This is a genomic window from Microbacterium sp. Soil_C_42 (assembly GCF_057656735.1).
In genome coordinates this window covers 1-57671 of record NZ_JBDGJU010000013.1, presented here as the reverse complement: position 1 = coordinate 57671, position 57671 = coordinate 1, and the positions used below count along the sequence as shown (strand labels likewise).

The window sequence follows — 57671 nt, the reverse complement described above, 5'->3', positions numbered from 1 at the left end:
GCCGAGGCGATCGAGCCCGGGGACGAGGCATCCCGTTCCGTCGCCCGGACCGTGCTCGCCGCGGTCCGCACGATCGTCGACACCGTCGACGAGCACGTCGACGAGCTCGGCCGGATCGATGCGATCGCCGGTGACGGCGACCACGGCATCGGCATGCAGCGCGGCTCGCACGCGGCGCTGGCCGCCGCGACCGTCGCCGTCGACGCCGGTGCCGGTGCGCGCACCACGCTCGCGCACGCCGCCGACGCGTGGGCCGACAAGGCCGGCGGCACGTCGGGCGCGCTGTGGGGCGTCATCTTGAACGCCGTCGCCGCGAAGCTCGGCGACACCGGCCGCCCCGATCCGGCCGCCATCGCCGCCGGGGTCGCGGCAGGGTCGCGTGGGGTCACCGACTACGGCAAGGCCGAGGTCGGCGACAAGACGCTCGTCGACGCGCTCGTGCCGTTCAGCACCACCCTCACCGGTGCCGTGGATGCCGGCGCGGGCCTCACCGACGCGTGGCGGGCGGCGGCGGATGCGGCCACCCGCGCCGCGATCGCGACCGCCGAGCTCCTGCCCCGCATGGGCCGCGCCCGCACACACGGCCAGAACAGCGTGGGCACCCCCGACCCGGGCGCGATCTCGCTCGCGCTCATCGTGACCGCCATCGCAGAAACACTCGCCGCCCAGACGCGCGCGGCCGACGACCAGAAGGAGAACGCACATGGCACCGTCTGAGAACCCTGAGCCGCTGCGCATCGTGATCGGCGCCGACGACGCCGGCTTCGATTACAAGGAGATCCTGAAGAAGGACCTCCTCGCCAACCCCGGCGTGGCCGAGGTCATCGACGTGGGCGTGGACGCCGACGGCCACACCCCGTACCCGAAGGTCGCGATCGAGGCCGCCCAGCAGGTCGCCGCCGGTGACGCCGACCGTGCGCTGCTGATCTGCGGCACGGGCCTGGGCGTCGCGATCGCGGCGAACAAGGTGCCCGGCATCCGCGCCGTCACCGCCCACGACTCGTTCTCGGTCGAGCGCGGCGTGCTGTCCAACAACGCGCAGGTGCTCACCATGGGCCAGCGCGTCGTCGGCATCGAGCTCGCCCGCCGCCTCGTGCGCGAGTGGCTGACCTACCGGTTCGACACCACCTCCGCGTCCGCCGACAAGGTCGCCGTCATCGACGAGTTCGAGACCACCGGGTCCTGCTGATGGCGCAGGTCACGGTCGGGGTGAGCCTGAAGACGTACTTCGGGCACGAGCGGGCGCGCGCGTGGTTCGCCGACGTGGCGCAGCGCGCCGCCGGCCACCCCGCCGTGGCCGCCGGGGACGTGCGGTTCTTCGTCATCCCCAGCTACCTGCAGATCCTCCCCGCCATCGAAGCGTTCGCCGGCACCCCGGTGCTGGTCGGCGCGCAGGACGTCTCCGCCTACCCGCCCGGCGCCTACACCGGAGAGGTCACCGCGGCCGAGCTCGCCGAGGTCGGCGTCTCCGTCGCCGAGATCGGCCACGCCGAGCGCCGCCGCCTGTTCGACGAGACCGACACCGTCACCGCCGGCAAAGCCACCGCCGCCCTCACCCACGGCATCACCCCGGTGCTCTGCATCGGCGAAGCCGAGCACCTCGGCGCGCCCGCCGCCGCGCTCGCGAACGTCGAGCAGCTCGCCGCGAACCTCGAGGACGTCCCCGCCGGTCCGGTGATCGTCGCGTACGAGCCGGTGTGGGCGATCGGCGCCGCCGAGCCCGCCCCCGACACGCACATCGCCACCGTCACCAGGGCCCTCCGCGCCGCCGTCGACGCCGACCCCGACCGCGCCGGCAGCGTCGTCATCTACGGCGGCTCCGCCGGCCCCGGCCTGCTCACCCGCCTCGGCCAAGCCGTCGACGGCCTCTTCCTCGGCCGCTTCGCCCACGACCCCGACGCCCTCACCGCCGTCCTCGACGAAGCCGCCGCGCTCGCCGCGACACGCCCTGAACCCCACGGTCTCGGCGGCCACCTGTCGTCTCACAGGGCTGAGGGCGAGGTGGACGCATGATCGGCCTCGGGACGTACGCCTTCTTCTGGCAGCACTCCGACCAGGTGCCCGAGCCGCTCTCGCTCATCGGGGCGTTCGAGGCGACGAAGGAGCTCGGCGTCGACCTGTTCCAGATCTGCGACTACGCACCCCTCGAGACCATGACCGGCGCCGAGCTCGCCGACGCTGCGGCCGCGGCGCGCGACCTCGAGCTCACGATCGAGCTGGGCACCAAGGGCATCGAGCCGCACCGGCTCACCCGTTTCCTCGATCTCGCGAGCGCGTTCGACACCACCCTGGTGCGCAGCATGCTCTACTCCGCAGACACCCGTCCCACCCTCGATCAGGCCGCGGAGTGGCTCGGCGCCGTGCTCCCCTCGTTCGAGGCGGCCGGCGTCGAACTCGCCCTCGAGACCTACGAGCAGGTCTCGACGGAAGACCTCGTCGGCCTCGTCGCGCGCATCGACAGCGAGCACATCGGCATCTGCCTCGACCCCGCCAACGTCGTCGCCCGCCTGGAGCGGCCGCGCGACTGCGTCGAGCAGACCGCTGCGCACGTCAAGAACGTGCACGTCAAGGACTTCGCCTTCGCCCGCCAGCCGGGCTGGGTCGGCTTCACCTACGGGGGCGCGCCCATGGGCGACGGCCTCCACGACTACCCCCACCTGCTCGAGACCGTGCGCCCTCGCGAGCGCGGAATCAACGAGGTCGTCGAGCACTGGCTCTCCTGGCAGGGGGATGCCGAGACCACCGTCCGCACCGAGCGGGAATGGACCCGCCGCACCATCGAATATCTGAGGAGCACGACATGAGCACCACTTCGACACAGACGTACAAGATCGCCGTCGTCGGCGCCGGCGGGAAGATGGGCATGCGCGTGTCCAACAACCTCGTCAAGACCGACCACACCGTCTGGTACGTCGAGAACTCTCCCGCCGGCCAGCAGCGCACCATCGACGCCGGTCGTGAGCTGACGGATGCCGCCACCGCCGTCGCCGACGCCGACATCGTCGTCCTGGCCGTGCCCGACCTCGCCCTCGGCCCCGTCACCGCCGACCTCGTGCCGCAGCTGAAGTCGGGCGCGATCGTGCTGACGCTCGACCCGGCCGCCGCCTATGCGGGCCTGCTCACCACCCGCGAGGACGTCATCCAGGCCGTCGCGCACCCGTGCCACCCGTCGGTGTTCCTCGAGCGCACCACCAAGGAGGAGTGGGCCGACACGTTCGGCGGCATCGCCGCCCCGCAGGACGCCATCGCGGCTGTGGAGAGCGACGACCCGGCCCACAAGGCCATCGTCGAGGCCACGGTCCGCGCGATCTACGCCCCCGTCATCGACGTGCACTTCGTGACCGTCAAGCAGCTCGCGCAGCTCGAGCCGACCCTCGTAGAGACCGTCGCCTGCATGATCGGCGCGCTCCTCAACGAGGCGCTCGACGAGGCGATCAACACCATGGGCGTTCCGGAGGCGGCGGCGCGCAGCATCCTGTACGGCCACACCCAGGTGGCGCTCGCCAACGGCCTGCGCGGCGACAACCCGTTCTCGGACGCGTGCCTCATCGCCATGGACTACGGCCGCGAGTCGATCATCAAGGACGACTGGAAGAAGATCTTCCGCGACGACGAGCTCGACAAGAACCTCGCGCGCATGCTCCACCTCGACCACATCGAGCGCTGATCCATGGGACAGCTCGAGGGCAAGACCGCGCTCGTCACGGGCGGGGCACTGGGCATCGGCCTCGCGGTCGCCCGGCGCTTCGCCCGTGAGGGGGCCCGTGTGATCCTCGCCGACCGCAACGGCGAGGGGGCGGCCGCGGCGGCCGCCGAGATCGGCGAGAACGCCCGCGCCGTCACGATGGACATCTCGGACGAGGACGCGGTCGCCGCGGCCTTCGCCGAGGTCGAGGCGGCCGGTTGGGCGCCCGACGTCGTGGTGGCCAACGCCGGCGTGCAGCTGTTCGGGCAGGATGCGCAGGCCGCCGACCTCGACCTGGAGGTGTGGCGCCGGACGATCGACATCAACCTGACAGGGACGTTCCTGACGGTCAAGCACGCCCTGCGCACCATGGTGCCGCGAGGCGGCGGGTCGATCATCCTCACCGGCAGCCCGACGGCGGTCAACGGCGAGGGCAAGGACTTCACCGCCTACAGCGCGTCGAAGGCCGGTATGCACGGCCTCGCCCGCACGGTCGCCGCGGCGTACGCCGACCGCGGCATCCGCGTGAACACGGTGCAGCCCGCCTACACCGAGACGCCGCTGGTGGCCGCGATCAGCGAGGACCCCGCCTCGCGCGCCGCGATCGTCAGCCGCATCCCTATCGGTCGCGCCGGCACCCCCGACGACGTCGCGGGCATCATGGTGTACCTCGCCAGCGACGACGGCGCCTTCGCCACGGGTGCGACCTTCCAGGTCGACGGCGGCATGACCTCGCTCTGACCCCCGTCCACTCGGGGTTTGGGGCGCATTTCATCCGTTGGGGCGCATCTTCTGCGCCCCAACGGAGATTCCGCGCCCCGAACACGGGGGACGAGGGTCGAGAACCACGAACGTTGCGCAGGATTCACCGCGGAGGACGAGGATGGGACGATGACGGACCTGTGGAACGGCGAACCGGCGCGCGAGTGGCGGAGCGGCCCTTGGTCGCTCGAGCTCCGTGACGACGAGCTCGCCGACATCTCGTACCACGGCAGCGTCGTGCTCCGCTCGGTGCGCGCGGTGGTGCGCGATCGCAACTGGGACACCGCCGGTCTCGTGGTCGACCGCATCGACTCGTCCGGCATCGCTCTGACGCTGCACGTGCACTCGACCGGGCTCGGCTCCGACCTCCGGGGCATCGTCCGCGCCGAGGTGCGCGGCGCCGGACGCCTGCGCGTGCTCGCCGACCTCGAGTCGGCCTCCGAGTTCGAGACCAACCGCACCGGCCTCGTCGTGCTCCACCCGCCGACGCTCGCGGGCTCCACGCTGCACGTCCGCCACTCCGACGGCACCGTGGTGCGCTCCCGGTTCCCGGCCGGCATCAGTCCTCATCAGCCCGCGTTCGACATCGCCGGCCTGGCCTGGACGCACGACGGCCTCCACGTCGACATGCGTTTCGCGGGCGACGTCTTCGAGATGGAGGACCAGCGCAACTGGACGGATGCCTCGTACAAGACGTACAGCCGTCCCCTCGCGCTCCCCTTCCCCTACCTGCTCGCCGCGGGCGAGCGGGTCGTCCAATCGGTCGACATCGCCGTATCGGGCACCCCCGCCGCCGTGGTGGACGAGCCGGTGACCCGCATCCGCCTCCAGGAGGGGCCGGCGCTGCCCGCGATCGGGGTGTCGGCATCGACCGCTGCGGACCCCGCCCCGGACTTCGCAGCCCTCGGCGGAACGGTGCTCGTCGAGCTCGACCTCGCGACGCGCAACTGGCGTGCGGCACTCGACCGCGCCGCGGCATCCGGACTCCCCCTGGACGTGAGGTTCGTGCTCGCGGACGCCGACCCCGCCGCCATCGACCGTGCGGCACCTGCGCTGCACGGCCTGTCGGTCGCGCGCGTCACCGCGTTCCCGCCGACCGGTCCGGCGCGACACGTCTCCGACCTCGATGCGATCGCCGCCCTCCGCCACGCCCTCACCGAGGCGGGCATCGAGGCCGAGGTGGTCGGCGGCGCACGCTCGCACTTCACCGAACTCAACCGCGAGCACCATCGCCTTCCGCGCGGCCTCGACGGGCTCGTGTTCAGCAGCACGCCGCTGTTCCACAGCCTGAGCACCGCCCAGCTGGTCGAGTCCGTCGCCATGCAGCGGGTCGCCGCCGCGCAGGCCGTGCGCCTCGCGGGCGGCCTGCCGGTGCACATCGGGCCGATCTCGCTGCGCCCGCACTTCAACGACGTGGCGACGACCCCGCCGCCGATGCCCGACCACGACGACCTGCGCGACGGCTACGGCTCGGCGCTGACGGACGCCGTCGACGCGCGCCAGGCCGCCCCCGAGCTGGCCGCGTGGACCGTCGCCAGCGCGGCCGCCTTCGCGGTGCCCGGCGTCGCGACGCTCGCCTACTTCGAGGAATGGGGGCCGCGCGGGCTGCGCACGGCCGAGGGCACGACCCTGCCCGTGTTCGATGCCGTCGCCGCTCTCGCCGCGCGCGCCGGCGAGCCGGGCCTGCGCGGCGACTCCCCCGACGGGCTTGTCTGGGCGCTCGGCGCCCGCACCGCAGGCGGCGACGTGGTGCTCGTCGCCAACCTCGACCGCCGTGCGCGCACGATCGAGGTCGAGCTCCCGGGCGGCGAGTCCCGCACCGCGGAGCTCGCCCCGGGTACGTTCACGCGTCTCTGACTTCCGCATCCGTCCACCCGGCCGGCGCCGAGTCGGCCGAAGACGTCACTACTCACGCGCGACACGGCATCGAGAGCCGACTCGACCTTCCCCGGCCCGCGCCGTGTCGGCCACACGTGCCGCTTCCGACGCACGATCCGCCGCATCGGGCCGACCTGGCCTGAGCGCGGGTCAGGCCTCGCGCCAGACGCGGACGTCCCAGGGGGCGAGCGACACCTCGGCGCCCGCCGCGAACACCGCGTCGTCGAGGACGGATGCTGCAGCCCGGCCGAGCACGACGGGACGGGGCTCGGCCGACCAGTTGTGCACGACCCAGATACGGCCCCGCTCTCCCGTCAGGGAGTGCGCCGTGACGGAGCTCGGCCGCGCCGCAAGGATCCCGTCGGGCGATCCTGCCACGTCGCCGATCACCTCGGCGAGCGTCGCACGGTCGAGGAGCGAGCCCACCACGGTGATCGAGCCCGCGCCGACGTCCCGTCGCGTCACGGCCGCCCATCGTCCGAACAGCTCGTGCCGGTAGCCGAGCACGACCTCGGCTCCGTCAGGCTCGAGCCCGTCGACCCAGCCGCGGGCGCTCCCGACGACCTCGCCACCCTGGACGACGTCGACCGGCGCGGCGAGGGAGGCGAACTCGCGGTACCCCACGCCCGCCGCGGCACCTACGATCGCCGGCGCGAGCGCCGCGCGCATGCGGCCCTCGTCGTCGCCGTACCCCGTCCGCGGGCCCAGCACGAGCCGGCCGCCGAGACGCGCGTACTCCGCAAGGGTCTCGAGGGTCGGATCGGATGCCGCGACCAGCCCTGCGACCACGAGCACCGGGTAGCGGCGCACGAGTTCGTCGGCTTCGGGCAGCTGCCGCTCGTTGACGGACCCGACCTGCAGCCCGGCATCGATCGCGGCGCGGCCGAAGGCTCCGACGATCCGCGCGTAGGAACCGCGGTCCCCCTCGGCCCCTGCCGCGAGCGGCGGCTCGAACGCCATCATCCACTCGCTGTCGTGCGCGGACAGGAGCACGAGGTCGGCGTCGGGCGCAGCATCCGTCAGCCATTCCGCCGCCGCGGCGAACTGGCGGCCGATCCCGGAGATCTCGTCGTAGACACGCCCTGGCGACAAGTCGTGCCCGAGGATGCCGCCCCAGTGCACCTCGGCGCCCGAGTGCAGCGTGTGCCAGTGCCAGTACGACACGAGCCGCGCGCCGCGCGCGACCAGCAGCCAGGCCGCCTGCGCGAGCTGCCCGTCATAGGGCGGGCGCGTGAGCCACGCCGGGCCGATCGACGCGGCACCCGTCTCGGTGACGAGGAACGGCCCCTGCGTCGTGGCGCGCATGCGGTCGGCCATGAGCACGAGCTGCGGGACATCGTCGGCGTACCAGTTCCCGCCCGCCCCCTCCAGGGAGAGGTCGAGCGCGTCCTGAGCGAGGTAGTAGGCGTTGCCGCTGGCGATGTCGAGCTGCGCGCCGACCGCGACGTCGTCCATCGCGGGGCGCTGGTAGGCGATGCACGTCGTCAGGAAGGTGTCGTCGTCGACGAGCTCGCGGACGATGCCGGCCTGCCACCCGATGAATTCCGTTGTGAGCTCCGCCTGGAACCGGCGCCACGCGAGGTCGTAGGCGGGCGTGGTGTTGCCGGCCGGCGCCCATAGCTCGTCCCAGTCGGCGATGCGGTGCGACCAGTACGTCAGTCCCCACTCCCGATTGAGGGTCTCGACATCGCCGTAGCGCTCGGCGACCCACTCGCGGAAGCGCTGCACGACGTCGTCGTTGTGGATGAGGTGCAGGCCCGCCTCATTGTCGAGCTGCACCCCGATCACGGCGGGGTGTCGGCCGTGGCGGCCGACGACGGCACGGATCACCCGCTCGGCGTAGCCGCGGAAGAGCTCCGACGTGTAGTCGGCCTCCTGCCGGCCGCCCCACGGCACCGGCGAGCCGTCGCGGCGCACGACCGCGAGCTCCGGGTGTGCCCGCGCCAGCCACGGCGGCACCGCGTAGGTCGGGGTGCCGAGGATGACGCCGATCCCGTGGCGCTCGGCCGCATCGAGGATCGGCGTCATCCAGTCGAGGTCGAACTCGCCGTCGCGGGGCTCCCACGTGGACCAGACCGACTCGCCGACGCGGATGCACGTGATCCCGGCACCCGTCATCAGCCGGAGGTCGGTCTCGAGCCGGTCCGGATCGGGCAGGTACTCGTTGTAGTACGCCGTGCCGAGCCGCGGGCCGCCCCGCCACGCGCGCAGGCGATCGACGGATGCCACGGCTCAGTCCCCGACCCGCGTGATGCGCAGCGCGAGCGCCTCGCCCTCGGGCAGCTCGACCGGGGCCGAGGCACGATCGTAGGCGTCGTTGCGCTGCACATCGTCGAGCGTGAAGGTCCGGCCGATCGGGGTCACGGTCATGTTCCAGGTGTCGATGACGTCGACTTCGAACCGGTCGCCGGGCTCCGGCCGCTCGCCCGGGAAGCCGATCGGGAGGCGGAAGTCCCACGTCGCCGGTGCCGAGGCGCCGAGGTACTGCACGTAGAGGCGGCGCGGGATGCCGGCGACATACGCCGGGTCGTCCCACTTGTCGATCGGGTCGAGGCCCGCGCCGTCGACCTCCTCGAGGATCTCGCGCAGGAAGCCGAGCCGCGCCGGCGCGTCGCCGCGCAGCGGTCCGCCCTCGACCATGTGGAGGCTCCCCGACTCGGTGACGAAGCTCTCGCCGTGCGACGCGTACGTGCCGGCGACCGTGGCGATCCAGAACTGGTGCACGAGCTGCTCGGCGTCGAGGTGTCCCCAGCGGTCGGGGATGTCGCCCTCGTACTTGATCTCGTCGAGCACGACCGGCTTGCCGTAGACGTCGCGGTAGAGGTTCGCGCGGCCGAAGTCGGTGGTGACCGCGCCGTTCTGGATGGAGGCGTGGGTGACCCACGGCTGGTTGTTGTCGTACAGCTCGATCCAGTTGTGGATCGAGCGGAGGTGGTCGTACGGGTCGATCTCGGCGAGCAGTTCGCCGGTGCGATCCCAGCGGTCGTCCGGGCGCTCGAGCTGGTCGAATTCGTTGCACAGCGACCACCACACGTGGGGATGGGCGGCGAGCCGCGCGACGAGGTAGCGCAGGTAGATCGCGTCCTCCTGCTCGGTGAGCTCGTTCAGCCCGAACTGGCCGCGGTCGTACGCGTTGTAGATCAGCACGTCGGCCTGGATGCCGCGCTGCCCGAGCACCTCGACGGCGCGGTCGAGGCGCTGGAAGAACTCCGGCACGGGCTTGGTGACATCCCAGCGCCCGTCGGTCTTCTCGAACGGCATGAGCGTCGGGACGTGCTCGATGTACCCGCCGCCCTGCGGGAACACCATGAAGCGGAGCTTGTTGAAGCCCGCCCCGGCGATCCCGTCTACGGTCGACGAGAAGAGCGGCTCGTCCTGGTGGAGCCAGTTGTAGGCGGTCGCACCGACGGGCCGGAACGGCGTGCCGTCGGCGTGCGCGAAGTGGAAGCGGTGGGCGACGCGCACCGGCCCGTGGTCGCCGGCGCGCACGACCTCGAACGAGCCGGACCGGCCCGAGAGCGCAGCATCCGTGCTCTCGCTCGTCCACGACCACTCCCCCTCGAGATCGGGGGCGAACCGCACACGGTAGGTGGTGCCGCCGTCCCAGAAGCCGGGGACCACGCACTCGGCTCCGGATGCCCCATGCCGCGCGTGCACGGTGACGGGCGTGCGGTCCGCGGGGATCACGTCGGTGCCGCTGAAGGCCAGCTCGACGGGGCGGTACAGCTCGGACTGGGGAGCGCGCAGCGCTGAGGACACGGGGATTCTCCTTCGACGTCGTATCCGTGTGAGGCGGGGGTTCAGTGCGCGCGGCGCGAGCTCTCGCGCACGATCAGCTCAGGCTCGTAGACGCGCTGCGTCGTGGCGCCGCAGCGCGGGCCCGTCCCGTGCTCGATCGCCTCGAACAGCAGGTCGACCGCGGCCGCACCGAAGTCGTCGTGACGCGCGCGGACGCTCGTGAGCGGGATCAGGGACGCCTCGGCGAACTCGTTGTCGTCGTACCCGACGAGCGCGACCTCGCCGGGCACCGAGACGCCGCCGGCCACGAGCGCCTGCAGCAGTCCGAGCGCGAGCACGTCGTTGGCGGCGAACACGGCGTCCGGGCGCTGGGCCGTGGGGCGCGCAGCCAGCGCCGCGCCGATCGCGCGCCCGACCGCGATCGACCGCTCGGCGACCTCGATCACCTCGGGAGCGTCGACGGATGCTGCCGCCGCCGCGCTGCGCACCCCCTCGAGCCGATCGGCCACCTGCTGCACGGGCAGCGGACCGCCGACGAAGGCGAGGCGGCGGCATCCGATCGCGATGAGGTGCTCGCCCGCCTGCCGTCCGCCCGAGACGTCGTCGATCGACACCGACGGCTGGAGGTCGTCGCACGCCCGCCGGCCGACGAGGACCGAGGGGGTGCCGCGCTCGCGCATCGCGGCGAGTCTCGCCTCGATCGGCTGGAACGAAGACACCAGGATGCCGCGCACCTGGCGCTGCTCGAAGGCCTCGAGGTACGCGTCCTCGCGCTCGCGGTCGCCGTGCGAGTGGGCGAAGAACACCGTCATGCCGAGCCGCTCGGCGCGGTACTCGACCTCCTGGGCGATCTCGCTGAAGTGGGGGTTGCTCACGTCGGGCGAGAGGTAGCCGATGAGGCTGCTCACGCCCAGGCGCAGCTGGCGGCCGGCACTGGACGGCACGAAGCCGAGTTCGTCGATCGCCTCGGCGATGCGGCGCGCCCGCTCGGCCGACACGCGGTCGGGGTGGTTGAGGTAGGCCGAGACCGTCCCCACCGCGACACCGGCGCGGGCGGCCACCTGGCGGATGCCGGGGCGCGACATGTCAGCGCCAGTCGTGCTCGGCGACGAACCCGAGCCGATCGCGGATCTTGCGGGTCGACATGAGCGACTCGAACTCGCCGAGGTCGGAGGCGACGGGGGTGCCGGGGAACCAGCGCTCGGCGACCTCGCGGGAGGGCTGCGCGTTGCCGGACTCCGGCGCCGCGACGTTGTACACCTCGAACCCGGGTTCGGCGGCCTCCAGCGCCAGGGCGACCGCGAGCGCCCCGTCGCGCGCATCGACCCACGAGCCCACGAGGTCACGGCGGTAGCCGGGCTCGGCGGCTCTCTCGAACGTCGCGTACTCGTCGGGTGCGACCACGTTGGTGAAGCGGAGGGCGGTGATCGAGGTCTCGGGCGTCCATCGCACGAGCTGGGCGGCGATCGCCTCCTCCGCCACCTTGCCGAGGCCATAGGTGTTGTTGGCGCTCGTGTACGTCTCGTCGACCGGCAGCGACGGCGGCGCCTCGTCGAAGGGGAAGCCCATCGCGGTGATGCTCGACGCCAGCACGATCGTGCGGACGCCGGCGCGATGCGCGGCGAACAGCGCGTTGAACGACACCGTGACGTTGTTGTGGAAGGTCGCCGCATCGGGCACCAGCCCGTTCACCGGGATCGCCGCGAGATGCACGAGGGCGTCGAGCCCGTCATGGCGCGCGGTGACCGAGAGGAACGCGTCGAGCGTCTGGCCGAAGTCGGTGAGGTCGACGCGCGTGAAGCCGGGGCCCGGTGTACCTGCGAGGTCGAAGCCCGACACGACGTGGCCGTCGGCGCGCAGCCGCTCCACCGTGGCCCGCCCGAGCTTGCCTCCGCTGCCGGTGACGCCGATCCTCATGTCGTACCTCCGTGTACTCGCACCTCGACCGCAGCTTGAAACGTTTCGAATTCGGTGCGACACTCACTGTACACGTTGAAACCGAAACGTTTCAGTTCTCTCGGAAGGGACCCCGATGTCCGTCATCGTCGACGCACCCCGCATCGAACACCATCGCGAGCCGCTCGGCATCGGAGAGCGGATGCCGCGGCTCTCGTGGCGCGTCGGCTCGGCGCCGGCCGGCTGGCGGCAGGCCTCGTACTCGGTCGAGGTCGACCGGGGCGGCGAGGTCACCACCTACGTCGTCGACTCCGGCGAGCAGGTGCTCGTGGCGTGGCCCGCCGAACCGCTGCGCTCGCGGGAGATCGTCTCGGTGCGGATCTGCGTGCGCGGTGAGGACGGCGCGTGGTCCGCAGCATCCGTCCCCACCGTCCTCGAGGCCGGGCTGCTCGAGCCCTCGGACTGGGTCGCGCGGCCCGTGGGGGCGACCCGCAACGAGAACCCGATGTCGGACCAGCGGCGCCCCTCGCTCGTCCGCCGCGGCTTCGACGTGCGCGAGGGGCTCGTGCGCGCCCGCCTGTACGCGACCGCGCACGGCGTGTACGAGGCCGAGCTCAACGGCGCCCGGGTCGGCGACGACACGCTCTCCCCCGGCTGGACCGTGTACGGCAAGCGCCTGCGGTACTACACGTATGACGTGACCGACCTCGTGACGCCCGGCCCCAACGCCCTCGGCGCGTGGCTCGGCGACGGCTGGTACCGCGGGCGGCTCGGCTGGCGCGGGGGCTTTCGCAACCTGTACGGCGACGATCAGTCGTTTCTCGGCCAGCTCGAGTTCACCTACAGCGACGGATCCCGCGAGATCGTCGCGACCGACCACTCGTGGCGTTCGGCGCCGAGCCCGATCCTCGCGAGCGGCATCTACGACGGCGAGGACTACGACGCACGCGAGGAGCTGCCCGGCTGGTCCACCCCCGGCTACGACGACTCGGCGTGGGAGGGAGTGCAGGAGCGCCACCGCGATCCCGCGACGCTCGTCGCGCCCACCGCTCCCCCGGTGCGCTCGACCGAGGAGGTCCACCCCGTCGCGGTGCTGACCGGGCCCAGCGGCTCGCGCATCCTCGACTTCGGCCAGAACCTGGTGGGCCGCGTGCGGATCCGGGTCTCCGGCGAGGCCGGCACCACGGTCAGCCTGCGCACCGCCGAGGTCATGCAGGACGGCGAGATCTACACGCGGCCGCTCCGCGCCGCGCGCTCGACCGACAACTACACGCTCGCGGGCCGCGAGGTCGAGGAGTGGGAACCCCGCTTCACCTTCCACGGCTTCCGCTACGTCGAGGTCACCGGCTGGCCGGGCGACCTCGACGCCGATGCCGCCGCCGGAGCCCTCGTCGCCCGGGTCTACCACACGGATCTCGAGCGCACCGGCTGGTTCGAGTCCTCGGATCCGGCGCTGAACCGCCTCCACGAGAACGTGCGCTGGGGCATGCGCGGGAACTTCGTCGACATCCCCACCGACTGCCCGCAGCGCGACGAGCGGATCGGCTGGACCGGCGACATCCAGGTCTTCGGGCCGACGGCCTCCACCCTCTACGACGTCTCGGGCATGCTCTCGGGGTGGCTGCAGGACCTCGCGATCGAGCAGCTGCCCGACGGCACCGTGCCCTGGTACGTACCGGTGATCCCCGCCGACAAGGCGTGGACGCCGATGCGTCCGGGCGCCGCGTGGGGCGACGTGGCGACACTGCTCCCATGGACCCTCTACGACCGGTTCGGCGACGTGGGCGTGCTCCAGGCCCAGTGGGACAGCGCGCACCGCTGGGTCGACCTGCTCGAGCGCCTCGCAGGGCCTTCGCGGCTCTGGGACTCGGGCTTCCAGCTGGGCGACTGGCTCGACCCGGCCGCTCCGCCGGACGACCCCGCCGACGCCCTCACCGACCGCTACCTCGTCGCGACCGCGTACTTCGCGAAGTCGGCGCGGACGGTGGCGCGCATGGCCGAGGTGCTCGGGCTCGCCGACGAGCGGGCGCACTACGACGCGCTCGCCGACCAGGTTGTCGCCGCTTTCGAGGCCGCATACGTGAACGCCGACGGCACGATGACCAGCGATGCCCAGACGGCGTACGCGCTCGGCCTGCAGTTCGACCTGATCACCGATCCGGTGAAACGGGATGCTGCGGCCACGCGCCTCGCCGACCTCGTGCACGCCGCGGGCAACCGCATCGCGACGGGCTTCGTCGGCACGCCGCTCGTCTCCGACGCCCTGAGCTCGGGCGGCCAGGTCGCGGCTGCGTACGACCTCCTGCTCGAGCGCGAGTGCCCCTCGTGGCTCTACCAGGTGGAGCAGGGTGCGACGACGGTGTGGGAGCGGTGGGACTCGCTGCTGCCGGACGGCACCGTCAACCCGGGGCAGATGACGTCGTTCAACCACTACGCGCTCGGCGCCGTCGCCGACTGGATGCACCGGGTCATCGGCGGGCTCGCCCCCGACGCCCCCGGCTACCGACGCATCCGCTTCGCACCGCGCCCCGGCGGCGGGCTGACGTCCGCCTCGGCGCGCCAGCTCACCGCGTACGGCGAGGCGGCGATCTCGTGGCGCATCGACGACGGCCAGCTCCACGTCCAGGCGACGGTTCCCGTCGGCGCCGAGGCCGTGCTCGACCTCGACGGCGCCGACGAGGAGACCCTTGCTCCGGGCACGCACACCCGCGTGGTGCCCCTGCCGGCGGAGGCCGTCGTCCCCGCCTGATCCACAGTCCGGTCCCCTGCTGACCGTGTGGGATTTCGGATGCTGCGGCCCGCGGCATCCGAAATCCCCGGTCGCCGTGAGAATCCCCCGCCCTCGGGGCTGGCGTTCTGCGCGGAGAGTGAATATCCTTTCGTTAGCGAATCCGAATACACCTGGGATCGCCACGAACGGAGACGCCGTGCCCCTGACGCCCTACACCCGGCCCGCGGACGGGCAGGTACGCCTGCTCACGAAGGTCGCGCGCATGTACCACGAGCGCGGCGTGCGACAGGCCGACATCGCGGCCGCGCTCAATATCTCACAGGCGAAGGTCTCCCGTCTGCTCAAGCGGGCGGAATCCGTGGGCATCGTGCGCACCATCGTCACCGTCGCCCCGGGCGTCTACGCCGAGCTCGAGGAGCAGCTCGAGGAGAAGTACGGCCTCGCCGAGGCCGTCGTCGTCGACGTCGACCCTGAGGCCGACGAGGGCGAGCTGCTCGCCTCGCTCGGGGCGGGCGCTGCCGCGTACCTCGAGGCGACCCTCTCGGGCGCCGACCGCATCGGCGTCTCATCGTGGAGCCAGACGATCCTCGCCATGGTCGATCGCATGCGCCCGTTCACGGTGCGCGGCGCGACCGAGGTCGTGCAGCTGCTCGGCGGCGTCGGCGCCCCGGAGGCGCAGAGCCACTCGAACCGGCTGCTCGGCGAACTCGCGCGCACGCTCGGCGCGGAACCCGTCTACGTGCAGGCTCCGGGCGTCGTCGGCGACCCGGCGATCCGCGACAGCCTGCTGCAGGACCCCTCGATGCAGGAGGTCGCGCGCCACTGGAACGAGCTCACGATGGCGATCATGGGCATCGGCAGCATCGAACCCTCCGACGCCCTCGCCGCGAGCGGCAACGCCTTCGCCGCCGAGGAGCGTCAGGCCCTCCTCGACGAGGGCGCCGTCGGCGACATCTGCCACCGCATCTTCCGCGCGGACGGCTCGCTGGTGCGCGGCGCGCTCGACGACCGCATCATCGCCATCACCGTCGAGAACCTCCGCCGGATTCCTCGCCGCGTCGGCATCGCCGGCGGCGAGCGCAAGCTCGAGGCGATCCACGGCGCCCTGGCCGGCGACTGGGTCACGACGCTCGTGACCGACCTGCGCTCGGCCGAGGCCCTCGCCGACCGCTGACTGACCGGGGTCGATCTCCCCGCCCGATGCGCGCGCACGAGCACGAGCCCGAGCCAGCGCTCCTCAAATGAGGACGAGGCCCGAGCGCGCACGAGCACGAGCCCGAGCACGAGCCAGAGCCCTATCCCGAGCCCGAGCCCGAGCCCGAGCCCGAGCCAGCACTCCTCAAATCCCGAGCCAGTGCTCCTCAAATGAGGATGAGGGCCGAGATGAGGGCGGTCCAGGGCTGAGGCATCCTCGTTCCGGCTCCCGTCCTCAAACGAGGACGCGAAACGCGCACGCACGGCGCAGGGCCGCGGAGGCGCCGCGGGGTCTCAGCGCGCCGCGAGGGACTGTGCCAGGCGCTCGACGCCCAGGCGCGGGCTCGTGAGCACCGGCACAGCGACCGACACGGCCTCGGCGGCGGAGGCCATGGAGGCTTGAGCCAGCACGATGACGTCGGCCTCGGCAGCGCCGCGCTCGATGGCGGCGGCGACGAGGCGGTCGTGGGTCGGGCGGTCGCCGCCGGCGACGGCCGCGAACGCGCCATCGATGACCTCGCTCGTGAACTCCGGCTCGACGCCGGCGAGCGCCGCGCGCTCCTGCAGCAGACCCAGGGTCGGACGGCACGTCGTCGGCAGGGTCGCGAGCACGCGGATGCGGCGACCGCTGCGCACCGCAGCATCCGCCATCGCTTCATCGACGCGGAGGACGGGCACGCCGGCCGCCGCGGCGGCGGGAGCGGCGAGCTCGGAGATCGACGAGCACGTGAACATCACGGCATCCGCTCCCCCGGCCGCCGCCGCGCGCACGAGGTCGCCGATGCGCTCGGGCACCGAGTCCGCACGCGCCTCGTCGCCGAGGTCGGCCACGATGCGGTCGTCGAGGTAGTTCACGACAGTCGCACCGGGGAGGAACTCCGCCGCCAGTGCGCCGAACGGCGCGATGTTGACGGCTCCGGTGTGGAGGAACGCGATGCGTGGCGCGGAGGAGCTCATGCACCCAGCCTTTCAGCTCTCAGCCCTTGAGGGCGCCGCCGGACATGCCGGCCATGATCTTCTTGTTGAGCGTGAGGAACAGGATCAGCAGCACCACGATGTTGATGCTGACGGCCGCGAACAGCGGACCGTACTGCGTCGACCCGTACTCGTCGCTCAGGCTCAAGAGGCCCACCTGGATCGTCGCGAGCTCGGGACGGGTCGTGAACGTCAGGGCGATCAGCAGGTCGTTCCACACGCTGAAGAACTGCACCAGGCCGATCGTGAGGATCGCGTTCTTCATCATCGGGACGCCGATCACGAAGAACGATCGCAGCGGGCCCGAACCGTCGACGGTCGCGGCCTCGAAGATCTCGCGCGGCACAGACCGGAAGTACGTCGCCATGAGGAACGTCGTCAGCGGGAGTCCCATCACGGTGTAGGTGATGATGAGCGGCCACAGCGTGTCGGTGATGCCGATGCGGAAGTACGTGATGAACAGCGGGACGAGGATCATCTGACCGGGCACCATGATGCCCGCGAGGATGTAGAGCAGGACGCCGTTGCGGCCCTTCCAGATCATCACCTCGAGCGCGTACCCGGCGGCGACGCCGATGAAGACGATGAAGATGACCGACGGGATCGTCACCAGGACGCTGTTGAGCCAGTTGCGAGCGACGTTGCCGTTGGTGAGGGCGGCGACGTAGTTGTCGAAGTTCCAGGTCTCGGGCAGCGACAGCGCGGGGTTCGAGAGGAACTCGGACTGCGTCTTGAACGAGCCGAGCACCATCCAGATCTGCGGGTACAGCACCACGACCATCAGGACGGCGACGAGGATCCAGACCGGCAGCCGACGGAGCGCCTTCACGGCGGTGCGCCGGGCGCGGCCCGAGCTGGGCCGCCGGACCGTCGGGGTCGCGACGGTGTACGCAGGCTTGTCGGTGTGCGTCAGAGTCATGTCAGACCTCCGCCTTGCGGCGCGACGATCGGAAGATCGCCAGGGTGAACACCAGGCAGAGCGCGGTGAGGAGGACGGCGATCGTCGAGCCGTAGCCGTACTCGGCGTACTCGAAGGCGGTGCGGTACATGTACAGCGTCATCGGCGCGGTCGACGTGCCGGGTCCGCCGCCGTTGAGGGCGAGCAGGCTGTCGAACACCTTGAGCGTGGCGTTGAGGCTGAAGATGATCGACGACAGCAGGATCGGCAGCGACAGCGGCACGACGATGTGGCGGACGAGCTTCAGGCCGTTGGCGCCGTCGAGACGGGCAGACTCGATGACCTCTTCGGGGATGTCGAGGAGTCCGGCGTAGAGGAGGACGGCGTAGAAGCCCATCGAGCTCCACAGCGTCATGAGGATCGCGAGGGTCATCGTGCCCACGGTGGAGGCGAGCACCTCGACGCTCTCGCCGCCGAAGAAGTTGATGATGTCGTTGACCGGTCCCTGGTTCTCGCCGACGGCGACGAAACTGCGGAACAGCAGCGCGACGGCGACGGTCGGGAGCACGGTCGGGAAGAACACGAACGTCCGCACGAGCGTCGAGCCCTTGCGCAGGACGAAGACGTACAGGAGCGCGAGGCCGTAACCGAGGGCGACCTGGCCGATCGTGGCGACGATCGCGAAGAACACGCTCACCCACATCGACTGCAGGGCGTTCGGGTCGCTGAAGAAGGTGATGAAGTTCTGGACGCCCACCCACTCGAACCCGCGGAGCGAGTTGCCCTCGAAGAAGGAGAGGCCGAGCGACCAGCCGACTGGCACCACCTTCAGCAGGGTGTAGAGCACCAGGGCCGGTGCTAGCAGGATGAAGATCGTCTTCCGATCTCCGAAGATCGAGTTCATCTGCGAACTGCTTTCTCTCTCGAAGAGCCGGCTCCCCGGGCGGGTGCCCGGGGAGCCGGTACGGGGTCTCAGCCGTTGGCGTCGATGCTCGCCTGGAGCTGGGCCATGTAGTCCTCGGCGGTCATCTGGCCGGTCGTCAGCAGCGTCGCGTTGGTCGAGGCGAGCGAGTTGCTCTTCGAGTCCATCAGCGCCTCGAACCACAGTACGGTCTGGTCGATGCCCGCGATCCGCTCCTGGATCTCCGCGGTGTTCTCCGAGATGTCGGTGACGTCGCCGTTGACCTCGAAGCCCGAGATCACGCCCGCGTCCTGCAGCGCCTGCTGGCCGTAGTTCTCAGCGATGCAGCTGACCCAGTCGACGACCTTCGGGCCGAACTGCTCGGCGTTGATGATCATCGGAGCGCCGGCATTCGCGGCGTACTGGTCGATCGAGCCCGCGCCGCCGTCGACCTCGGGGAACGGCATGAAGCCGACGTTCTCGCCGCCGATCTGGTTGCGCTCGGGGTCGTTGATCGCGCTGAGCAGCCAGGACCCGTCGTAGGTCATCGCGGCCTTGCCGGTGAGGAACATGTTCGAGGACGTGTCGCCGTCGCGCGTCGAGAAGCCCTCGCCGAAGTAGCCGGCCTCGGCGTAGTCCGCGAGCGCCTGCGCGCCGGCGACGTACTCGGGCTCCGTCAGCTGGGCGTCGCCGTCGCGGACGGCTGCCATGGCGTCGGGGCCGACGTTGCGGAAGATGTACATGCCCATGATGCGCGTGAGGGGCCAGCCGGCGGCACCGGCTTCGGTCATCGGCGTGATGCCGGCTTCTTGCAGTGTCGCGGAGGCGTCGAGGAGGTCGTCCCAGGTCTGGGGCTCTTCGATGCCGTTGTCGGCGAAGATCTCCTTGTTGTAGAAGATGCCCTCGACGTTGTACTGGTACGGCATCGAGTACATGCCGCCGTAGACCTGCTCGACGGTGGACGCCGCCGCGGGGAGCACGTTGTCCCACGCGCCGGATCCCTCGAGCGCGGCCTTGAGGTCGCCGACCAGTCCGGCCGCGTTGAGGTCGCCGTCGGGGCGGATGAGCGCGGTGCCCGCGATGGTGTGCGTCGGCAGCGCGCCCTGGCTGGCGAGGAGCGTCACCTTCTGAACGGTGTCGGCCTGGGCCACCTTCTGGTGCTCGAGCGGCAGGGCCTCGTTCTCGGCCTTGCAGGCACCCTCGGAGAGAGCGGTGAGCTGCTCTTCCAGCACCGGGTTCTCGTTCGCCGTCATGACGGTGAAGGTCTCGGGATCGGTGCCGCCGGCGCCGGCGCCGCCACCCTCCGACGATCCGGTGTCGGGCGCGCTGCTACCGGCACAGGCGGCCAGCGGCAGCACCGCGGCCAGTGCGATTCCCAGCGCCGCGATGCGGCGGCGGTTGCTGCGGGTGTTCATAGCGTCCTCCTTGACGACGACCATGCGGGTGAAAGGTACGAGCACGACAGTAGGCACGATTTCGACGTGTGTCAACAGTCAGTACTGAAATTCTATTCACTTTGAGACGATTCAGGGGTTAGACTGCATTTCCATGCAGCATTGCGAGAAGTTGCAGAGCTGTCTCCTCTCACTCGGATCAGCCCAGGCTTGCCGCGACGCAGCGACCAGCACGAGACTGAACGCCACTCGGAAGGAACGACGATGACCGCCACCACCGCGACCAGGGCCCATGCCCGGCTGCGACCCCTCGGCGCCGACAGCGCGCGCTGGGCGAGCGGCTTCTGGGGAGACGTCCACGACCGCACGCGCGACGTCACCATCCCCCAGATCTGGTCCTCCCTGAGCGACCCGGCCGTCAGCGCCGGGCTCACCAACTTCCGCATCGCCGCAGGACTCGAGGAGGGCGCGCACGCCGGACCGCCCTTCATGGACGGCGACTTCTACAAGTGGCTCGAGGCCGCCATCGCGCGCCTCGAGACGGACCCCGACCCCGAGCTCGCCGCCCGGATCGAAGAGATCGCCCGGCTCATCGCCTCGGTCCAGCGCGAGGACGGCTACCTCCACACGCCGACCATCATCTCGACGCGCAACCACGAGGACGTGCTGGCGCTCGCCGACCGCTTCAACTTCGAGACATACAACCTCGGCCACCTCATCACGGCCGGCGTCCGCCACTACGAGGTGACGGGGTCGACCACCCTGCTGGACGCCGCCCGCAAGGCGGCGGCCTTCCTCGAGGACCTCGCGACCAACAAGCCGCTCGAGCTCGCCCGCAGCGCCATCTGCCCGTCGCACTACATGGCGGTCATCGACCTCTACCGCGCGACCGGCGACGAGCAGTACCTGCGCCTGTCCGAGGCGTTCATCCGCGTCCGCGACGACTTCGAGGGCGGCGACGACAACCAGGACCGCGTCCCCGTCCGCGAGCAGACGGTCGTCGCCGGCCACGCGGTGCGGGCCAATTACCTTTACGCGGGTCTCGCCGACCTCGTCGCCGAGACCGGTGACGAGGAGCTCGAGGCGGTGCTCGAGAACCTGTGGCGCGACGTCGTCGACACGAAGCTGTACATCACCGGTGGTGCCGGCGCGCTCTACGACGGGGCCTCCCCCGACGGCTCGCCGTGGCAGAACCAGATCAGCCGCGTGCACCAGGCCTACGGTCGCGCGTACCAGCTGCCCCACACGACCGCGCACAACGAGTCGTGCGCGAACATCGGCCTGATCCTGTGGGGCGAGCGGATGCTGGCGCTCAGGGGCGACGCGACCTACGCCGACGTCATCGAGCAGGTGGCCTTCAACAGCCTCCTGTCGAGCATCAGCCTCGCGGGCTCCGAGTACTTCTACACGAACGCGCTGCGGCAGGTGCGGGACCTCCCCTATCCGCTTCGCCGGCCGGGCGACACCGCCCTCCACCCGGTGCCGGCGCCCCCGCCGTCGGACGAGCGACTGCGCGAGCCGTACCTCAGCTGCTTCTGCTGCCCGCCCAACATCGCGCGCACGCTCGCACGGTTCCACGAGCGCGCGGCGTCGATCGGGGACGAGGGCGTGTTCGTCCACCTCTACGGCGGCAGCGCGCTCGACGTGACGTCCGGCGACGGACGCCGTCTCGCCCTGCGCGAAGACGGGGACTACCCCTGGAGCGAGCAGATCACGTTCACCGTGACGGATGCCGCAGCCGGCGGCATCCCCCTTCACCTCCGCATCCCCGGCTGGTCGTCGGGCGCGACGCTCACGGTGAACGGCGCCGCGGTGGCGGTGACCGAGCCGGGGACGTATACGCGCATCGAGCGCGAGTGGCGGGCCGGCGACGTCGTCGCTCTGACGCTGCCGATGCCGGTGCGGGTGCTGCGCGCCCATCGGCTCGCGGAGGAGGCGACCAACCAGGTCGCCGTGCGCCGCGGACCTGTCGTGTACTGCGTCGAGACCGCCGATCTTCCCGAGGGGGTCGTGCTCGAACAGGTCGCGCTCCGGCGCCGCGCGGCGTTGACCCCGGCCGAGGCCGAAGTCGCCGGCCACCGTGTGGTCGCCCTCGAGACCGAGGCGGTGATCCTTCCCGGGTCCGACGAGGACGCGCTGTACGACGACCTCGCAGACACCGCGCTCGCGACGGCACCTGTGCGGTTGATCCCCTACTTCGCGTGGGGCAATCGCGGTGCCGGCGAGATGTCGGTCTGGCTCCCGCTGGTCTGGTGACGCGCATGCCTTCGTCATCCTTCACGTCCCCGCACGTCATCGCGACGTACGTCATCGAGACCTCGCTGCCCCTGCGGCAGGCCGCCGAGGTGCTCGCCGGCGAGCAGTCCACCGGCACGTTCGTCCGCGTCGAGCGCGAGTCCGACGACCTGCGCGCGCGCTTCGCCGCCCAGGTCGAATCCCTCGACGAGCTGCCCCTCACCGGCGCCTCGCCCCTGCCGGGAGCCGTCGGCGACCCGGCGCTGCGGCGACGCGCACGGCTGCGGCTGCGGTTCCCGCTCGACAACTTCGGCCCGTCGCTTCCGAACCTGCTCGCCGCCGTCGCCGGCAACCTCTTCGAGATCAAAGAGCTGGCGGCGATCCGGCTCGTCGACCTCGAGCTGCCGCCGGCGTTCGCCGAGCGCTACCCCGGTCCCGCGTTCGGGGTCGAGGGCACGCGCCGGCTGGTCGGGCGCCCCGAGGGCGCGCTCATCGGCACGATCGTCAAGCCCAGCATCGGCCTGTCCCCCGACGACCTCGCCGAGGTCGTCGGTCAGCTGGCCGAATCGGGCATCGACTTCATCAAGGACGACGAGCTGCAGGGCAACGGGCCGAGCGCGCCGCTGGCCGCGCGGGTCGCCGCGGTCATGCCCGTGCTCGAGCGCTACGCCGACCGCACCGGCCGCAAGCCCATGTACGCGTTCAACATCACCGACGACATCGGGCGGCTGGAGGCGAACCACGACCTCGTGGTGGCCGCCGGCGGCACGTGCGTGATGGCCTGCATCAACCTCATCGGCCTGCCGGGCCTCGAGTTCCTCCGCAGCCACAGCAGCGTGCCGATCCACGGACACCGTGCGATGTTCGGCTCGTTCGGGCGCTCCGAGCAGGTCGGGATAGGGTTCCGTGCGTGGCAGAAGCTCGCGCGCCTCGCCGGCGCCGACCACCTGCACACGAACGGCATCAGCAACAAGTTCTACGAGACGGACGAACAGGTGCTCGACTCCATCGCCGCGGTGCGTGAGCCCCTCCTCGGCCTGACGCCGACGCTCCCCGTGCTGTCGTCAGGACAGTGGGGCGGGCTCGCGCACGCCACCTATGCCGCGGTCGGCACGACCGACCTCCTCGTGCTCGCCGGCGGCGGCATCCACGGTCATCCCGACGGCGCGGCAGCCGGCGTCGCGAGCATGCGCGACGCGTGGGCCTCGGCGGCACGCGGCGAGAGCATCGAAGACGCCTACGAGAGCTCTACCGCGCTCCGCCGGGCCGCCGAGCTCTTCGGTCCGGTCCGTGCCTAGAGCCGCTCGCGGCGCCGTGGCGTTCTACGGCGACGACTTCACCGGCAGCGTCGACGCGCTCCTGCAGTTCGCGCGGCGCGGCTGGACGGGGCGCCTCTTCACGGGACTCCCGGATGCTGCCACCCTGCGTCGCGCGGCGGACGAGGTGGACGTGGTCGGCGTGGCCGGCATCTCGCGCTCCCTCGCGCCCGACGAGATGGACGCCGAGCTGCGCCCGGTGTTCGCCGCGTTCGCAGAGCTCGATCCGGCGATCGTGCAGTACAAGGCGTGCTCCACGGCCGACTCCGCGCCGGGTGTGGGCAGTCTCGGCCGCGTCGTCGAGCTCGCGCGCGCATCGTTCGGCGAGCGCCCGGTGCCGATGCTGTTCGCTCAGCCCGACTTCGGCCGGTACACGCTGTTCGGCCAGCATTTCGCCGCCGAGCGGGGCACGGTCTACCGGCTCGACCGGCAGCCGACGATGTCGCACCACCCCTCGACGCCGATGACCGAGGCCGACCTCGCGGTCCACATCGGCCGCCAGACCGACCTGCCCGTGGGCTCCATCCCGCTCGTCGCCTTCGACGATCTCGGGGCGCTGCTGCGCAGCTCCGCCGAGTCGGCGGTGGTCCTCGACGCCCTGACCGACGAGCACCTCGTGACGGTCGGCGAGGCTGTCGCGGCGCTTCCCGCTCCGGTGTTCGCGATCGGGTCGGGCGGTCTCTCCCACGGCATCGCCGCGGCGAACCCGCGCGGCGGCCCGACCATCCCGGCATCCACCCCTTCGGCCGGGCCGGTGCTCGTCGTGTCGGGCAGCCGTTCGGCGCAGACGCGGAGGCAGGCGGATGCCGCGGCCGCCGCGGGCTGGCTGGTGCAGCCGCTGCCCCTCGGCGGGCCTGCGCGGGAGGCCGTCGTGCCCGACGTGATCGCCGCGCTGCGCGCCGGGCGCGGCGTCGTGCTCACGTCGGACGACGCCGACGCGACCTCGGCCGGCGACCGCCCCGTGCTCGAGATGATCGCGGAGGCGGCAGCATCCGTCATCTCCGCCGTCGCCCGCGACGCAGCGGCACGCCGCGTGATCGTGTGCGGTGGCGACACGTCGAGCCGCGTCACGCGCCTGCTCGGCGTGGAGTCGCTCTCGATCGCCGCGAACCCGTGGGGCAACGTCGTGCTGCTGCGGGCGCACGCCGCGGACCCCGCGATCGACGGACTCGAGCTGCTCCTCAAGGGCGGGCAGGTGGGGGCCGACGCCCTGTTCACCGACGTCGCCGCGCTCGGCTGACGGTAGGTTGGGTCGCCGTGGCCCGCTTCTCCGTCGTCCCCTCTTCGTACGTCTATCTCCGCCGCGGCGGGGCGGTGCTGCTGCAGCTGCGTCAGAACACCGGCTACATGGACGGATGCTGGGCCGCCGGCGCCGCAGGCCACATCGAGCTCGGCGAGACCGCCGCCGACGCCGCGATCCGCGAGGTCCGCGAAGAGCTCGGGGTGGCCCTCGCCGCCCCGACGCTGACGCCGGTCGCTGTCATGCAGCGCACGGACGGCACCGACGACCCGATCGAGCAGCGCGTCGACTGGTTCTTCGTGTGCGACGAGTGGGAGGGGGAGCCCGAGATCCTCGAGCCGCGCAAGTGCGCCGAGCTCGCCTGGTTCGACCTCGACGCCCTCCCCGACCGCATGCCCGAGTACGAGCGCGAGGCGCTCGGCGCGCTGCGAGCGGGCGCAGGCGCGACCCTGCTCAGCCACGGCTTCTGACGCGACGACCCGCGAGAATCGGGGATCCCGGCACGCGGTGCGTGCGCGGGCGGAGGATTTCAGCCTGCCTCGAGCCGCACGCTCCACGTCGTGGGCTGACGCGGGATCCGGTACTTCTCCGGAAGAGCAGGACCGACGGATGCTGAGCCCACACCCTGCTGCGCGTGATCGATGTTGAGCCACACCCGACCCGAGTCGACGAGGTCGTGCGGCTTGACGGCGCGATCGAGGTCGTGCGAGGTCCAGCGGCGGGCGGTGAAGTCGAACTCCGGCCGGCCCTCGACCCGCAGGGAGGGGATGCCCGCGCCGGCGACCTCGAGCCATCGCGTCTCGACGTGGTTGCCGTTCTCCTGCGGCACCGGGTACGGCACCTGGAGGTCGTCGATCGACCGGCCGTAGCGCCCGACGCGTGAGGCCTCGAACGAGTCGACGTAGGTCTCGCCCGGGCCCCGGCCGAACCACGTCACCCGCTCGGCGGCACCGGGAAGGCCGAACAGCAGACCGAGCCGCGGGACGAGGATGTCGCGACGCATGTACGGGGTGTCCGTCCACGGCCCGACGAAGTCGGCGTCGACCTCGAGCACGAGCCCGTCGCCGTCGGCGGTCCACGTCATCGTCCAGGCGACGCCGTGCGGGTGCGTGCGCGGCGCCGTGCGCCCGCTCACCCGGAGCCTTCCGTCGCGCGCGTCGATCTCGTCGACACGATGCAGCAGCCGGTGCAGCATCGTCTTTCGCCAGACGCCGGCGATGTTGTTGGTCTCGCCCTGGCCGTGATCGTTCTCGGTCGGGGCGCGATACAGGTCGAGCACCGGGCCGTCGAGCTCGAGATCGCCGAGCCGCCGCAGGCGGCCCGTCGTCGCATCGAACGTGGCCGATCCGAGCCGGATCTCGCCGGCAGTGCGCGAGACATCACGAAGCTGCGGAGAAACCGCGGCACGCGCGGTGTCTCGATCGGTCTGCGGCATCCCGGCCTCGGTTCCTGCGTCCGCGGGCGCGGGTTCGAGCACCCGCTGCCCCCACGCCACGACGTGCCCGGCCGGCGCCCACAGCTCGTCCGCGGCGAGCGCCGCCTCGACCGTGAGCACGATGTCGCCCGCGCCCGACGCGAGAGCGGTGGCGGCAGCATCCGGAATCGAGACCGCCACGGACTCCCCCGGCGCGAGGACGGGAACCGTCAGCGAGCCGCTCGCGGCGACCTCGCCGTCGGCCTCGACCGACCAGCGGAACGCCACGTCCGCAGTGTCGGCGGTGTGCCGGTCGTTCTCGACGCGCACGGCGCCGCCCTCCACCGTGATCCCGATGGTCTCGTGCCCCTTCGCCAGTTCGATGAGGCCGGGAGTCGGCGTGCGGTCGCTGAACACCAGCCCGTGGAGGCTGAACCGGCCGCCGCGCGGCTCGAAGTCGACGTCGTCGCCGTGCATGACGAACGGCACCCCGTCGTCGGTCACGGCGTTCCAGCCGTGGTCGATCCATTCCCACACGAACGCGCCGCAGAGGCGGTCGTGGGCGCGGATGATGCGCCAGTAGTCCTGCAGGGATCCGGGGCCGTTGCCCTGCGCGTGGGCGTACTCGACGAGGAGGAAGGGGAGGGCGCGCCGGCGCTCCTCGTCGGCCTCGGTGACACCCTCCGGCAGCGGCGCGACCCCGCCCGAGTCGGTGAACACCATGCCGTGCATGCTCAGCCGCCCCCCGCGGGGCTCCTCGCGCCGGCCGATCTGGTCGAGCAGCTCGAGCGACGGATACATGAGCGAGTAGAAGTCGGAGTCGCGGTAGCTCGGATCGCGCTCGTAGAGCACGGCGCGCGACGGATCGCGTTCGTCGAGCCGGCGGCGCATCTCGGCGAAGCCGTCGCCGGTCATGCTCTCGTTGGCGAGCGACCAGACGACGATGCTCGGGTGGTTCTTGTGCGGCTCGACCGTTCGCGCGAGGCGGTCCATGACCGCGTCGCGCCACTCGGGCAGCGCGGGCGGATTGTGCGCCCATCCCTCGTAGATGAACCCGTGCGTCTCGAGGTCGACCTCGACGATCACCCACAGCCCGTACTCGTCGCACAGGCGAAGGAACTCCGGATGCGGCGGGTAGTGGCTGGTGCGCACGGCGTCGATGTTCGCGCGCTTCATGAGCACGATGTCGTGGATCATCGTTTCGCGATCGAGCGTGCGACCGGTGTCGGGGTGGTGCTCGTGCCGGTTGACGCCTCGGAACGTCACCGGCCGCCCGTTCACCGTGAACACGCCGCCGACGACCTCCACGTGCCGGAACCCGACCGCGAGCTCGACCGTCTCGCCGCTCGAGCGCAGGGTTCCGCGGTACAGACGCGGCCGCTCCGCGCTCCACGGCTCGACGGGAGCCGTCACGGTCTCGCCGGCCGCGACACGGATGCCGAGCTCGGGGATCTCGACGACGGCCCGGGTCGAGGCATCCACCCGCAGCGTGCCGATGCCCGTCGCGGCGTCGTAGTCGGCGTGCACGAAGTGGTCGTCGATCGCACCGGCCGGACGCGCACGCAGCTGCACGTCGCGGAAGATGCCCGGGAGCCACCACATGTCCTGGTCCTCGAGGTACGTGCCGGCCGACCAGCGGTGCACGCGCACGCACAGCACGTTGCGCCCGGATCTCACCCGTGCGTCGAACTCGAACGGCAGGCGGCTGCCGGTCGACCAGCCGAGCTCCTCGCCGTTCAGCCAGACCTTCGCGCACGAGTCGACGCCCTCGAAGCGCAGCGCCGCCGGGCCGAAGCCCTCGGGGACGTCGAAGACCAGCCGGTAGTCGCCCGTCGGATTCTCCGTCGAGACGCGGGGCGGATCGAGCGGGATCGGGTAGGCCGTGTTCGTGTAGAGCGGCCCCTCGTCGGTGCCGAGCATGCGGCGCGGCGGGCCCCCCGCAAGCGGTGTGAACTCCTCGAGCACCCAGTGCGACGGCACCGGCATCGCGTCCCAGCCCGCGTCGTCGAAGTCGTCGGCGATCCATGCCGCCCCCGTGCCCGCCGCCGTCGGCGAGAGCCGGAAGCGCCACACCCCGTTGAGGTCGACCGTCGCGGCATCGCTGACGGCGTCGGCCCGCGGCATCCGTCGTCCCGCTCCCGGAGCGGTGCTCTCCCAGTACCGCTCGACGCCATCGCGGGAGAGGTCGGGGCCCGTGGAGATCACGGTGGACGATCCGCTAGTCTGCATGTCCATAGGAGCTTGCATATCCATTCTCTCTTGAATGTGATTGCAGTCTAGCTCAGCGAGGAGTTCCCATGGCAAGAAGCGCCGCCCCCGCGACCCCGCCCGCCGCCGGCGGTGCGGACGCAATCGCGCACGCCGTCGGCGAGGCATCGCGCCTCAAGACCCGCGCCATCGACCGCGTCGCGTACGCGAGCGACGCCTCCCACTTCCTGCTCACCCCCGAGGCGGTGCTCGTCGCCGCCGACGCGGCCGAGGTCGGCCGCGTGATGCGCGAGGCCGGCCGCAGCGGGACGAGCCTCACGTTCCGCTCGGGCGGCACGAGCCTCTCGGGCCAGGCGTCGACCGACGGGCTGCTCGTCGATGTGCGGCAGCGATTCCGCCGCATCGACGTGCTCGACGGCGGGCGCCGCGTGCGCGTGCAGCCCGGCGCGACGGTGCGACAGGTCAATGCGCGGCTCGCGCGGCACGGCTTCCGGCTCGGCCCCGACCCGGCGAGCGAGCTCGCCTGCACGATCGGCGGGGTCGTCAACAACAACTCCAGCGGCATGGCGTGTGGCATCACCGAGAACACGTACCAGACGCTCGAGTCGCTCGTGTTCGTGCTGCCGTCGGGCACGGTCGTCGACTCGGGCGCACCCGATGCCGACGCGGCACTCCGCGCCGCCGAGCCTGATCTGGTCGACGGCCTGATGCGAGTGCGCGAACGGGTGGTGTCGAACCCGCAGTCGGTCGAGATCATCCGCCGGCAGTTCGCGATGAAGAACACGATGGGGTACGCCGTCAACGCGTTCCTCGACTTCGACACTCCGGCAGAGCTGCTCGCGCACCTCGTGGTCGGCAGCGAAGGGACGCTGGCGTTCGTCGCGGAGGCGACCTACCGCACGGTGCCGATCCTGCCGCGCATGGCGACGGCGCTCACGGTCTTCCCCGATCTCGCGGCCGCGACCCGCGCCCTCCCCGAACTCGTCGCGACGGGTGCGGCGACGCTCGAGCTCATGGATGCGACGTCGCTCCGGGTCGGGCAGTCGCTCGCCGGAGCCCCACGCGAGATCACGGGGCTCACGGTGCGCGACCAGGCGGCGCTCCTCGTCGAGTTCCACGCGCACGACGACGACGAGCTCGCTCAGCGCGTCGCGCGGGGCGCGCAGACCCTCGCGGGGCAGCCGCTCGAGGCCGCGGCATCCTTCTCGTCCGATCCGGTGGCGCGCGCCGCCGCGTGGAAGCTGCGCAAGGGCCTGTACGCCTCGGTCGCCGGTGCACGCCCGAGCGGCACCACGGCGCTGCTCGAGGATGTCGTCGTGCCCGTCGACCGCCTCGCGCCGACGTGCGCGACGCTGCAGGCGCTGTTCGAGCGGTACGCCTACGACGACAGCGTCATCTTCGGGCACGCGAAGGACGGCAACATCCACTTCATGCTGACGGACCGCTTCGAGTCGGCCGATCAGCTCGCCCGCTACCGTGCGTTCACCGAGGACATGGTCGAGCTCGTGCTCGACGCCGGCGGCAACCTCAAAGCCGAGCACGGCACCGGCCGCGTCATGGCGCCGTACGTGCGCCGGCAGTACGGCGACGAGCTCTACGACGTCATGCGCGACCTCAAGCGACTGTGCGACCCGGCCGGGATCCTCAACCCGGGCGTCATCATCGACGACGACCCCGAGGCGCATCTGCGCAACATCAAGCTGGCCGACCCGATCGAGCCGGAGGCCGACCGCTGCGTCGAGTGCGGCTACTGCGAGCCGGTGTGCCCGAGCCGCGACCTCACCCTCACACCGCGCCAGCGGATCGTGACGCGGCGCGCGATCGCCCGGGCCGAGGCATCCGGCGATCACGCGCTCGTGCGCGAGCTGGAACGCGACTACGACTACGCGGGCGTGGACACGTGCGCCGTCGACGGCATGTGCCAGACCGCGTGCCCCGTGCTGATCAACACGGGCACCCTCGTGAAGCGCCTGCGCCGCGAGGATGCCGGCTCGGTGGCGAACGCGGCGTGGAAGGGGGCCGCGCACGCGTGGGCGGGGGCGACCCGGGTCGCGAGCCTCGGCCTCACGGTGGCCGACCGCCTTCCGGCCCGCGCTGTCGGCGCCGTCACCGACCTCGGCCGCGCCGTGCTCGGCGCAGACACCGTGCCGCGCTACTCGGACGACCTCCCCCGCGGCGGACGCGCGCGCTCACGCCTCGGTACCGGCGTCGGCGCGGGCGACGAAGCGCCGGTCGCGGTCTTCCTCCCCGCCTGCGTCAACGCGATGTTCGGGCCTGCGGGCGACGGGGCCGGGGTGACCGAGGCGTTCCGCCGGCTCGCCGAACGCGCGGGCGTCCGGCTCGCGGTGCCGGACGGCGTCGACGCGCTGTGCTGCAGCACACCCTGGACCTCGAAGGGCCACGCGGGCGGGCGTGAGGTGATGGCCCGCCGGGTGGCCGCGTCGATCACGGACGCGTCGCACGGCGGCGCGCTCACGATCGTGACGGATGCCTCGAGCTGCACCGAGGGCCTGATCCACCTGCTCGCCGAGGCCGGCGTCGACGCCCGCGTCGAAGACGCCGTCGCCTTCGCCGAGCGCGTGCTGCTCCCCCGACTGGGCGAGGTGGCGCCGCTCGTCGGCTCGCTGGCGCTGCACCCCACCTGCTCGTCGATGCAGCTCGGCCTGGACCCCGCCCTGCGCCGCGTGGCCGCGGCCGTCGCCACCGAGGTGGTCGTGCCGGACGCGTGGTCGTGCTGCGGCTTCGCCGGAGACCGCGGGATGCTGCATCCCGAGCTCACCGCGTCCGCCACGGCCGCCGAGGCCGCCGAGGTGCGGGCCCTGGGCGCCGATGCGCACGCGTCGTGCAACCGCACGTGCGAGCTGGGGATGACGCGCGCGACGGGAGCCGACTACCGCCACGTGCTCGAGCTGCTGGAGGAGGCCACCCGGCCGGCCTCGGCCCCGTGAGGTCAGCCGGCCGTGGACTCCCGCACGACGAGCTCGGGCTGGAAGCGCACGGTGCGCGCGTGGTCGCCGTCGGGCTCTTCGATGTCCTTGAGGAGCAGGTCGACGGCGGTGTACCCGATGAGGTGGGCCGGCTGGCGGATCGAGCTCAGCGGCACGACGGTCGCCGACGCGAAGTCGATGTCGTCGTAGCCGATCAGCGCGATGTCGCGCGGCACCCGCACGTCCGACATCAGCGTGAAAGCCTGCAGCGCGCCGACGGCGAGCAGGTCGTTCGCAGCGAACACGGCGTCCGGCCGGTCTGCCGCCGCGCGTCCGCGGAGGAGCTCTCCCGCCTCGCGCCCCTGCAGCACCGACAGCGCCGACATCTCGACGACTTCGAGGGTCGCCCCCTCCACCTCGGCGACGGCGCGACGCGCACCCTCGAGACGGTCCGCCACCTGGCGGATCGTGCGAGGACCCCCGATGAAGGCGATGCGCCGGCGCCCGGTCGACAGGAGGTGCGAGACCGCGAGGTAGCCGCCCTCGACGTCGTCGACCGAGACCGATCCGAACGCCCGCTCGGAGTCCTCGTGGTCGACGAGCACCACGGGCACCCCGCCGGCGTGCAGCCGCGCGAGCCCGGCGAGGTCGCCGTCGACAGGCGTGACGAGCACGCCGTTCACCCGCTGCTCGCGGAAGAGCTCGAGGTAGGCGTCCTCGCGGTCGGAGCGCTCGTCGCTGTTGCCGAGCAGCACGCTCATCCCGGCCTCGGCGGCGCGGTCCTCGGCCCCGCGGGCGACCTCGGCGAAGAACGGGTTGCCCGCGTCGAGCACGATCAGGGCGATGCTGCGGCTGCGACCGGCCCTGAGCTGCCGGGCGGCGTCGTTGCGCACGAAGCCGAGCTCCTCGATCGCCTGTGTCACCCGCTCGACGGTCGCGGGCGACACCTTCTCGGGACGATTGAGCACGTTCGAGACCGTGCCGACGGAAACGGATGCCGCAGCCGCGACATCGCGCACGCTCACCACCATGACACCCCCGTGTTCAGATCCGCTTCCCGCGAGTGTAGGCCACGGGGCAAGCGGTCTCCCCCACGCCCCGTCCGGCCTCACGCATCGGCCGTCGCCCCCTCGCGCTGCGCCGACAGCGCGGCGAGCGCCGCGGCGATCTCCTGCTGCGTCTCGGGGCCGGCGTGCATGAACAGCGCCTCCCCGAGTTCGCGGGCGCCCGACCATTTCGTGTGCGTGCGGAAGCCGTGCGCGGCCTCGGGGCTCGAGGCCTCGAGCACCTGTCCGATGGCCTCGTAGGCCTCGAGGTCGTCGATGACGGCGGCGAGGGTCGAGTCCAGGCCGATCCGCGAGGCGGCGGCCGCCGGCGCGGTGTCGGCGACCTCCCAGCCGTGGGCTCCCGAGCCGACCTCGAACTCACGCCCGTCGGGCAGCACGACGACGGCGGTCGTGTTCGGCGGCACCGTGGCCTCGACGCGGATGACGCCGCCCTGGCGCGACCAGCCCGCACGCGCGGTGCCGTACGGCGTGAGGTGCTCGGCCCACGCGTGGTCGAACTCGGCGAGCGGGCGCGGCTGGATGCGGATCCGCTCGTATCCCGGTGCGTCGGGCGCGAGGCCCGCGACGACGCGATGCAGCCAGTCGCCGACCGCGCCGAGCGCGTAGTGGTTGAACGACGTCATCTCACCCGGGTTGATCGATCCGTCGGGGAGCATCGAGTCCCACCGCTCCCAGATGGTGGTCGCCCCCATGGTGACCGGGTACAGCCACGACGGGTTCTCCGTCTGCACCAGCAGGCGGCGCGCGGTCTCGAGGTTGCCGGTGCGCGTGAGGGCATCCTGGATGATCGGGGTGCCGACGAAGCCGGTGCTGATGCGGTAGCCCGACAGGCGTGTCAGCTCGGCGAGCCGGGCGCCGAGCACCTCCTGCTGGTCGGCGGGGACGATGTCGAAGACGATCGCCATCGCGTACGCGGTCTGCGCGTCCGACATCATGCGCCCGGCGGGCGTCACGTACTCCGCGAGGAACGCGGCGCGCACCTCCTCCGCGATCTGCGCGTACTCCCGGGCCTCGTCGTCCTTGCCGAGGAGCGCGGCGGCGCGGGCGACGGCGTCCGCCGAACGGAAGAGATACGCCGACGCCACGATGTCGGCATCGGTCTTCGCGTTCGCGGGCAGGTGCGGCGGCGCGTCGGGGTCGAGCCAGTCGCCGAACTGGAACATGCCCTCCCACAGCCGGCGCGGGCCGGCCAGCCGGATGAGCACGTCCGCCCAGCCCTTCATGCTGGGGTACTGGCGCTCGACGGTGGCGACGTCGGCGTAGCGCTCGTGGAGCACCCACGGCACGATCGTGGCGGCATCGCCCCACGCGGCGGCGGGACGGGCGGCGCCGAGCGCGTTCGGCACGACGAACGGCACCACGCCGTCGACCTGCTCGAGCGCGAGGTCGCGCAGCCACGAGTCGAGGAAGCCGCGCACGTCGTAGAGGAACGACGCCGTCGGCGCGAACACCTGGATGTCGCCCGTCCAGCCGAGACGCTCATCGCGCTGCGGGCAGTCGGTCGGGAGGTACAGGAAGTTGCCGCGCAGGCCCCACACGATGTTCTCGTGCAGCTGGTTGACGAGCGGATGGGATGCCTCGAACCAGCCCGTGCGCTCCATGTCGCTGTGGATGACGACCGCGGTGACGGCGGAGGGGTCGAACTCGCCCGGCCAGCCGTCGATCTCGGCGTAGCGGAAGCCGTGGAACGTGAACTCCGGCTCCCACTCCTCGGCGCCCTGGCCGGACAGCGTGTAGTGGTCGGTCGCGGCGGCGGCGCGCAGCGGCCGCGTGCCGAGCTCGCCGTGCTCGAGCACCTCGGCGTGCCGCAGTGTGACCACGGTGCCCGCGGGACCCGAGACCCGGATGCGGAGGCGTCCGACCAGGTTCTGCCCGAAGTCGAGGACGGTCCTGCCGCTCGGGGTGGTGATGACCTCGCGCACCGCGAGGTCTTCGACGCGGCGAACGAACGGCGACACGCGAGCCTCGGGCGTGCGCAGCGCGTCGAGCTCGGCGACGGGTGCCCAGCCGCCGGCCGCATACCCCGCCTCGGCGAAGCCCCGGCCGTCGCGGTCGACGAGGGCGAGCCGGGCGTCGTGGTCCTCGCCCGCGTAGAGCCCGCTCGCAGTGAGGGGTCCGGTGGATGCCTGCCACGAGGCATCCGTGACGATCCATTCGCTCGACCCATCGGCGTACTCGATGAGCAGCTGACACGCGAAGCGCGGCTGGTCGGCGTAGAGGGGACGCGCGTTCTCGCGGAACCCGAAGCTCTCCGTCGCCCACGCGCCGGCCAGGCGCACGCCGATGGCGTTGCGGCCCTCCGCGATGAGAGCGGTGACGTCGGTGGTCTCGTGGATCGTGCGGTGCGCATACGGCGTCCAGCCGGGCTTCATCACCTGGTCGTCGACGTCGACGCCGCCGATCGCCACCTGGTACACGCCCAGTGCCGTCGCGTAGAGCGTGGCGCGCGCCACCGGGCCGGTCACGTCGAACTCCGTCCGCAGATACGCGGGCTGGGCGTTCGCGGCGGGCGCGGCGAGGCCGATCGTCACGGCCTGCCACTCCCCCTCGGCGAGGAACCCGGCGACGACGCGCCGCGGCTCGCTCCAGTCGCCGAGGGCGCCGTCGACGCCGGTGACCCGCACGCGCAGCGAGGCCTCCTCGCGCGCGGCGAGCGGGGCGAACGGCCACGCGACGCGCGTGGAGGCACGTCCGTCGACACGGTGCGACGACACCTCGCCTGCTCGGGTGACCTCGACCTCGGCCCCGGCCTGCAGCCAGCCGGGGATGTCGGTCTCGGTGCGCCAGCCGATCTCGGGGGCCGGTGAGGCGACGACGTCGCTGCGGTACGGCGCGTCGATGACGATGTGGGGAACGGGGCCGGTCATGGCACTCCTCGGGTGTGGGTCTGGGGGTGGGTGCAGGGCTGACGGATGCGGCGATCAGGCCAGGATGACGGCGCCGGGCATCGCGACGGCGGGCGCGGTGACCGTGATGCGATGCGTGCCGTGGCCGAGCTCGGTGGGGGCCGGAGCGCCGTCGACGGTCGTCGCCGAGCGCGCGGTGACCGGGAGGTCGAGCAGGGCGCGCGAGCCGAAGGGCACCTCGAGTGTGGCTTCGAAGACGTCGCCGTCGACGTGCCAGTCGATCGCGAGGCGCCCCTGCGGGGTCTGGATCGACGCCGACGCATGCTCGAGCCCCACCGCGGGGCGCGGCGCGACATGCACGGTGCGGTAGCCGGGGTCTTCGGCATCCGGAGCGAGTCCGGCGACCGTGCGGTAGACCCAGTCGATCATCGCGCCGTACGCGTAGTGGTTGAACGAGAGCATGCCGGTCTCGGCTTCGGACGCGTCCTCGGTGGGCAGGGCGTCCATGGCCCCGGAGTGGATGCTGCCGTCGGGGAGGATGGCGTCCCAGCGCTCCCACACCGTCGTCGCGCCGCGGTCGACCTGGTAGAGCCAGGAGGGCGCCTCGCGGCGCAGCAGCATGAGGTACGCCTCGTCGAGATGGCCCGAGTTCGACAGCGCGAAGAGCACGAGGGGCGTGCCGAGGAAGCCGGTCGCGATGCGGCCGTTCTCGCGGCGCACGTTCTCGGCGAGCGCGTCCGCGATCTCGGTGCGGCGCTCGGCGGGCGCCAGGGCGAACTCGAGGGCGATCGCCGCACCGCTCTGGGTGAGGATCGCCTCCTCGCCCCAGCGTTCGAACGTCGCGGCTCCGACGCGCTCGGCCAGGGCCTCGTATTCGTCGGCGCTGTCGGCGTCGCCGAGGATGCGCTCGGCCCGGGCGAGCAGGCGCGCCGACCACGAGTAGAACGCGTTCGACACGAACTCGCTCGAGACCTTCGCCTCCCAGGGCCGCTCACCGGGGGCGTCGGGGTCGAGCCAGTCGCCGAACTGGAAGTCGCCGCCCGGCAGCACGACCCCGTCGCCGGCGCGACGGCGCAGGTGCTCCACCCAGCGCCGCATGCTGCTGCGCTGACGCGCGAGCACCTCCGTCGAGCCGTAGGACTCGTAGACCGCGAGCGGCACGATGGTGGCGGCATCCGCCCATCCCGCCCTGCCCATGTTCTCGGTGGGTACGCCGCCCATGAGCATGTCCTGGGGGCGGATGATGTCGGGCACGACCGCGGGCACGCCGCCGGAGTCGGTCTGGTCGATCTCCAGATCGCGCAGCCACGACATCCAGAACGACTCGGTGTCCATGAGGGTGTTCGCCGTCGCCGCGAACGCCTGCGCGTCGCCGGTCCAGCCGAGCCGCTCGTCGCGCTGCGGGCAGTCGGTGGGCACCGACACGAAGTTGTCGCGCTGCGACCAGAAGACGTTCGAGTGGAACCGGTCGAGCGCCTGGTGCGACGATGCGAAGGTGCTGCGCGGCGCGAGATCGCTCGAGATCGCGACGGCCGTCGCCGAGACGACCTCGGCACCCTCGACGTCGGCGTAGCGGAAGCCGTGGAACGTGAACGCGGGCTCCAGCGTGTGCTCGCCGTCACGGTCGAGCGTGTAGACGTCGGTGGCCTTCGCCGACCGCAGCGCCTTGACGTGCAGGTCGCCCGACGGCTCGAGCACCTCGGCGTGGCGGACCGTGACGACATCGCCCGCGCGGCCGCGCACCACGAGGCGCACCCAGCCCGACAGGTTCTGCCCGCCATCCAGGCGCGTGCGTCCGTCGTGCGGCGTGGGCGCCATCGGCAGCTCCGCCACCACGCGCACCGGCGGCGCCGAGCGGGGCTCGAATCGCTCCGCGTCGAAGGCGACGACGGATGCTGCGACCCAGCCGTCGCCCGCGAACCCGGGCTCGTGCACGGCGGGGTCGTCGAGGCGCAGGTCGGTCACGGTGCCGTCGTAGATGCTGGCGCTGCGGAGCGGTCCGGGTCCGGTCTGCCACGAGGCATCCGTCTTCGCCACGATCTCGCCGTCGGCCTCCAGCTGCGCGAGCGCCCCGGTGCGGTCGCCGTAGATCGCCTGGCGCCGCGCGAACCCGAAGCTGCCGCGGTACCACCCGTCGGCGACAGCGAGCACGACGACGTTCGCGCCCTGGCGCAGGAGCGGGGTCACGTCCAGGCTGTCGACGAGGACGCGCTCCTGGTAGGAGGTCCAGCCGGGGGTGAGCAGGGCGTCGGTCGCGCGCTCGCCGTTGATCCAGGCGTCGACGAGACCGAGCGCGCTCAGCCGCAGCCGGGCCGTCGTCGGCTTCTCGTCGAGGACGAACTCGGTGCGCAGCACCGGAACGGGCCCGTCGGGCGGGGTATCGGCGCCGATGACGGAGGCCTCGAGCCCCGGTCCGTCGACGCCGGCTTCGACGACCAGAGCCTCGCTCCACGCGCTCCAGCCGCGCGGCGTCGCGACGCGCACCGAGAAGGCGCGTCGCTCGCGGGGGGCGAGCTCGACCGGGATGGCGATGCCGACCGTCCGGGAGTCGGCGACAGGCTCTGCCGCGGTGGGCTCGGCGCCTTCGGCGCCCGCGCGCAGCTGATGGCCGAGGAGGCGGGCATCGGGGTCGTCGCTCTCGGCACGCCAGCTCAGGCGCAGTCCGGCGCGCGGCACCCCGAGCAGCCCCGGGCCGTGCTGGGAGCGAAGCCCGACGACCCGAACGGCGTCGTCGACTGCGGTGGGAGAGGGAAGAGCCGTCATGGCTGGGTCCTTTCGGGGGTCGGCCGCGTCGCCGACCCGCTCCACAATCGTGAAACGATTCATGGCTCTTGTCAATCGCAGTGTAGACCGTTATACGATCGTGACGGATCAGTTCGGATCCCCCTGTTGACCCCGCCCGCGAACGGACGTACCTTACGAGGGTTGAATGGTTTCAATGCCACCCGGGCAGCGATCCTCTCAATGCAGCACCAGGGATTCCGGCAGCGTGGGCGGATCATCCGCTCGGCTTTACAAGGAGGTAAAGATGAAGAGCTCTTCGACCCGGAGAGTGCTCCTCGCGAGTGCGGGCATCGTGGCACTCGCCGTGCCACTGGCCGCGTGCAGCGGCGGTGGCGGTTCCGACGACGGCAAGGTCGAGATCAGCTATCTCACCCAGAGCGACGACGCCAACACCAACCAGGCGAAAGCGCTCATCGCAGCCTTCGAGAAGGCCAACCCCGACATCACCGTCAAGCTCGAGACGCAGCCCGGCGGCACCGAGGGCGACAACCTCATGAAGACGAAGCTCTCGACCGACTCGATGAACGACGTCTTCCACTACAACTCGGGCTCGCTGCTGCAGGCACTGAACCCCGACCAGACGCTCGTGAACCTGAGCGATGAGGACTGGGTCAGCGACCTCACCGACGACTTCAAGGCAGTCGTCTCGACCGACAACGGCCTGTACGGCGCCCCGTGGGGCACCTCGTTCGCCGGCGCCGTTCTGTACAACAAGAAGGTCTACGAGCAGCTCGGCCTCGAGATCCCGACGACGTGGGACGAGTTCATCGCGAACAGCGAGAAGATCAAGGCCGAGGGCGGCGGCGTCGCCCCGATCCTGCAGTCGTTCGGTGACACCTGGACCAGCCAGCTGTTCGTGCTCGGAGACTTCGCGAACGTGTCGGCGGTCAACCCCGACTGGGCCGAGGAGTACACCGCCAACGACCCGAACGCGAAGTACGTCGAGGAGCCGGCTCTTGCCGGGTTCGCGCACGGCGCAGAGGTCTTCGAGAAGGGCCTGCTCAACGAGGACTTCCCGTCGATGACGAACGCGCAGGCGATGGCCGCGCTGGCGACCGGCGCCGGGGCGCAGTACCCGATGCTGTCGGCGACGATCTCGGCGGTGCAGCAGGACTACCCCGACAACGTCAACGACATCGGCGTGTTCGCGCTGCCGGCCGCGGACGCCGCCGACACGTCGATCACGATGTGGCAGCCGAACGCGATCTACATCGCGAAGTCGACCGAGGGCGACAAGCTCGAGGCAGCCAAGAAGTTCGTGGCGTTCGCGAACTCCGAGGAGGGCTGCCAGGTGCAGAACGAGGGCGGCTCGATCGCCGGGCCCTACGTCACCAGCGCCTGCACCCTGCCCGACGACGTGCCCGACCTGGTCGGCGACATCCAGGCGTACTTCGACTCCGGCAAGACCGGCTCCGCGCTCGAGTTCCTCTCGCCCATCAAGGGACCGAACCTCGAGAACATCACGGTCGCCGTCGGCTCCGGCATCACCAGCGCCGAAGACGGCGCCGCGCAGTACGACGAGGACGTGAAGAAGCAGGCCCAGCAGCTCGGCCTCGAGGGCTGGTGAACCGCATCCGGATCCGCTGAGATCAGGTAACACAGGGGCCGGCGGCGGCACGCCGCCGGCCCCTCTTCACAAAGGAGTGATCAAATGACGACCGCAGTAGCACCGACCGGCGCGGCACCGCCCGCCACCCGATCGGGCAAGACCGAGCCGAAGCGCAAGGGCATCCGCAGCCCGTACCCGACCTGGTTCTACATTCCCGCCGCCGTGCTGTTCATCGTGTTCTTCGCGGTGCCCACGTTCGCGTCCTTCTACTTCTCGCTGACGCGCTGGACGCTGTTCGACGTCCAGTTCATCGGCTTCGACAACTTCGTGCAGTTCTTCCAGGAGCCCCAGCTGGTTCAGGGCTTCATCAACACCTTCATCTACGGCTTCGTCACCTCGGCCGCGAAGGTCGTGCTGGGCCTCGCGCTGGCGCTGCTGCTGACCGGCCCGATCCTCGGCCGCGGCTATCTGCGCGCCGTGGTGTTCTTCCCGGTGCTGGTCTCGACGATCGGCGTCGGCCTCACCTTCAAGGCCCTGCTCGACCCGTTCCACGGCGTCGTCAACAACATCCTCGGCTTCTTCAACCTGCCCGAGCCCGGCTGGTACACCGACCCGAACCTGGCACTGCTCACGGTCGCCGGTGTCGACATCTGGAAGGGCGTCGGCATCGCCACCCTCATCTTCATGGCCGGCATCGTCGCCATCCCGCATGAGTATTTCGAGGCCGCCCGCATGGACGGCGCCGGGGCGTGGTCGATCTTCCGCAACATCACCCTGCCGCTGGTCCGCCCCGCGACCGCGACCGTGATCATCCTGTCCCTCATCGGCGGCCTCCGCGAGTTCGCCATGATCTGGGCGATGACCAAGGGCGGCCCCGGCTTCTCGAGCGACGTGATCGCGTCGGTCATCTACAAGCAGTACCAGGCCGGCTTCTTCGGCCTGTCCACCGCAGGCAACGTCATCCTCTTCCTGGTGGTCACCGCCGTCATGGTGCCGGTTTCCTGGCTCCTCAACCGAAGGGAGGCGGAGCTGTGACCGTCACCGAGAGAATCACCACCGCCGACGCCCGCAAGCTCCGCGGCGGCCGCCGCCCCAAGGAGGACCGCCGCCCGATGACGGCGCGCCGCTGGATTCGCAAGTACCTCGTCGGGATCATCGCGATCGTCGTGTCGGTCGTGGTCTTCATCCTGCCGTTCGTGTTCGTCTTCCTGCAGTCCTCGAAGACCTCGCAGGAAGCCGGACTCGTCGAGTTCAGCCTGCCGACGGAGTGGCTGTTCTGGGACAACCTCGTGGAGGTGCTGCAGAAGAACGACTACCAGGTGCTGTGGGCCTTCCTCTGGACCACGATCATCACCGTCTTCAGCTGCGCCATCATGGTGGTGTTCGCCGCAATGGTCGGCTACGTGCTGCAGCGCAAGCGCTCCCGGTGGAACCCGGTCATCAACTTCATGGTGCTCGCCGCGCTCATCGTGCCGCCGGCCGTCGTGCCCACGATCTGGGTGCTCCAGGGGGTCGGGCTGTTCAAGACCATCCCGGGCATGATCCTGATCGAGGCCACGTTCGGACTGGCGTTCTGCGTCCTGCTGTTCCGCGCGTTCGTCGCCACGATCCCCAAGGAGCTGGACGAGGCCGCCATCATCGACGGTGCGGGACCCATGCGGCTGTTCTTCGCGGTCGTGCTCCCGCTGCTCAAGCCGGTCATCGTCACCGTGATCGTGGTCCAGGCGGTCTTCGTCTTCAGCGACTTCCAGAACCCGCTGTACTTCCTGCCCGGCAACGACTACCCCACGGTGCAGCTCGGCCTGTACAACTTCCAGAGCCAGACCGTGAGCCAGTTCAACCTGCTGTTCATGTACATCCTGCTCACGACCATCCCGCCGCTGATCATGTACATCTTCTTCAACCGGCAGATCGTCGCGGGCATGACCAGCGGAGCGGTCAAGGGGTGATGGGCGGTGGCTTCACCAGAACTCCGCGGGGACGCTCCCCCGGAGCCAGGCGAGTTCGTTGTCGCGGATGAACGTCGACAGCGCCTCGTCGGGGGTGAGGCCGTCCCCGACCCACTCGTCGAGGATGCGCATCAGCTCGCCCGCGGCATCGATCCCCGGCTCGTCGACGACCTGACTCCATGCCTCGACGAAGCCGTCGGGCGTCGAAACGGCGTTGACCAGCTTCGAGACGTACTTCGGGCCGGGAAGCATCACTCGGTTCGCCGCCAGCGCCGCGCGTGCGGCGGCCAGGGCGAGGTGCAGTCCGGCGTGGCGGCGGAGGAATCCGTCGCCACGATCGACGGCCTGGCGCAGGAAGTAGCCGCCGTACAGGTGCGCCTGCGCAACGAAGGAGCGCACGCGGTCGTCCCACACGTGGTCGGGCAGCTCCACGATGCGGGCGATCGTCTCGTCGAGCCCGGGCAGCACGCTCCATGCGATCCGGGCGCCGATGAACGACGCGCGCGTCGGGTCGTCGGCTCTGTCGACCGCCGTGGCGAGGTACGACGGGCTGACGAGCTTGATGTCGATGTACGAGCCCGGGTAGTCGAGCTCCTTCCGCTCGATCCACGCGAACCGGCCCTGCGCGGTCTCGGCGGCGAAGCGCTCGTCGTCGACGACGAGGTACACGTCGACGTCGGAGTCCTCGCGTTCCCTGCCCTGGGCGACCGATCCGACGAGCACCACTCCCAGTGCCCCCGGCTGCTCCCGCACCGTCTCCACGTAGGCGGCCAGCGCCCGCTCCTGATGCTCCATCCGTGCTCCCTCGCGTCGAATCGGCTCTCACGCTATCGACACACCGCGGCCCGCGTCGTACGATTCAACGGAAAACGCTCTCCCGCTTGCGGAAAGCGTGCTCGCCGTTTATCTTTGAAACGATTCATCGCACCGGTGGTGTCGCAGCCGACATCGCCGGCCACCCGAGAGGCGTCCGACCCATGACCAGCGCGACCGCGACGAAGCGCGTCTGCTTCCAGCTGACGGTGCGACCCGAGCTGCTGGACGAGTACATCGCCCGCCACACGCCGGTGTGGCCCGAGATGCTCGCCGAGATCGCCGCCTCGGGCCGCCGCAACTACTCGCTCTTCCTGGGCGAAGGCGGGCGCCTGGTCGGCTACTACGAGACCGATGACGACGAGGCCGCACAGGCCTACCTCGCCGGTTCCGAGGTCGCCGCGCGCTGGGAGGCCGAGATGGGCCGTTTCTTCGTCGGCCTCGAGGGCCGGCCCGACCAGGCCGCCACCCCGCTCACCGAGCTCTTCAACCTGCACGACCAACTCGCCGCCGCCCGGGGCGCGGCGACCGACACCACCGAAGAAGGCACCGCATCATGACGACGCTGTCACCCGACATCCTGTCCGCACTCGAAGGCCAGGGCATCGAGCTGCCCAGCTGGGCGTTCGGCAACTCCGGCACGCGCTTCCGCGTGTTCACGACGCCCGGGACGCCCCGCAACCCGTACGAGAAGATCGCGGACGCCGCGCAGGTCAACGCCTACACGAAGCTCGCGCCGAGCGTGGCCCTGCACATCCCGTGGGACAAGGTCGACGACTACTCGGACCTCCGCCGCCACGCGGAGGACCTCGGCGTCGAGCTCGGCACCATCAACTCGAACACCTTCCAGGACGAGGACTACAAGTTCGGGGCGCTCACGCACCACGACGACCGCATCCGGAACAAGGCGATCGACCACCACCTCGAGTGCATCGACATCATGGATGCGACCGGCTCGCGCGACCTCAAGATCTGGCTCGCCGAGGGCTCGAACTACCCGGGGCAGGCCGACATCCGCGCCCGCCAGGACCGCCTGCAGGACTCGCTGCAGAAGATCTACGACCGCCTCTCGGACGAGCAGCGCCTCGTGCTCGAGTACAAGTTCTTCGAGCCGGCGTTCTACCACACCGACGTTCCCGACTGGGGCACCTCCTACGCCCAGGTCTCCTCGCTCGGCGACAAGGCGATGGTCTGCCTCGACACCGGCCACCACGCCCCGGGCACCAACATCGAGTTCATCGTCATGCAGCTGCTGCGCCTCGGCAAGCTCGGCTCGTTCGACTTCAACTCGCGCTTCTACGCCGACGACGACCTCATCGTGGGCGCGGCCGACCCGTTCCAGCTGTTCCGCATCATCTTCGAGGTGGTGCGCGGCGGGGGCCTCAACAACCCCGACGTGGCGTTCATGCTCGACCAGTGCCACAACGTCGAGGACAAGATCCCCGGGCAGATCCGCTCGGTGCTCAACGTCCAGGAGATGACCGCCCGCGCCCTCCTCGTCGACCGCGACGCCCTGGCCGCCGCGCAGCAGGCGAACGACGTGCTCGCCGCGAACGCCGTCTTCATGGACGCCTTCTACACCGACGTGCGCCCGGCGCTCGCCGAGTGGCGCGAGTCGCGCGGACTGGCGGCCGACCCGATGGCCGCGTACGCGGCATCCGGCTACCAGCAGAAGATCGCCGCGGACCGCGTCGGCGGCACGCAGGCCGGCTGGGGCGCCTGACCCCGTCCCCTGAGACCCACCGGGGGCGTGGGATGCCGATCCCCGCGCCCCCGGTGCACCACCAGGTCGGCAGCTCCGCAGTCAGAAACTGCGGAGTCGCCTGATCCGAAGCCGCAGAAAGTGACTGCGGAGCAACGATGTGAAGGACCGACATGAGCGAGCCCTACTCCGCCGCCGACGGACTCGTGCGCGTGTACCCCGCGCGAGAGCCGAACGGCACCGGACTCGTGTGGGCGCACGGCGGCGGCTTCGCCTTCGGCGACCTCGACATGCCCGAGTCCGATTGGGTGGCGTCTCAGCTCGCCGCGCGGGGCACGACGGTCGTGTCGGTCGACTACCGCCTCGCACCGGTTCCCAACGGATGGACGACGGATGCTGCGGGCCGGCCGCCCGGCGGACACCATTACCCCGCGGCATCCGATGACATCCTCACGGCGTGGTCGTGGCTCGCCGACAATGCCGGCCGCCTGCGTGTCGATCGCGAGCGCATCGCCATCGGCGGCACGAGCGCCGGCGGCAACCTCGCCGCAGGTGCGACGCTGCGCCTCATCGAACGGCGCGCGGCGCTCCCCGCGCTCGTGCTGCTCGCGTACCCGACACTGCTGGCCGTGCAGCCGGCGCCCTACGCCGCGCTGCGGGCCGCGCTCGACGCGCAGCCCGGGGCCGACCGCTTCGGCGCCGACGTGGTGCGCGCCATGTACGAGAACTACCTCGGCGGCCCCCTCGAGCGCGCCCCGCTCGGCGCGATCCCTGGCCTCGCCCGCCCCGTCGACCTCGTGCAGTTCCCGCCCGCCCTCATCGTCAACGGCGACGTCGACGAGCTCCGCGTCTCGGGCGAGGCGTTCGCCGCCTCTCTGCGCGCCGCCGGCCGCACGGTCGACGTCGTAACCGAGCCCGGCACCGAGCACGGCCATCTGAACCGGCCGCACGAGGCCGCAGCATCCGTCACCATCGGGCGCTTCGCAACCCGCCTCGCCGCCCTCCCCGCTTCGATTCCCGCCCACCTCTAGCCACCCCTGTTCCGCAGTCAGCTTCTGCCAATTCAACCCGCCCGCGAACCGCACAAACCGACTGCGGAGCAGCAAGAACTCGAAGGACACGAAATGACCAACCCGGCCGTCACCGACCTGATCACGCGGTCGAACCGCCTCGGCGCGGACCCGAAGAACACGAACTACGCCGGCGGCAACACGTCGGCGAAGGGCACCGAGACCGATCCGGTCACCGGTGAGCCCGTCGAGCTGCTGTGGGTCAAGGGCTCGGGCGGCGACCTCGGCACGCTCAAGGAGTCCGGCCTCGCAGTGCTGCGCCTGGACCGCATGCGCGCCCTCGTCGACGTCTACCCCGGCGTCGACCGCGAGGACGAGATGGTCGCCGCGTTCGACTACTGCCTGCACGGCAAGGGCGGCGCGGCGCCGTCGATCGACACCGCGATGCACGGCCTCGTCGACGCGGCGCACGTCGACCACCTGCACCCCGACTCGGGCATCGCGATCGCGACCGCCGCGGACGGCGAGGAGCTGACCGCGAAGATCTTCGGCGACAAGGTCGTGTGGGTGCCGTGGCGTCGCCCGGGCTTCCAGCTGGGTCTGGACATCGCGGCCATCAAGGAGCAGAACCCGCAGGCCATCGGCACGATCCTCGGCGGCCACGGCATCACCGCGTGGGGCGACACGTCGGACGAGGCCGAAGCCAACTCGCTGTGGATCATCGAGACCGCGCAGGCGTACATCGACGCCAACGGCAAGGCCGACCCGTTCGGCGGCGTCCGCGCCGGCTTCGAGGCCCTCCCCGAGACCGAGCGCCGCGCCAAGGCCGCCGCGCTTGCCGCGACGATCCGCGGTCTCGCGTCGACCGACAAGCCCATGGTCGGTCACTTCACCGACGCTGCCGTCGTCACCGACTTCCTCGCGTCCGAGCGCGCTCCCGAGCTCGCCGCGCTCGGTACCAGCTGCCCCGACCACTTCCTGCGCACCAAGGTCAAGCCGCTCATCCTCGACCTGCCGGCCGACGCCTCGGCCGACGAGAGCATCGCGCGCCTGAAGGAGCTGCACGAGGAGTACCGCGCCGACTACCAGGCCTACTACGACGCGCACGCGACGGCCGAGTCCCCGGCGATCCGCGGCGCCGACCCGCTCATCGTCCTCATCCCCGGCGTCGGCATGTTCTCGTACGGCGCGAACAAGCAGACCGCGCGCGTCGCCGGCGAGTTCTACGTCAACGCGATCAACGTGATGCGCGGCGCCGAGGCCCTCTCGACCTACGCCCCCATCTCCGACGCGGAGAAGTTCCGCATCGAGTACTGGGCCCTCGAAGAGGCGAAGCTGCAGCGCATGCCCAAGCCCAAGACCCACCAGGGCCGTATCGCGCTCGTCACGGGTGCGGCATCCGGCATCGGCAAGGCCATCGCGGTCCGTCTCGCCGCCGAGGGCGCCTGCGTCGTCGTCGCCGACCTCGACCTCGAGAAGGCGCAGGCCGCCGCCGCCGAGCTCGGCAACACGGATGTCGCCATCGGCGTCGCCGCGAACGTCGCCGACGCCGACCAGATCCAGGCCGCGTTCGACGCCGCCGTGCTCGCATTCGGCGGCGTGGACCTCGTCGTCAACAACGCCGGGCTGTCGCTGTCGAAGCCGCTGCTGGAGACCACCGAGAAGGACTGGGACCTGCAGCACGACGTCATGGCCAAGGGCTCGTTCCTCGTGTCGAAGGCGGCGGCGAAGATCCTCATCGAGCAGAAGCTCGGCGGCGACGTCATCTACATCTCGTCGAAGAACTCCGTCTTCGCCGGCCCGAACAACATCGCGTACTCGGCGACCAAGGCCGACCAGGCGCACCAGGTGCGCCTGCTCGCGGTCGAGCTCGGCGAGCACGGCGTGCGCGTGAACGGCATCAACCCCGACGGCGTCGTGCGCGGCTCTGGCATCTTCGCCGCCGGCTGGGGCGCCAACCGCGCCGCCACCTACGGTGTCAAGGAAGAGGACCTCGGTCAGTTCTACGCCAACCGCACGATCCTCAAGCGCGAGGTCGTGCCCGAGAACGTCGCCGACGCGGTCTACGTCCTCACCGGCCCCGAGCTCAGCCGCACCACCGGCCTGCACATCCCCGTCGACTCCGGCGTCGCCGCCGCCTTCCTGCGATGACGGATTCGATCTCGACCGACGCCGCCGCGCACCCGCGTGGCGGCGTCGTCGCCGCCGTCGACCTCGGCGCGACCAGCGGACGCGTGATGCTCGGCTACGTGGACGACGGGATGCTGCGGCTCGAGCAGGTCTCGCGCTTCCCGAACGGTCCGGTGCCCGGGGCCGACGATTCGCTGCACTGGGACTTCTCGGCGCTGTACCGCCACATCGTCGACGGCCTCGCCGAGGCGCTGCGTCGCGAGAGCGGCATCGCCAGCATCGGCATCGACTCGTGGGCCGTCGACTACGGCCTGGTGAACGGCGAGGAGCTGCTCGGCGAGCCGTTCCACTATCGCGATGAGCGCACCGCGCGCGGCGTCGAGATGGTGCACGCACGGGTGCCGTTCGACGAGCTCTACCGCCGCAACGGGCTGCAGTTCCTGCCCTTCAACACGCTGTACCAGTACGTCGTCGAGTCGGCGCTGCAGGACGCGAGCTCTGCGCTGCTGATTCCCGATCTCGTCGCGTTCCTGCTGACCGGTGCGCGCGTCGCCGAGCGCACCAACGCGTCCACGACCGGGCTGGTCGACGTGAACACCGGCGCGTGGGACCTCGAACTCGCCGCGAAGCTGGGGATTCCGGCATCCGTGCTTCCCGCCCTCGTCGATCCCGGCGCCCCCCTCGGCACGCTGCACGGCGAAGCGCGCGAGCGCGTCGGCGCAGCGCTCGAGGTGATCGCGGTCGGCTCGCACGACACCGCCTCGGCCGTCGTCGCGGTGCCGCTCAGCACCCCCGATGCCGCGTACATCTCGTGCGGCACGTGGGGCCTGGTCGGCGTCGAGCTCGACGAGCCCGTCGTGAGCGACGCGGCCCGCAAAGCGAACTTCACGAACGAGGGCGGTGTCGACGGACGCGTGCGCTTCCTCCACAACGTCACCGGCCTCTGGCTGCTGAGCGAGGCCGTGCGCACCTGGGAGGCCGAGGACGGCGCGGCGATCGATCTTCCGGAATTGCTGGATGCTGCGGCATCCGTCTCCGGCGACATCGCGCTGTTCGACGCCAACGACCCGCGTCTGTCGGCTCCCGGCGACATGCCCGCGCGCATCGCGGCGGTGCTCGGCGAGAGCGGTGCAGCGGTACCGACGACCCGCGCGGCGTTCGCCCGCACGATCGTCGAGAGCATCGCCCAGGCGTTCGCGGACGCGCTTGCGACGGCGGCCCGGCTCTCGGGCCGGAACATCGACGTGATCCACATCGTCGGCGGCGGCGCGCTCAACCGGCTCCTGTGCCAGGCGACGGCCGACCGGTCGGGCCTGCCGGTGCTCGCCGGCCCGGTCGAGGCGACAGCCCTCGGCAATGTGCTCGTGCAGGCGCGCGCGCACGGCTGGTTCGGCCCCGACGCGACCCTCGAGGATCTGCGACGCGTGGTGGCGGCATCCGTGTCTCCTGAGCGGTACGATCCCCGCTCGTGAGCGGCTACGGGGCAGCGTTCGACTGGGCGCGACGGCACGTGGCGGCGGGGCGCCTGCCCAGCGCGGTCCTGGGCATCGCGACCGCCGACGGCGTCGTCGCGCTCGATGCGTTCGGCGCGACGGACGGACGAACGGCACAGATCGAGGATCCTTACTGGCTGTTCTCGATCACCAAAGTGCTCACCGGCCTCACCGCCGCACGCGCGATCGAGCGCGGCCTGCTCACCACCGAGACGCCGCTCACCGCGGCGCTTGCCGAGTTCGGAGCCGGCCGCTACGACGTCGTGCGCCTCCGCCACCTCGTGAGCCATACGGCCGGCATCCCCGAACCCACGCTCGACCCCGCGGAGGGGCTGCGCGCCGCGCTGCTCACTCCCGGCCGCGACTTCGCCGCCGGCACCGCCTCGCGCTACTCGACGGTGGCGTTCGACGGCATCGCCGAGCTCGTTCGTCACACCACGGGGCGGACGTGGGATGCCGACGTCACGGAGTGGGCCACCGCGCTCGGCGCGACCGGGCTCACGCTCGACCCGGCCGTCGAGCCCCACACGGTCGTCGACGCCGAGCGTCTCGGCCTGGACATGCGCGGATTCGCCAGCCACCGCAACCCCGGTGCGGGCATGGTCGGCACAGCGGGCGATCTCCTCGCGCTCGGCTCGGCGCTGCTGCGCATCGGGCAGGGCGAGGCCGGCGGTGTCGTGCAGCCGGCGACCCTGGCGATGATGCGCCGCCCGCTCACCGCAGACATCCCGCGCCTCGAGCCGTATCCCGCCGAGCGCGGGCAGGACTGGGGCTTCACGTTCAACCTCCGCACGCGCGCGCCGGGTCTCATCGACCGCGACGTGTACGGCCACGCCGGCTGGGCGGGCACCGAGTTCTGGGTGCACCCCACCGCGGGCGTCGCGTGGGTGCTGCTGACGAACCGGGCGGAGCGGCCCGGCGTCGACCCGGACGAGCTCGACAACGCGGTCGTGTCGGACGTCTGAGCCGCATGCCGCCGCCCGCTCCACGGGCGCTCGTCCCGCGAAGGCTGGCGAGAGCACGACATGACGAAGAGTCGCCATGTCGTGCGGTCGAGGTCCGCGCGCCGTCAGCGCGGAACGGCGACCTTCGTCCGGCGGGGAGATGGAGGCGCCGCGCCGGTCAGGGCGCCGACGTCGACGTCCGCACCTTCAGCTCGATCTCGAAGCCCTCGTGCACCGGCTCCGTCCGCCCGGCGAAGCGCTCCAGGAGCATCTCGACGGCCCTCGCCCCCATGGCCTCGCCCGGCTGGTGCACGGTGGTGAGGCCGAGAGCGGGGTGCGACGCCATCGGCACGTCGTCATAGCCGACGACGGAGAGGCGCCGCCCGAGCTCGGCGGCGGCGCGCATCGCCCCGAACGCGAGCTCGTCGTGAGCCGCGAACACCGCGGTGACCGCAGTGCCGGCCTCGAGCGTGCGCCGCACGGCCTCGTAGGCGTTCCCCTCGCCCTCGTCGGTGCGCCAGACGACGGCACGGTCACCGTGGCCCGCGGCGGCCATCGCCGCGGCATACTCGCGCAACCGCACGCCGTGCGGGAACGGCTCGGCCTCGTCGGCTTCGGGCAGCGTGAGGTGGGCGATCTGCGTGTGGCCGAGGCTCAGCAGGTGCCGCATCGCGGCCTGCGCTCCCCTGACGTCATCGCCGGCGACGACGTCGTAGCGGTCCGACGTGTCGTGGCGACCGAACATCACCACCGGAACCGATGCCGAGATCCGCTCCAGCCCGGCTTCGTCGACGCGAGGCGAGACCGCGATGACGCCGTCCACCTGGCGATCGACGAGAGCCTCGAGCGCGCGGAGCCCCTCGCGGGATCCTGCTTCGGCGGGCGCGAGGATGAGCTGGTAGGGCGTGCCCTCGAGGGCCCCGGTCGCACCGCGGACGATCCGCGCGAAGAAGTGGTTGGTCAGGTCCGGCAGCTCGATGCCGAGGGTGTACGTGCGCCCCCGCATCGCGCGGGCGGCGATCCTCGGCCGGTAGTTCAGCTCGGTCATCGCGGCGGTGACCCGCTCGCGCATCGCGTCGCTCACGCCGTAGGCGTTGCGCAGCACCTTCGACACCGCAGCGCGCGAGACACCCGCCGCGACGGCGACGTCTTCAATGGTGGCCGCGCGATGTCGATCGACTGTCATGACATGAGGGTAATGGCGAGGGCGACGGCACCGACGCCGGATGGGACGGCAGGTGCCGCCACCGTCCCATCCGGCGCCATGATCAGCGGATCGAGAAGGTCGCCTCGGCGTCGGCGTCCATCGAGCCGCCGACCGTCACCGCGTAGGTGCCGGGGGCTGTGGTCCAGGCCGACGCCGCGGTGTCCCAGTACTCGAGCAGGTGCATGTCGGCGAGATCCTCGGGCGAGAGGGTCACTTCGACATTGCGGTGCTCACCCGGCTCGAGGGTCACGCGCTCCCACGCGATCAGCCGCTTCGACGGCTCGCCCGAGGCGTCGGGCAGCTCGAGGTAGACCTGGGCCACCTCGGTGCCGGCGACCTCGCCCGTGTTCGTGAGCTTGAACCGCACCCGGATCTCCTTGTCGCCCGTGGTCGATCTGGGTGTCACGGTCACCTTGTCGTACGCGAACTCGGTGTAGCTCAGGCCGTGCCCGAACTCGAACAGCGGCTCGATGCCCTCCGCCTCGTACCACCGGTAGCCCACCTCGAGGCCTTCGCTGTAGTCGACCTGCAGGATGCCCTGCCCGTCGGGCAGGCCCGGGTACTGCGCCACGGATCCCGCCGTCGGCGTGTCCTGGAGCGAGGCGGGGAACGTCATCGGCAGCTTTCCCGACGGGTTCACGTCGCCGTACACCAGGGCCGCGAGCGCCGGCCCGAACTGCTCGCCCGAGTGCCAGGCGTGCAGCACCGCGTCGACGTCGTCGATCCACGGCATCTCCACGGCGGAGCCCGCGTTGAGCACCGCCACGGTGGAGGGAGCGGATGCCGCCACCGCCGTGATCAGCGCGTCGCCGTTGCCGTCGAGCCGGAGGTCGGCCAGGTCCTGGGTCTCGCCCATCGTGTAGTGCCCGAAGACGAGGGCCACGTCGGCGGCGGCGGCCACCGCCGCGGCCTGCGCCGGGTCGGCGCCGTTGTCGTACACGACGTCGCCGCCGGCCTGCGTGACGCGGTCGGTGAGGGCCGCCAGCGGATCGACGAGCGCGTTGCAGTTGAGCACCGGCCCGCCGGGTCCGAACGGGAAGTCCCAGCCGCAGCCGGTCTTCGCGCTGACATCGCCGGTGGGGACGCTGGACGCCGTCTGCCCGATGACGGCGACGGTGATGTCCCCGTCGGTGAGCGGGAGCACGCCGTCGTTCTTCAGCAGTACGGTGCCCTGCTCGGCGATTTCGCGGGCGAGCGCCTTGTGCTCCGCCGTGGAGACGTTGGCGACCGGCGTCGCCGGCACGGGGTGGTCGAACAGACCGCCATCGATGTACGAGCGCACGACCCGGAAGGCGGCCTCGTCGATCCGCTCCTGCGTGATCTGCCCGGCGGCGAGCGCGGCATCCAGACGCGCGGGGGTGAACCAGCGCGGCCGGTTCAGCTCCTGGTCCAGACCGGCGTTCAGCGACGGCGCGGTCGAGTGCACCGATCCGAAGTCGCTCATCACGTAGCCCTCGAAGGGGTAGTCCTCGCGCAGGCTCGTCGTCAGGATCTCGTTCTCGCACGCCCAGGTGCCGTTGACCTGGTTGTACGAGCACATCAGGCTGCCGGGGTCGCTCTTGCGGACGGCGATCTCATACGGCAGGTCGTAGATCTGCTTGAACGTGCGCTCGTCGATGTTGGACGAGCTGGACTGCCGTGCGATCTCCTGCTCGTTCGCGACGTAGTGCTTGAGGTTCGCGATCACCGGCTTGTCGGGATTGCCGTCCTCGAGGCCGCGCACATTCGCCGCCGCCATGAGACCCGAGAGCACGGGGTCCTCGCCGAAGTACTCCGATCCCCGCCCGGACAGCGGCGTCCGGCCCGACGCGATGCCGGGTCCGAGGACGACAGCACTGCGCTTGTCGAACGACTCGCTGCCGTGCGCCGCCGCCTTCTGCTCGCCGAGTTCGAGGTTCCACGTCGCCGCGACCGCGATCGGCCCCGGCCACGCGGTGGTTCCCGCGGATTGGTACACGCCGTCCGGCCCGTTGGCGTAGACGACGACCGGTGTGCAGGGCACCTGCGCGGGATACACGACCGGCGCTTCACCTGCGAAGCCGGGATTCCACGTCATGCGTGCCGGATCGTTGGCCGGCTGCTCCACCAGCCAGCGGTACTTCTGGTGCTGCGAGCTCGCGTCGAGCAGGGCCTGGGCGCGCTCGTCAGCGGTCTTCGAGGCATCCATCCACGGCACGGTGGAGCAGTCCACCGCCGCGGCCGGTGCGGCCACAGCGACCACCGCCCCGGTGGCCACGAGTGTCGCGCCCAGAAGCAGGGCTGCCGTCCGCCGGCGTGCGCGGCGTCCGCGCTCTCTCGGGTCCTTCTCGAACAACGTCATCGTCGATCCTCTCCATCGAGGAGCGATCCGTAGACCGCTCTACATGTTGTAGACCGCTCTACGGTGACACGTTTCGCGAAGGCACGTCAAGGATCTTTCCGTGAGAGCCCGCAATCGGTCGCGGGGGACGGATGCCTCGCCCACCCCCGCGACACCGCCGACGTCCGTCAGACGACGGGGCGTTCGTCAAGGCCCCGGGCCGCAGCATCCGTTCCGCGTACCGTGTGGCACATGGACGAACAGCGACGCGACGACGACACGCCCCACGGCGACAGCCCGGTGGGCGGCGACGAGACGACCGAGGACCAGCTCGAGGCCGACAACGCCGTCGAAGAGGACACCCTCGAGACACTCGACCCCGACAACCCTCCGGCCTGAGACGCGCCTGCGCAACGCGAGACTCGGAGATCGGGGTCTTCGCACCCGCGGGTACGTCAGACCTCGCGCGTGATCGTGACCTTGACGTGCAGGTTGCTCTTGAACGGGCCGGCGTAGACGCCGCGCAGCGGCGGCACGTCGCCGTAGTCGCGGCCCCGGCCGACGAGCACGTGCCGGTCGCCGATCTCGATGTTGTTGGTGGGGTCGAACCCCTGCCACTCCCCCGCGAACCACTCGATCCACGCGTGGGACTCGCCCGTGACCGCGACGCCGACCTCGGCCGACGGCCGCGGGTGCAGGTAGCCCGACACGTACCGCGCCGGGATGCCGACCTCACGGAGCGCGCCGAGGGCGATGTGGGCCATGTCCTGGCAGACGCCCTTGCGCGCCTCCCACGCCTCGGCCGCGGTCGAGTGCACGCCGGTGATGCCGTGCATGTACTCGACGGCGTCGCCGATGGCGACGGCGATCGCGTGCGCGGCGCGGCCGGGGTGGTCGTGCTGCGCGGCGATCGACCGCGCGAGCTCGGCGACCTCCTCGTGCGGCCGGGTGCGTCGGGTCTGCGACATCTGCTCGACGGTCTCGAGCGAGCGGGCCGCCTCGCGGGCGAGGCCCTCCCACGTCACGTCGATGTGCTCGAGCGGACGCGGCCGCACCTCGACCAGCGAACGCGCGGTGATCGTGAGCGACGAGTGGGGCGACAGCACGTCGAACGCCGCGACCCGTGTGCCGAAGTAGTCGACGTACTGGTTGACGGAGGTCGACGGCTCGATGTCGAGCGACGAGTTGAGCACGAACTGGCTGTCGGTGGAACCCGGCAGCATGCGCGCCTCGTTGTACGACGCGGTCACGTCGCCCTGATAGCTGAAGCCGGTCTGATGCTCGATCCGGAGGCGCTTCATGAGATCTCTCCGATCCAGCTGGGCTCGGCCTGCGTCGGGAAGAACCGGCCGCGGATGGCTTCGGATGCCTCGCGCGTGACCGTCTGCACGCGGTCCATGTGCGTCGGCAGCTCGCCGAGGATCTCGGAGATCGGCCGGTACTCGAGGTCGTTGCGGATCTGGCCGAGCGCCCGCAGCACGGTGTTGGAGTGGCCCACGCGATCGGCGCGGGGATCGATGGCGCTCATGCACTCCTCGGCGCGCTGGATCGAGTAGATGATCGAACGCGGGAAGAGGCGGTCGAGCAGCAGGAACTCGGCCGCGTTGCGCGCGCTCGGCATGCCGCGGTAGGTGCGGAGGTACGCCTCGTAGGCGCCGCACGAGCGCAGGATGGTCGTCCACGACGGACCGGATGCCTCGGTCAGCGACCGCGTCGCCAGCAGGCGCGCGGTCATGTCGGTGCGCTCGATGCTGCGCCCCAGCGTGAAGAACTGCCAGGCCTCGTCGCGGCTCGTCGACGAGTCCACGATGCCGACGGCGAGCGCCGCGCGCTCGCGCACCCACTGGAAGAACTCGTGCACGCGGTCGTTCTGCAGGCGTCGAGGCATGCGGGCGTTCGTCGTGTTGAGCGTCTCCCACAGCTCGCTCGAGACGATCTCGCGGGCGCGGCGCGCGTTCTCGCGCGCGGCGGTGAGCGCGTAGGCGATGCTCGACGGGTTCATGCGGTCGACGGCGAGACGTGCGAGCACGTCCTCACGGCGTACCTGGTCCACGCCATCGGGCACGGCGGAGCCCATGACGCTGAGGAGCGACCGGCAGGCGGTGTCCTCGTCGATCCACGGGTCCTCGAGGAGCAGCTGCAGGTGCACGTCCAGGATGCGGGCGGTGCCGTCGCTGCGCTCGATGTAGCGCCCGATCCAGAACAGCGACTCCGCGATACGGCTCAGCATGACGTTTCCTCGGAGGCTCGGCGCGTTTCGTCTCGCTCGTTCCTCGCTCGCTCGACGACCGGGAGTTCGGCAGCCTGCTGCTGCTGCTCCTGCTGCTCGACCCGCGAGCGGGGCCGGTCGTGCGGCGAGTGCGTGGGCTCGGTCTGCGGGTCGTAGATGATCGGGATCGCCTCGGTCACGGTCGCCGCCTGATCGGCGACGAGCTCCGGGACGCCTCGTCCGTGGCCGTACTCGACCTGGCCCGGCGCGGAGCCGCCGACGATCCAGGTGTCCTTGGAGCCGCCGCCCTGCGACGAGTTCACGACGAGCTGTCCCTCGGGCAGCGCGACGCGGGTCAGGCCGCCCGGAAGCACCCACACGTCCTCGCCGTCGTTGACCGCGAACGGGCGGAGGTCGGCGTGACGGGGACGCATGCCGTCCTCGACGAGGGTGGGGATCGTCGACAGCATGACCACGGGCTGCGCGATCCATCCGCGGGGGTCGGCGAGCAGGTTCTTGCGGAGCTTCTCGAGCTCGGCGGGCGAGGCATCGGGTCCCACGACGAGGCCCTTGCCGCCGGAGCCGTCGACCGGCTTCACGACGAGCTCGTCGAGGCGGTCGAGCACCTCTTCGAGGGCGCCCGGGTCTTCGAGGCGCCACGTGTCGACGTTCTTGAGGATGGGCTCCTCTGCCAGGTAGTAGCGGATGAGGTCGGGCACGTAGGTGTAGAGCAGCTTGTCGTCGGCGACGCCGTTGCCCACCGCGTTGGCGATCGTGACGTTGCCGAGGCGCGCCGCGAGCATGAGGCCGGGGGCCCCGAGCATCGAGTCGGCGCGGAACTGCAGCGGGTCGAGGAAGTCGTCGTCGACGCGGCGGTAGATGACGTCGACGCGCTTGGGCCCACGCGTCGTGCGCATAAAGACCTTCCCGCCGATGCACAGCAGGTCGCGGCCCTCGACGAGCTCGACCCCCATGAGGCGGGCCAGCAGCGTGTGCTCGAAGTAGGCGGAGTTGTAGACGCCGGGGGTGAGCACGACGACGTTCGGGTCCTCGATGCCGGCAGGGGCGGAGGCGCGCAGCGCGGCGAGGAGCTTGTTCGGGTAGTCGCCGACGGGGCGCACCCGCATCGACACGAACAGCTCGGGCAGGGTCTGGGCCATGACCCGGCGGTTCGAGATGACGTAGCTCACACCGGAGGGCACACGCACGTTGTCTTCGAGCACGCGCATCTCGCCGTGCTCATCGCGGATCAGGTCGATGCCCGACACCTGGATGCGCACGCCGTTGGCCGAGTGGATGCCGGCGGCCTGACGGTAGAAGTACTGCGAACTCGCGATGAGCCCGGCGGGCAGCACCTCGTCGCGCACGCAGAACTGGTGCCCGTAGGCGTCGTCGAGGAACGCCTCGAGCGCGCGCACGCGCTGCTTGACGCCGGCCTCGATGCGCGACCACTCGTCGTACGTGATCACGCGCGGCACGGCGTCGAGCGGGAACGGCCGTTCCTCGCCGGCGAAGTCGAATGTCACCCCCTGCGCGAGGTACGAGCTCGCGAGGGAATCGGTGCGGCCGCGCAGCTCCTCCTGGGTCATCTGCGCGAGCGCCTGGTAGAGCTCTCGATAGGCCTCGCGCGACTCGGCCGGAGCACCCGGGTGGGCCGGGCCCCCGAACATCTCGTCGAACGCGGGTACCCCCGAGGGCGTCTTGCGCGGCGCGAGCGTGGAGCCGTAGCCGTCGAACAGATCACCCATGCGAAGAGCCTAATGCGGCCGTCGTTGCGCTCGTGTTTCCGATCCGTTCTCCTGGTCCGCACGGGGCGGATCGGACGTATGCTCCCGCTATGACACGTGAGGCGGATGCCTCCACCCTCGTCGCCGCGAAAGCCCCGGCGCTCTCCGGCGCGGCCGCGGGCGTGGCATCCGTCGTCCTCGGCGCGGGTCTCGGCGAACTGGTCGCCGCCGTGGTCGCCCCCGCGTCCAGCCCCTTCGCCGTCGTCGGCGGCACGCTGATCGATCTCGCCCCGCCGTGGGCGAAGGATGCCGCGATCGCCCTCTTCGGCACGGCGGACAAGCTCGCACTGCTCATCGGCATCGCAGTCGTGCTGCTGGCGGTGGCGGCGGTGGTCGGCATCCTGGAGCTCCGGCGCCCGTGGTACGGCGTGGGCGTGCTCGCGGCGCTGGGCGCCGGCGCGGCACTGCTCGCGATGTTGCGCCCGGGTGCGACCGCGCTCGCCTGGCTGCCCTCGGTCGCGGCGGGCTTCATCGCCGCGGCCGCGCTCTC

At 71.3% G+C, this 57671-nt stretch carries 42 protein-coding genes and 1 pseudogene (1 of these 43 running past the window's edge); 25 read left to right on the top strand and 18 right to left on the bottom strand.

Annotated elements, in window-relative coordinates; genetic code table 11:
* The 7 genes from AC3A46_RS10095 to AC3A46_RS10065 form a co-directional block, all read left to right on the top strand.
* A protein-coding gene (locus AC3A46_RS10095) for a dihydroxyacetone kinase family protein (RefSeq protein WP_487665066.1) crosses the window boundary here: on the top strand, positions 1-717 show its end. The gene continues 1050 nt to the left of window position 1, outside the view; only the last 717 of its 1767 coding nucleotides appear in the window; its start codon lies off the left edge, out of view; it ends in the stop codon at positions 715-717.
* On the top strand, positions 704-1189 hold the full coding sequence (locus tag AC3A46_RS10090; protein WP_487665065.1) for a ribose-5-phosphate isomerase: 486 nt from the start codon (positions 704-706) through the stop codon (positions 1187-1189). Before AC3A46_RS10095 ends, AC3A46_RS10090 begins: the two co-directional genes overlap by 14 nt.
* A complete protein-coding gene (locus AC3A46_RS10085; RefSeq protein WP_487665064.1) occupies positions 1189-2013 on the top strand; it encodes a triose-phosphate isomerase family protein in 825 nt (274 codons plus the stop codon). The genes AC3A46_RS10090 and AC3A46_RS10085 overlap by 1 nt, the downstream gene beginning before the upstream one ends.
* Entirely contained in the window at positions 2010-2804 is a 795-nt protein-coding gene (locus AC3A46_RS10080; RefSeq protein ID WP_487665063.1) for a sugar phosphate isomerase/epimerase family protein, read from the top strand. Before AC3A46_RS10085 ends, AC3A46_RS10080 begins: the two co-directional genes overlap by 4 nt.
* Positions 2801-3667 carry a phosphogluconate dehydrogenase C-terminal domain-containing protein gene (locus AC3A46_RS10075; RefSeq protein WP_487665062.1) on the top strand — a complete coding sequence of 289 codons (867 nt, stop codon included), beginning with the start codon at positions 2801-2803 and terminating at the stop codon, positions 3665-3667. Before AC3A46_RS10080 ends, AC3A46_RS10075 begins: the two co-directional genes overlap by 4 nt.
* A 3-nt stretch (positions 3668-3670) precedes the next feature.
* Positions 3671-4426: an SDR family NAD(P)-dependent oxidoreductase gene (locus tag AC3A46_RS10070; RefSeq protein ID WP_487665061.1), complete on the top strand. Its 756-nt coding sequence runs from the start codon at positions 3671-3673 to the stop codon at positions 4424-4426.
* A gap of 150 nt (positions 4427-4576) precedes the next feature.
* The gene (locus AC3A46_RS10065) at positions 4577-6304 is read left to right on the top strand and encodes a D-apionate lactonase family protein (protein ID WP_487665060.1); all 1728 of its coding nucleotides are present in this window, start codon (positions 4577-4579) and stop codon (positions 6302-6304) included.
* A gap of 171 nt (positions 6305-6475) precedes the next feature.
* On the opposite strand, the gene AC3A46_RS10060 is transcribed toward AC3A46_RS10065, so the two are convergent.
* From AC3A46_RS10060 to AC3A46_RS10045, 4 genes are read right to left on the bottom strand one after another with little or no spacing between them, the layout of a single operon-like run.
* The gene (locus AC3A46_RS10060) at positions 6476-8554 is read right to left on the bottom strand and encodes a beta-galactosidase (RefSeq protein WP_487665059.1); all 2079 of its coding nucleotides are present in this window, start codon (positions 8552-8554) and stop codon (positions 6476-6478) included.
* 3 nt (positions 8555-8557) lie between these two features.
* A complete protein-coding gene (locus AC3A46_RS10055; RefSeq protein ID WP_487665058.1) occupies positions 8558-10084 on the bottom strand; it encodes an apiosidase-like domain-containing protein in 1527 nt (508 codons plus the stop codon).
* A 41-nt stretch (positions 10085-10125) separates the two neighbouring features.
* Positions 10126-11148 carry a LacI family DNA-binding transcriptional regulator gene (locus AC3A46_RS10050; protein ID WP_487665057.1) on the bottom strand — a complete coding sequence of 341 codons (1023 nt, stop codon included), beginning with the start codon at positions 11146-11148 and terminating at the stop codon, positions 10126-10128.
* Between the two features lies 1 nt (position 11149).
* Entirely contained in the window at positions 11150-11980 is an 831-nt protein-coding gene (locus tag AC3A46_RS10045; protein WP_487665056.1) for an NAD-dependent epimerase/dehydratase family protein, read from the bottom strand.
* Positions 11981-12095: 115 nt separating this feature from the next.
* On the opposite strand from AC3A46_RS10045, the gene AC3A46_RS10040 reads away from it, so the two are divergent.
* A complete protein-coding gene (locus AC3A46_RS10040; RefSeq protein WP_487665055.1) occupies positions 12096-14708 on the top strand; it encodes a family 78 glycoside hydrolase catalytic domain in 2613 nt (870 codons plus the stop codon).
* 178 nt (positions 14709-14886) lie between these two features.
* Positions 14887-15864, top strand: coding sequence for a sugar-binding transcriptional regulator (locus AC3A46_RS10035; RefSeq protein ID WP_487665054.1), 978 nt, complete (start codon positions 14887-14889; stop codon positions 15862-15864).
* 314 nt (positions 15865-16178) lie between these two features.
* Here AC3A46_RS10035 and AC3A46_RS10030 read toward each other — a convergent pair whose 3' ends face one another.
* The 4 genes from AC3A46_RS10030 to AC3A46_RS10015 form a co-directional block, all read right to left on the bottom strand.
* Positions 16179-16841, bottom strand: a complete 663-nt coding sequence (locus tag AC3A46_RS10030) for an aspartate/glutamate racemase family protein (RefSeq protein ID WP_487665053.1) — start codon at positions 16839-16841, stop codon at positions 16179-16181.
* 19 nt (positions 16842-16860) lie between these two features.
* Complete coding sequence (locus AC3A46_RS10025) at positions 16861-17778, bottom strand: carbohydrate ABC transporter permease (protein ID WP_487665052.1); 918 nt, start codon at positions 17776-17778, stop codon at positions 16861-16863.
* Between the two features lies 1 nt (position 17779).
* Positions 17780-18661 (bottom strand): carbohydrate ABC transporter permease, encoded by an 882-nt coding sequence (locus AC3A46_RS10020; protein ID WP_056371812.1) that lies wholly within the window; start codon positions 18659-18661, stop codon positions 17780-17782.
* 68 nt (positions 18662-18729) lie between these two features.
* Complete coding sequence (locus tag AC3A46_RS10015) at positions 18730-20148, bottom strand: ABC transporter substrate-binding protein (protein WP_487665051.1); 1419 nt, start codon at positions 20146-20148, stop codon at positions 18730-18732.
* A 168-nt stretch (positions 20149-20316) separates the two neighbouring features.
* On the opposite strand from AC3A46_RS10015, the gene AC3A46_RS10010 reads away from it, so the two are divergent.
* The 4 genes from AC3A46_RS10010 to AC3A46_RS09995 are packed head-to-tail and all read left to right on the top strand — an operon-like array spanning position 20317 to position 25313.
* Positions 20317-22308: a glycoside hydrolase family 127 protein gene (locus tag AC3A46_RS10010; RefSeq protein ID WP_487665050.1), complete on the top strand. Its 1992-nt coding sequence runs from the start codon at positions 20317-20319 to the stop codon at positions 22306-22308.
* A 5-nt stretch (positions 22309-22313) separates the two neighbouring features.
* Positions 22314-23585: a RuBisCO large subunit C-terminal-like domain-containing protein gene (locus AC3A46_RS10005; RefSeq protein ID WP_487665049.1), complete on the top strand. Its 1272-nt coding sequence runs from the start codon at positions 22314-22316 to the stop codon at positions 23583-23585.
* A complete protein-coding gene (locus AC3A46_RS10000) occupies positions 23578-24843 on the top strand; it encodes a four-carbon acid sugar kinase family protein (RefSeq protein ID WP_487665048.1) in 1266 nt (421 codons plus the stop codon). The genes AC3A46_RS10005 and AC3A46_RS10000 overlap by 8 nt, the downstream gene beginning before the upstream one ends.
* Before the next feature lie 17 nt (positions 24844-24860).
* Entirely contained in the window at positions 24861-25313 is a 453-nt protein-coding gene (locus AC3A46_RS09995) for an NUDIX hydrolase (RefSeq protein ID WP_487665047.1), read from the top strand.
* Between the two features lie 59 nt (positions 25314-25372).
* On the opposite strand, the gene AC3A46_RS09990 is transcribed toward AC3A46_RS09995, so the two are convergent.
* A complete protein-coding gene (locus tag AC3A46_RS09990; RefSeq protein ID WP_487665046.1) occupies positions 25373-28492 on the bottom strand; it encodes a glycoside hydrolase family 2 TIM barrel-domain containing protein in 3120 nt (1039 codons plus the stop codon).
* Positions 28493-28554: 62 nt separating this feature from the next.
* Here AC3A46_RS09990 and AC3A46_RS09985 point away from each other — a divergent pair, with 62 nt between their 5' ends.
* Positions 28555-31413 (top strand): FAD-binding and (Fe-S)-binding domain-containing protein, encoded by a 2859-nt coding sequence (locus AC3A46_RS09985; RefSeq protein ID WP_487665045.1) that lies wholly within the window; start codon positions 28555-28557, stop codon positions 31411-31413.
* Positions 31414-31415: 2 nt separating this feature from the next.
* Here the strand turns inward: AC3A46_RS09985 and AC3A46_RS09980 are convergent, their stop codons facing one another.
* The 3 genes from AC3A46_RS09980 to AC3A46_RS09970 all read right to left on the bottom strand — a co-directional run bounded on the left by AC3A46_RS09980 (position 31416) and on the right by AC3A46_RS09970 (position 38068).
* Positions 31416-32423: a LacI family DNA-binding transcriptional regulator gene (locus tag AC3A46_RS09980; protein ID WP_487665044.1), complete on the bottom strand. Its 1008-nt coding sequence runs from the start codon at positions 32421-32423 to the stop codon at positions 31416-31418.
* A gap of 77 nt (positions 32424-32500) precedes the next feature.
* Positions 32501-35326 carry an alpha-L-rhamnosidase gene (locus tag AC3A46_RS09975; RefSeq protein ID WP_487665043.1) on the bottom strand — a complete coding sequence of 942 codons (2826 nt, stop codon included), beginning with the start codon at positions 35324-35326 and terminating at the stop codon, positions 32501-32503.
* Positions 35327-35380: 54 nt separating this feature from the next.
* Positions 35381-38068, bottom strand: a complete 2688-nt coding sequence (locus AC3A46_RS09970) for a family 78 glycoside hydrolase catalytic domain (RefSeq protein ID WP_487665042.1) — start codon at positions 38066-38068, stop codon at positions 35381-35383.
* A gap of 265 nt (positions 38069-38333) precedes the next feature.
* On the opposite strand from AC3A46_RS09970, the gene AC3A46_RS09965 reads away from it, so the two are divergent.
* From AC3A46_RS09965 to AC3A46_RS09955, 3 genes are all read left to right on the top strand, one after another.
* On the top strand, positions 38334-39656 hold the full coding sequence (locus tag AC3A46_RS09965; RefSeq protein WP_487665041.1) for an ABC transporter substrate-binding protein: 1323 nt from the start codon (positions 38334-38336) through the stop codon (positions 39654-39656).
* Between the two features lie 84 nt (positions 39657-39740).
* Positions 39741-40673 (top strand): carbohydrate ABC transporter permease, encoded by a 933-nt coding sequence (locus tag AC3A46_RS09960; protein ID WP_487665040.1) that lies wholly within the window; start codon positions 39741-39743, stop codon positions 40671-40673.
* 77 nt (positions 40674-40750) lie between these two features.
* Positions 40751-41587 (top strand): carbohydrate ABC transporter permease, encoded by an 837-nt coding sequence (locus AC3A46_RS09955; protein WP_487665099.1) that lies wholly within the window; start codon positions 40751-40753, stop codon positions 41585-41587.
* 12 nt (positions 41588-41599) lie between these two features.
* Here AC3A46_RS09955 and AC3A46_RS09950 read toward each other — a convergent pair whose 3' ends face one another.
* The gene (locus tag AC3A46_RS09950; RefSeq protein ID WP_487665039.1) at positions 41600-42382 is read right to left on the bottom strand and encodes a nucleotidyltransferase domain-containing protein; all 783 of its coding nucleotides are present in this window, start codon (positions 42380-42382) and stop codon (positions 41600-41602) included.
* Positions 42383-42564: 182 nt separating this feature from the next.
* Here AC3A46_RS09950 and AC3A46_RS09945 point away from each other — a divergent pair, with 182 nt between their 5' ends.
* From AC3A46_RS09945 to AC3A46_RS09920, 6 genes are all read left to right on the top strand, one after another.
* Complete coding sequence (locus tag AC3A46_RS09945; protein ID WP_487665038.1) at positions 42565-42960, top strand: L-rhamnose mutarotase; 396 nt, start codon at positions 42565-42567, stop codon at positions 42958-42960.
* Complete coding sequence (gene rhaI, locus AC3A46_RS09940; RefSeq protein WP_487665037.1) at positions 42957-44123, top strand: L-rhamnose isomerase; 1167 nt, start codon at positions 42957-42959, stop codon at positions 44121-44123. The genes AC3A46_RS09945 and rhaI overlap by 4 nt, the downstream gene beginning before the upstream one ends.
* Positions 44124-44275: 152 nt before the next feature.
* Positions 44276-45133, top strand: a complete 858-nt coding sequence (locus tag AC3A46_RS09935; RefSeq protein WP_487665036.1) for an alpha/beta hydrolase fold domain-containing protein — start codon at positions 44276-44278, stop codon at positions 45131-45133.
* A 93-nt stretch (positions 45134-45226) separates the two neighbouring features.
* A complete protein-coding gene (locus AC3A46_RS09930) occupies positions 45227-47263 on the top strand; it encodes a bifunctional aldolase/short-chain dehydrogenase (RefSeq protein ID WP_487665035.1) in 2037 nt (678 codons plus the stop codon).
* A complete protein-coding gene (locus AC3A46_RS09925) occupies positions 47260-48714 on the top strand; it encodes a rhamnulokinase (RefSeq protein WP_487665034.1) in 1455 nt (484 codons plus the stop codon). The genes AC3A46_RS09930 and AC3A46_RS09925 overlap by 4 nt, the downstream gene beginning before the upstream one ends.
* Positions 48711-49700: a serine hydrolase domain-containing protein gene (locus tag AC3A46_RS09920; RefSeq protein ID WP_487665033.1), complete on the top strand. Its 990-nt coding sequence runs from the start codon at positions 48711-48713 to the stop codon at positions 49698-49700. The genes AC3A46_RS09925 and AC3A46_RS09920 overlap by 4 nt, the downstream gene beginning before the upstream one ends.
* A gap of 157 nt (positions 49701-49857) precedes the next feature.
* Here AC3A46_RS09920 and AC3A46_RS09915 read toward each other — a convergent pair whose 3' ends face one another.
* Both AC3A46_RS09915 and AC3A46_RS09910 read right to left on the bottom strand, forming a co-directional pair.
* Positions 49858-50865 (bottom strand): LacI family DNA-binding transcriptional regulator, encoded by a 1008-nt coding sequence (locus tag AC3A46_RS09915; RefSeq protein ID WP_487665032.1) that lies wholly within the window; start codon positions 50863-50865, stop codon positions 49858-49860.
* Between the two features lie 82 nt (positions 50866-50947).
* Positions 50948-53206 (bottom strand): beta-glucosidase, encoded by a 2259-nt coding sequence (locus tag AC3A46_RS09910; RefSeq protein ID WP_487665031.1) that lies wholly within the window; start codon positions 53204-53206, stop codon positions 50948-50950.
* Between the two features lie 231 nt (positions 53207-53437).
* On the opposite strand from AC3A46_RS09910, the gene AC3A46_RS09905 reads away from it, so the two are divergent.
* Complete coding sequence (locus tag AC3A46_RS09905) at positions 53438-53584, top strand: hypothetical protein (RefSeq protein WP_487665030.1); 147 nt, start codon at positions 53438-53440, stop codon at positions 53582-53584.
* Between the two features lie 56 nt (positions 53585-53640).
* Here the strand turns inward: AC3A46_RS09905 and AC3A46_RS09900 are convergent, their stop codons facing one another.
* The 3 genes from AC3A46_RS09900 to AC3A46_RS09890 are packed head-to-tail and all read right to left on the bottom strand — an operon-like array spanning position 53641 to position 57142.
* Complete coding sequence (locus AC3A46_RS09900) at positions 53641-54486, bottom strand: transglutaminase family protein (RefSeq protein WP_056371854.1); 846 nt, start codon at positions 54484-54486, stop codon at positions 53641-53643.
* Entirely contained in the window at positions 54483-55415 is a 933-nt protein-coding gene (locus tag AC3A46_RS09895) for an alpha-E domain-containing protein (protein WP_056371856.1), read from the bottom strand. Before AC3A46_RS09895 ends, AC3A46_RS09900 begins: the two co-directional genes overlap by 4 nt.
* Positions 55409-57142 (bottom strand): circularly permuted type 2 ATP-grasp protein, encoded by a 1734-nt coding sequence (locus AC3A46_RS09890; RefSeq protein ID WP_487665029.1) that lies wholly within the window; start codon positions 57140-57142, stop codon positions 55409-55411. Before AC3A46_RS09890 ends, AC3A46_RS09895 begins: the two co-directional genes overlap by 7 nt.
* Positions 57143-57231: 89 nt before the next feature.
* On the opposite strand from AC3A46_RS09890, the pseudogene AC3A46_RS09885 reads away from it, so the two are divergent.
* Positions 57232-57671 (top strand): annotated as a pseudogene (locus tag AC3A46_RS09885) (molybdopterin-dependent oxidoreductase); the annotation flags it as partial.

Excerpts from the sequence above, each read along its gene's own strand:
- AC3A46_RS10090 (WP_487665065.1), top strand. The coding sequence starts at position 704 with ATGGCACCGTCTGAGAACCCTGAGCCGCTGCGCATCGTGATCGGCGCC.
- AC3A46_RS10085 (WP_487665064.1), top strand. The coding sequence starts at position 1,189 with ATGGCGCAGGTCACGGTCGGGGTGAGCCTGAAGACGTACTTCGGGCAC.
- AC3A46_RS10080 (WP_487665063.1), top strand. The coding sequence starts at position 2,010 with ATGATCGGCCTCGGGACGTACGCCTTCTTCTGGCAGCACTCCGACCAG.
- AC3A46_RS10075 (WP_487665062.1), top strand. The coding sequence starts at position 2,801 with ATGAGCACCACTTCGACACAGACGTACAAGATCGCCGTCGTCGGCGCC.
- AC3A46_RS10070 (WP_487665061.1), top strand. The coding sequence starts at position 3,671 with ATGGGACAGCTCGAGGGCAAGACCGCGCTCGTCACGGGCGGGGCACTG.
- AC3A46_RS10065 (WP_487665060.1), top strand. The coding sequence starts at position 4,577 with ATGACGGACCTGTGGAACGGCGAACCGGCGCGCGAGTGGCGGAGCGGC.
- AC3A46_RS10050 (WP_487665057.1), bottom strand. The coding sequence starts at position 11,148 with ATGTCGCGCCCCGGCATCCGCCAGGTGGCCGCCCGCGCCGGTGTCGCG.
- AC3A46_RS10045 (WP_487665056.1), bottom strand. The coding sequence starts at position 11,980 with ATGAGGATCGGCGTCACCGGCAGCGGAGGCAAGCTCGGGCGGGCCACG.
- AC3A46_RS10040 (WP_487665055.1), top strand. The coding sequence starts at position 12,096 with ATGTCCGTCATCGTCGACGCACCCCGCATCGAACACCATCGCGAGCCG.
- AC3A46_RS10030 (WP_487665053.1), bottom strand. The coding sequence starts at position 16,841 with ATGAGCTCCTCCGCGCCACGCATCGCGTTCCTCCACACCGGAGCCGTC.
- AC3A46_RS10025 (WP_487665052.1), bottom strand. The coding sequence starts at position 17,778 with ATGACTCTGACGCACACCGACAAGCCTGCGTACACCGTCGCGACCCCG.
- AC3A46_RS10020 (WP_056371812.1), bottom strand. The coding sequence starts at position 18,661 with ATGAACTCGATCTTCGGAGATCGGAAGACGATCTTCATCCTGCTAGCA.
- AC3A46_RS10010 (WP_487665050.1), top strand. The coding sequence starts at position 20,317 with ATGACCGCCACCACCGCGACCAGGGCCCATGCCCGGCTGCGACCCCTC.
- AC3A46_RS10005 (WP_487665049.1), top strand. The coding sequence starts at position 22,314 with ATGCCTTCGTCATCCTTCACGTCCCCGCACGTCATCGCGACGTACGTC.
- AC3A46_RS09990 (WP_487665046.1), bottom strand. The coding sequence starts at position 28,492 with ATGGACATGCAGACTAGCGGATCGTCCACCGTGATCTCCACGGGCCCC.
- AC3A46_RS09985 (WP_487665045.1), top strand. The coding sequence starts at position 28,555 with ATGGCAAGAAGCGCCGCCCCCGCGACCCCGCCCGCCGCCGGCGGTGCG.
- AC3A46_RS09980 (WP_487665044.1), bottom strand. The coding sequence starts at position 32,423 with ATGGTGGTGAGCGTGCGCGATGTCGCGGCTGCGGCATCCGTTTCCGTC.
- AC3A46_RS09975 (WP_487665043.1), bottom strand. The coding sequence starts at position 35,326 with ATGACCGGCCCCGTTCCCCACATCGTCATCGACGCGCCGTACCGCAGC.
- AC3A46_RS09970 (WP_487665042.1), bottom strand. The coding sequence starts at position 38,068 with ATGACGGCTCTTCCCTCTCCCACCGCAGTCGACGACGCCGTTCGGGTC.
- AC3A46_RS09965 (WP_487665041.1), top strand. The coding sequence starts at position 38,334 with ATGAAGAGCTCTTCGACCCGGAGAGTGCTCCTCGCGAGTGCGGGCATC.
- AC3A46_RS09960 (WP_487665040.1), top strand. The coding sequence starts at position 39,741 with ATGACGACCGCAGTAGCACCGACCGGCGCGGCACCGCCCGCCACCCGA.
- AC3A46_RS09955 (WP_487665099.1), top strand. The coding sequence starts at position 40,751 with ATGACGGCGCGCCGCTGGATTCGCAAGTACCTCGTCGGGATCATCGCG.
- AC3A46_RS09950 (WP_487665039.1), bottom strand. The coding sequence starts at position 42,382 with ATGGAGCATCAGGAGCGGGCGCTGGCCGCCTACGTGGAGACGGTGCGG.
- AC3A46_RS09945 (WP_487665038.1), top strand. The coding sequence starts at position 42,565 with ATGACCAGCGCGACCGCGACGAAGCGCGTCTGCTTCCAGCTGACGGTG.
- rhaI (WP_487665037.1), top strand. The coding sequence starts at position 42,957 with ATGACGACGCTGTCACCCGACATCCTGTCCGCACTCGAAGGCCAGGGC.
- AC3A46_RS09935 (WP_487665036.1), top strand. The coding sequence starts at position 44,276 with ATGAGCGAGCCCTACTCCGCCGCCGACGGACTCGTGCGCGTGTACCCC.
- AC3A46_RS09930 (WP_487665035.1), top strand. The coding sequence starts at position 45,227 with ATGACCAACCCGGCCGTCACCGACCTGATCACGCGGTCGAACCGCCTC.
- AC3A46_RS09925 (WP_487665034.1), top strand. The coding sequence starts at position 47,260 with ATGACGGATTCGATCTCGACCGACGCCGCCGCGCACCCGCGTGGCGGC.
- AC3A46_RS09915 (WP_487665032.1), bottom strand. The coding sequence starts at position 50,865 with ATGACAGTCGATCGACATCGCGCGGCCACCATTGAAGACGTCGCCGTC.
- AC3A46_RS09910 (WP_487665031.1), bottom strand. The coding sequence starts at position 53,206 with ATGACGTTGTTCGAGAAGGACCCGAGAGAGCGCGGACGCCGCGCACGC.
- AC3A46_RS09905 (WP_487665030.1), top strand. The coding sequence starts at position 53,438 with ATGGACGAACAGCGACGCGACGACGACACGCCCCACGGCGACAGCCCG.
- AC3A46_RS09900 (WP_056371854.1), bottom strand. The coding sequence starts at position 54,486 with ATGAAGCGCCTCCGGATCGAGCATCAGACCGGCTTCAGCTATCAGGGC.
- AC3A46_RS09895 (WP_056371856.1), bottom strand. The coding sequence starts at position 55,415 with ATGCTGAGCCGTATCGCGGAGTCGCTGTTCTGGATCGGGCGCTACATC.
- AC3A46_RS09890 (WP_487665029.1), bottom strand. The coding sequence starts at position 57,142 with ATGGGTGATCTGTTCGACGGCTACGGCTCCACGCTCGCGCCGCGCAAG.